The organism is Methylobacterium sp. WSM2598, assembly GCF_000379105.1.
Taxonomy (GTDB): domain Bacteria; phylum Pseudomonadota; class Alphaproteobacteria; order Rhizobiales; family Beijerinckiaceae; genus Methylobacterium.
In genome coordinates this window covers 1,176,347-1,233,498 of sequence record NZ_KB900609.1, presented here as the reverse complement: position 1 = coordinate 1,233,498, position 57,152 = coordinate 1,176,347, and the positions used below count along the sequence as shown (strand labels likewise).

At 69.4% G+C, this 57,152-nt stretch carries 40 protein-coding genes and 13 pseudogenes (1 of these 53 cut by a window edge); 33 read left to right on the top strand and 20 right to left on the bottom strand.

All coding sequences use genetic code 11. The annotated features are described in order from the left end of the window. The 14 genes from nifK to MET2598_RS0105850 form a co-directional block, all read left to right on the top strand. A protein-coding gene (nifK, locus tag MET2598_RS0105915) for a nitrogenase molybdenum-iron protein subunit beta (protein ID WP_018260197.1) crosses the window boundary here: on the top strand, positions 1-1,287 show its 3' portion. 252 nt of this gene lie to the left of the window's left edge; only the last 1,287 of its 1,539 coding nucleotides appear in the window; its start codon lies off the left edge, out of view; the stop codon is at positions 1,285-1,287. 71 nt (positions 1,288-1,358) lie between these two features. Further along, on the top strand, positions 1,359-2,870 hold the full coding sequence (gene nifE / locus MET2598_RS0105910; protein WP_018260196.1) for a nitrogenase iron-molybdenum cofactor biosynthesis protein NifE: 1,512 nt from the start codon (positions 1,359-1,361) through the stop codon (positions 2,868-2,870). 10 nt (positions 2,871-2,880) lie between these two features. Beyond that, on the top strand, positions 2,881-4,263 hold the full coding sequence (nifN, locus tag MET2598_RS0105905) for a nitrogenase iron-molybdenum cofactor biosynthesis protein NifN (protein ID WP_018260195.1): 1,383 nt from the start codon (positions 2,881-2,883) through the stop codon (positions 4,261-4,263). Beyond that, a complete protein-coding gene (nifX, locus tag MET2598_RS0105900) occupies positions 4,232-4,726 on the top strand; it encodes a nitrogen fixation protein NifX (protein WP_026190542.1) in 495 nt (164 codons plus the stop codon). The genes nifN and nifX overlap by 32 nt, the downstream gene beginning before the upstream one ends. 217 nt (positions 4,727-4,943) lie before the next feature. After that, the gene (locus MET2598_RS0105895; RefSeq protein WP_018260193.1) at positions 4,944-5,420 is read left to right on the top strand and encodes a NifX-associated nitrogen fixation protein; all 477 of its coding nucleotides are present in this window, start codon (positions 4,944-4,946) and stop codon (positions 5,418-5,420) included. Positions 5,421-5,431: 11 nt separating this feature from the next. Next, positions 5,432-5,629 carry a CCE_0567 family metalloprotein gene (locus MET2598_RS0105890; protein ID WP_018260192.1) on the top strand — a complete coding sequence of 66 codons (198 nt, stop codon included), beginning with the start codon at positions 5,432-5,434 and terminating at the stop codon, positions 5,627-5,629. A 51-nt stretch (positions 5,630-5,680) separates the two neighbouring features. After that, complete coding sequence (gene fdxB / locus MET2598_RS0105885; protein WP_018260191.1) at positions 5,681-5,995, top strand: ferredoxin III, nif-specific; 315 nt, start codon at positions 5,681-5,683, stop codon at positions 5,993-5,995. Positions 5,996-5,998: 3 nt separating this feature from the next. Further along, complete coding sequence (locus MET2598_RS0105880) at positions 5,999-6,667, top strand: nitrogen fixation protein NifQ (RefSeq protein ID WP_018260190.1); 669 nt, start codon at positions 5,999-6,001, stop codon at positions 6,665-6,667. Positions 6,668-6,813: 146 nt separating this feature from the next. Continuing rightward, positions 6,814-7,098: a (2Fe-2S)-binding protein gene (locus MET2598_RS0105875; protein WP_012333326.1), complete on the top strand. Its 285-nt coding sequence runs from the start codon at positions 6,814-6,816 to the stop codon at positions 7,096-7,098. Positions 7,099-7,179: 81 nt separating this feature from the next. Next, positions 7,180-7,977, top strand: a complete 798-nt coding sequence (locus tag MET2598_RS0105870; RefSeq protein ID WP_018260189.1) for an SDR family NAD(P)-dependent oxidoreductase — start codon at positions 7,180-7,182, stop codon at positions 7,975-7,977. A gap of 1,186 nt (positions 7,978-9,163) precedes the next feature. After that, positions 9,164-10,525 carry a dicarboxylate/amino acid:cation symporter gene (locus MET2598_RS0105865; protein ID WP_026190541.1) on the top strand — a complete coding sequence of 454 codons (1,362 nt, stop codon included), beginning with the start codon at positions 9,164-9,166 and terminating at the stop codon, positions 10,523-10,525. 73 nt (positions 10,526-10,598) lie between these two features. Then, on the top strand, positions 10,599-12,884 hold the full coding sequence (locus MET2598_RS0105860; protein ID WP_026190540.1) for an NADP-dependent malic enzyme: 2,286 nt from the start codon (positions 10,599-10,601) through the stop codon (positions 12,882-12,884). 410 nt (positions 12,885-13,294) lie between these two features. Beyond that, positions 13,295-13,921, top strand: a complete 627-nt coding sequence (locus MET2598_RS0105855) for an RraA family protein (protein ID WP_012333330.1) — start codon at positions 13,295-13,297, stop codon at positions 13,919-13,921. A 59-nt stretch (positions 13,922-13,980) separates the two neighbouring features. Next, entirely contained in the window at positions 13,981-15,294 is a 1,314-nt protein-coding gene (locus MET2598_RS0105850; RefSeq protein WP_026190539.1) for an MFS transporter, read from the top strand. Between the two features lie 1,315 nt (positions 15,295-16,609). Here the strand turns inward: MET2598_RS0105850 and MET2598_RS0105845 are convergent. From MET2598_RS0105845 to MET2598_RS0105815, 7 genes are all read right to left on the bottom strand, one after another. After that, complete coding sequence (locus tag MET2598_RS0105845; protein WP_012333332.1) at positions 16,610-17,857, bottom strand: pentapeptide repeat-containing protein; 1,248 nt, start codon at positions 17,855-17,857, stop codon at positions 16,610-16,612. Next, a complete protein-coding gene (locus MET2598_RS0105840; protein WP_012333333.1) occupies positions 17,854-19,797 on the bottom strand; it encodes an AI-2E family transporter in 1,944 nt (647 codons plus the stop codon). Before MET2598_RS0105840 ends, MET2598_RS0105845 begins: the two co-directional genes overlap by 4 nt. After that, positions 19,794-20,171: a response regulator gene (locus tag MET2598_RS0105835; protein WP_012333334.1), complete on the bottom strand. Its 378-nt coding sequence runs from the start codon at positions 20,169-20,171 to the stop codon at positions 19,794-19,796. Before MET2598_RS0105835 ends, MET2598_RS0105840 begins: the two co-directional genes overlap by 4 nt. Positions 20,172-20,247: 76 nt before the next feature. Next, a complete protein-coding gene (glgX, locus tag MET2598_RS0105830) occupies positions 20,248-22,515 on the bottom strand; it encodes a glycogen debranching protein GlgX (RefSeq protein WP_036270280.1) in 2,268 nt (755 codons plus the stop codon). A 246-nt stretch (positions 22,516-22,761) separates the two neighbouring features. Continuing rightward, positions 22,762-23,925 carry a TAXI family TRAP transporter solute-binding subunit gene (locus MET2598_RS36010; RefSeq protein ID WP_036270697.1) on the bottom strand — a complete coding sequence of 388 codons (1,164 nt, stop codon included), beginning with the start codon at positions 23,923-23,925 and terminating at the stop codon, positions 22,762-22,764. A 215-nt stretch (positions 23,926-24,140) separates the two neighbouring features. Further along, positions 24,141-25,196 (bottom strand): hypothetical protein, encoded by a 1,056-nt coding sequence (locus MET2598_RS0105820; RefSeq protein ID WP_051086503.1) that lies wholly within the window; start codon positions 25,194-25,196, stop codon positions 24,141-24,143. 635 nt (positions 25,197-25,831) lie between these two features. Next, a complete protein-coding gene (locus MET2598_RS0105815) occupies positions 25,832-28,786 on the bottom strand; it encodes a response regulator (RefSeq protein ID WP_018260181.1) in 2,955 nt (984 codons plus the stop codon). A 197-nt stretch (positions 28,787-28,983) separates the two neighbouring features. On the opposite strand from MET2598_RS0105815, the gene MET2598_RS0105810 reads away from it, so the two are divergent. The 7 genes from MET2598_RS0105810 (at position 28,984) to MET2598_RS0105780 (ending at position 37,253) form a co-directional block, all read left to right on the top strand. Next, the gene (locus tag MET2598_RS0105810) at positions 28,984-30,633 is read left to right on the top strand and encodes a dihydroxyacetone kinase subunit DhaK (RefSeq protein ID WP_018260180.1); all 1,650 of its coding nucleotides are present in this window, start codon (positions 28,984-28,986) and stop codon (positions 30,631-30,633) included. 109 nt (positions 30,634-30,742) lie between these two features. Further along, a complete protein-coding gene (locus tag MET2598_RS0105805; protein WP_018260179.1) occupies positions 30,743-31,696 on the top strand; it encodes a 2-hydroxyacid dehydrogenase in 954 nt (317 codons plus the stop codon). Between the two features lie 315 nt (positions 31,697-32,011). Then, entirely contained in the window at positions 32,012-33,229 is a 1,218-nt protein-coding gene (gene repA / locus MET2598_RS0105800; RefSeq protein ID WP_012333341.1) for a plasmid partitioning protein RepA, read from the top strand. Continuing rightward, positions 33,226-34,287, top strand: a complete 1,062-nt coding sequence (gene repB / locus MET2598_RS0105795; RefSeq protein WP_018260178.1) for a plasmid partitioning protein RepB — start codon at positions 33,226-33,228, stop codon at positions 34,285-34,287. Before repA ends, repB begins: the two co-directional genes overlap by 4 nt. A 359-nt stretch (positions 34,288-34,646) precedes the next feature. Beyond that, a complete protein-coding gene (locus MET2598_RS0105790; protein ID WP_018260177.1) occupies positions 34,647-35,303 on the top strand; it encodes a Spy/CpxP family protein refolding chaperone in 657 nt (218 codons plus the stop codon). A 16-nt stretch (positions 35,304-35,319) separates the two neighbouring features. Then, positions 35,320-36,012, top strand: coding sequence for a response regulator (locus tag MET2598_RS0105785; RefSeq protein WP_012333344.1), 693 nt, complete (start codon positions 35,320-35,322; stop codon positions 36,010-36,012). Next, entirely contained in the window at positions 36,009-37,253 is a 1,245-nt protein-coding gene (locus MET2598_RS0105780) for a sensor histidine kinase (RefSeq protein ID WP_012333345.1), read from the top strand. Before MET2598_RS0105785 ends, MET2598_RS0105780 begins: the two co-directional genes overlap by 4 nt. Positions 37,254-37,286: 33 nt before the next feature. On the opposite strand, the gene MET2598_RS0105775 is transcribed toward MET2598_RS0105780, so the two are convergent. Next, positions 37,287-38,096 (bottom strand): SDR family NAD(P)-dependent oxidoreductase, encoded by an 810-nt coding sequence (locus tag MET2598_RS0105775; RefSeq protein ID WP_012333346.1) that lies wholly within the window; start codon positions 38,094-38,096, stop codon positions 37,287-37,289. A gap of 155 nt (positions 38,097-38,251) precedes the next feature. Between MET2598_RS0105775 and MET2598_RS0105770 the strand changes: the two genes are divergently transcribed. Together MET2598_RS0105770 and MET2598_RS0105765 are read left to right on the top strand one after the other, a co-directional pair. Then, a complete protein-coding gene (locus MET2598_RS0105770; RefSeq protein WP_051086565.1) occupies positions 38,252-39,151 on the top strand; it encodes a GlxA family transcriptional regulator in 900 nt (299 codons plus the stop codon). Positions 39,152-39,463: 312 nt separating this feature from the next. After that, positions 39,464-40,087, top strand: a complete 624-nt coding sequence (locus MET2598_RS0105765; RefSeq protein ID WP_018260175.1) for a dipeptidase — start codon at positions 39,464-39,466, stop codon at positions 40,085-40,087. Positions 40,088-40,202: 115 nt separating this feature from the next. Here MET2598_RS0105765 and MET2598_RS0105760 read toward each other — a convergent pair whose 3' ends face one another. Continuing rightward, on the bottom strand, positions 40,203-40,427 hold the full coding sequence (locus MET2598_RS0105760; protein WP_012333349.1) for a hypothetical protein: 225 nt from the start codon (positions 40,425-40,427) through the stop codon (positions 40,203-40,205). A gap of 165 nt (positions 40,428-40,592) precedes the next feature. Further along, positions 40,593-41,333 (bottom strand): CBS domain-containing protein, encoded by a 741-nt coding sequence (locus MET2598_RS0105755; RefSeq protein WP_012333350.1) that lies wholly within the window; start codon positions 41,331-41,333, stop codon positions 40,593-40,595. Positions 41,334-41,859: 526 nt separating this feature from the next. Between MET2598_RS0105755 and MET2598_RS0105750 the strand changes: the two are divergent. Next, positions 41,860-42,228 (top strand): annotated as a pseudogene (locus MET2598_RS0105750) (transposase); the annotation flags it as partial. A gap of 34 nt (positions 42,229-42,262) precedes the next feature. Here the strand turns inward: MET2598_RS0105750 and MET2598_RS0105745 are convergent. Beyond that, positions 42,263-43,443 (bottom strand): IS3 family transposase gene (locus tag MET2598_RS0105745; protein ID WP_085984590.1). Its coding sequence is split into 2 segments (ribosomal slippage): positions 42,263-43,182 and positions 43,182-43,443, totalling 1,182 coding nucleotides; the frame shifts between segments, so codons are not numbered across the junction. A gap of 75 nt (positions 43,444-43,518) precedes the next feature. Between MET2598_RS0105745 and MET2598_RS0105735 the strand changes: the two genes are divergently transcribed. Both MET2598_RS0105735 and MET2598_RS38695 read left to right on the top strand, forming a co-directional pair. After that, entirely contained in the window at positions 43,519-44,037 is a 519-nt protein-coding gene (locus MET2598_RS0105735) for an NAD-glutamate dehydrogenase domain-containing protein (RefSeq protein ID WP_026190537.1), read from the top strand. 158 nt (positions 44,038-44,195) lie between these two features. Further along, a pseudogene (locus MET2598_RS38695) lies at positions 44,196-44,467 on the top strand (transposase); the annotation flags it as partial. A 33-nt stretch (positions 44,468-44,500) separates the two neighbouring features. Here MET2598_RS38695 and MET2598_RS38690 read toward each other — a convergent pair. The 3 genes and pseudogenes from MET2598_RS38690 to MET2598_RS38680 all read right to left on the bottom strand — a co-directional run bounded on the left by MET2598_RS38690 (position 44,501) and on the right by MET2598_RS38680 (position 46,875). After that, positions 44,501-45,466, bottom strand: a complete 966-nt coding sequence (locus tag MET2598_RS38690) for an ornithine cyclodeaminase family protein (protein WP_084673773.1) — start codon at positions 45,464-45,466, stop codon at positions 44,501-44,503. Between the two features lie 175 nt (positions 45,467-45,641). Next, a pseudogene (locus tag MET2598_RS38685) lies at positions 45,642-46,390 on the bottom strand (IS5 family transposase); the annotation flags it as partial. Between the two features lie 29 nt (positions 46,391-46,419). Then, the gene (locus MET2598_RS38680) at positions 46,420-46,875 is read right to left on the bottom strand and encodes a hypothetical protein (protein WP_084673772.1); all 456 of its coding nucleotides are present in this window, start codon (positions 46,873-46,875) and stop codon (positions 46,420-46,422) included. 266 nt (positions 46,876-47,141) lie between these two features. Between MET2598_RS38680 and MET2598_RS40755 the strand changes: the two are divergent. Both MET2598_RS40755 and MET2598_RS40750 read left to right on the top strand, forming a co-directional pair. Continuing rightward, a pseudogene (locus MET2598_RS40755) lies at positions 47,142-47,316 on the top strand (IS66 family transposase); the annotation flags it as partial. Between the two features lie 57 nt (positions 47,317-47,373). After that, positions 47,374-47,580, top strand: a pseudogene (locus tag MET2598_RS40750) (helix-turn-helix domain-containing protein); the annotation flags it as partial. Here MET2598_RS40750 and MET2598_RS0105725 read toward each other — a convergent pair. Further along, positions 47,552-47,884: pseudogene (locus MET2598_RS0105725) on the bottom strand (transposase); the annotation flags it as partial. The pseudogenes MET2598_RS40750 and MET2598_RS0105725 sit on opposite strands and share 29 nt — an antisense overlap. Before the next feature lie 39 nt (positions 47,885-47,923). Then, positions 47,924-48,226, bottom strand: a pseudogene (locus MET2598_RS0105720) (integrase core domain-containing protein); the annotation flags it as partial. A 44-nt stretch (positions 48,227-48,270) separates the two neighbouring features. Between MET2598_RS0105720 and MET2598_RS38670 the strand changes: the two are divergent. Beyond that, positions 48,271-49,673, top strand: a pseudogene (locus MET2598_RS38670) (IS30 family transposase). Positions 49,674-49,678: 5 nt separating this feature from the next. Here the strand turns inward: MET2598_RS38670 and MET2598_RS38665 are convergent. Further along, positions 49,679-49,957 (bottom strand): annotated as a pseudogene (locus MET2598_RS38665) (IS110 family transposase); the annotation flags it as partial. A gap of 92 nt (positions 49,958-50,049) precedes the next feature. Between MET2598_RS38665 and MET2598_RS0105710 the strand changes: the two are divergent. Beyond that, entirely contained in the window at positions 50,050-51,318 is a 1,269-nt protein-coding gene (locus tag MET2598_RS0105710; protein ID WP_018260166.1) for an IS256 family transposase, read from the top strand. A gap of 40 nt (positions 51,319-51,358) precedes the next feature. Next, positions 51,359-51,783: pseudogene (locus tag MET2598_RS38660) on the top strand (transposase); the annotation flags it as partial. A gap of 10 nt (positions 51,784-51,793) precedes the next feature. Here MET2598_RS38660 and MET2598_RS0105705 read toward each other — a convergent pair. Continuing rightward, on the bottom strand, positions 51,794-52,903 hold the full coding sequence (locus tag MET2598_RS0105705) for a LacI family DNA-binding transcriptional regulator (RefSeq protein ID WP_026190535.1): 1,110 nt from the start codon (positions 52,901-52,903) through the stop codon (positions 51,794-51,796). Positions 52,904-53,283: 380 nt separating this feature from the next. Between MET2598_RS0105705 and MET2598_RS38655 the strand changes: the two genes are divergently transcribed. Then, complete coding sequence (locus MET2598_RS38655; RefSeq protein WP_084673768.1) at positions 53,284-53,958, top strand: GntR family transcriptional regulator; 675 nt, start codon at positions 53,284-53,286, stop codon at positions 53,956-53,958. A 105-nt stretch (positions 53,959-54,063) separates the two neighbouring features. Next, positions 54,064-54,847, top strand: a pseudogene (locus tag MET2598_RS38650) (DDE-type integrase/transposase/recombinase); the annotation flags it as partial. Positions 54,848-54,875: 28 nt separating this feature from the next. On the opposite strand, the pseudogene MET2598_RS36005 reads toward MET2598_RS38650, so the two are convergent. Together MET2598_RS36005 and istA are read right to left on the bottom strand one after the other, a co-directional pair. Next, a pseudogene (locus tag MET2598_RS36005) lies at positions 54,876-56,005 on the bottom strand (IS110 family transposase); the annotation flags it as partial. Beyond that, positions 55,999-56,786, bottom strand: a pseudogene (gene istA, locus MET2598_RS36000) (IS21 family transposase); the annotation flags it as partial. The pseudogenes MET2598_RS36005 and istA, both read right to left, overlap by 7 nt. Positions 56,787-57,152 lie beyond the last annotated feature (366 nt).

Here is a 57,152-nt window from a genome sequence, read left to right as displayed (position 1 = left end):
ACGATGAGCTTCGTGCACGGCTCGCAGGGTTGCGTCGCCTATTACCGCTCCCACCTGTCGCGCCACTTCAAGGAGCCGTCCTCGGCGGTCTCCTCCTCGATGACCGAGGACGCGGCGGTGTTCGGCGGCCTCAACAACATGATCGACGGCCTCGCCAACACCTACTCGCTCTACGACCCGAAGATGATCGCGGTCTCGACCACCTGCATGGCCGAGGTGATCGGCGACGACCTGCACGCCTTCATCCAGAACGCCAAGACCAAGGGGTCGGTGCCGCAGGATTACGACGTTCCCTTCGCCCATACCCCGGCCTTCGTGGGCAGCCACGTCGACGGCTACGACAACATGATCAAGGGCGTGCTGGAGCATTTCTGGAAGGGCAGGACCCGCAGCGCCGGCGAGGGACTCAACCTGATCCCGGGCTTCGACGGGTTCTGCGTCGGCAACAACCGCGAGCTGAAGCGCCTGCTCGACCTGATCGGGGTCTCCTACACGCTGATCCAGGACGCCTCCGACACCTACGACACCCCCTCGGACGGCGAGTTCCGGATGTATTCGGGCGGCACCAGGCTCGAGGACGTCGCCGCCGCGCTGAACGCCAAGGCGACCCTCTCGCTGCAGAAGTACTGCACGCGCAAGACCCTCGACTACGCGGCGGAGCAGGGCCAGGAGACCCACAGCTTCCACTACCCGCTCGGGGTGCGCGGCACCGACGAGCTCCTGCTCAAGATCTCGGAACTGAGCGGCCGGCCGATCCCCGAGGCGATCACGATGGAGCGTGGCCGGCTCATCGACGCCATGGCGGACAGCCAGTCCTGGCTGCACGGCAAGAGGTACGCGATCTTCGGCGACCCGGACGTGGTCTACGGCCTCGCGCGCTTCGTCATGGAGACCGGCGGCGAGCCGATCCACTGCCTCGCCACCAACGGCACCAAGGCCTGGGAGGAGGAGATGCAGGCGCTCCTCGCCTCCTCGCCCTTCGGCGCCAGCGGCCAGGTCTGGGCCGGCAAGGACCTCTGGCACCTGCGCTCGCTGCTCTTCACCGAGCCGGTCGATTTCGTGCTGGGCAATTCCTACGCCAAGTACCTGGAGCGCGACACCGGCACGCCGCTGATCCGCACCGCCTTCCCGATCTTCGACCGGCACCACCACCACCGCTTCCCGGTGATGGGCTACCAGGGCGGCCTGCGCCTGCTGACGACGATCCTCGACAAGATCTTCGACAAGCTCGATCAGGACACCATCGACCCGGCCAAGACCGACTACTCGTTCGACCTCACCCGCTGAGCGCCGCGGCGGCACCGGCCCGGCGCCGGTGCCGCCCTCGCAGATGTCCGACCGGATCCGGAGGCAGGGCCATGCTCAAGGACAAAATCGCGGACGTGTTCAACGAGCCCGGTTGCGAGAAGAACCAAGCCAAGGGCGCCAAGGAGCGCAAGAAGGGCTGCACGAAGCCCCTCACCCCCGGGGCGGCGGCGGGCGGCTGCGCCTTCGACGGGGCCAAGATCGTGCTGCAGCCGATCACCGACGTCGCCCACCTGATCCACGCGCCCCTCGCCTGCGAGGGCAACAGCTGGGACAATCGCGGGGCGGGCTCCTCCGGCTCCGACCTCTGGCGGCGCAGCTTCACCACCGACCTCACCGAACTCGACGTGGTGATGGGCCAGGGCGAGAGGAAGCTCTACCGGGCCGTGCGCGAGATCGCCCGCACCTACGCGCCCCCGGCGATTTTCGTCTACTCCACCTGCGTCACCGCCCTGATCGGCGACGACATCGAGGCGGTCTGCGCCAAGGCCTCCGAGACCTGCGGGTTGCCGGTGATCCCCGTGAACGCGCCGGGCTTCGTCGGCTCGAAGAATCTCGGCAACAAGCTCGCCGGCGAGGCGCTGCTCGACCACGTCATCGGCACGGTCGAGCCCGACGACGTCGGCCCCACCGACATCAACATCCTGGGCGAGTTCAACCTCGCGGGCGAGTTCTGGGCGGTGCGCCCGCTCTTCGAGCGGCTCGGCATCCGCATCCGCGCCTGCATCCCGGGCGACGCGCGCTACCGCGAGGTCGCGGCCGCCCACACGGCGCGGGCGACGATGATGGAATGCTCGACCGCCCTCATCAATCTCGCGCGCAAGATGGAGGAGCGCTGGGGCATCCCCTTCTTCGAGGGCTCCTTCTACGGCATCTCCGACACCTCGGACGCCCTGCGCCAGACCGCCCGGCTGCTGGTCGGGCGGGGCGCGCCCTCCGACCTCCTCGACCGCACCGAGGCCCTGATCGCCGAGGAGGAGGCCCGGGCCTGGGCGCGGCTGGAGGCGTTCCGGCCGCGGCTCCAGGGCAAGCGGGTCCTGCTCAACACCGGCGGGGTCAAGTCGTGGTCGGTGGTGGCGGCGCTGATGGAGATCGGCGTCGAGATCGTCGGCACCTCGGTCAAGAAGTCGACCGCCGAGGACAAGGAGCGGATCAAGCAGCTCCTGAAGGACGAGAACCACATGTTCGAGAGCATGGCCCCGCGCGACCTCTACGCGAAGCTGGCCTCGCACGAGGCCGACATCATGCTGTCGGGCGGGCGGACGCAGTTCATCGCGCTCAAGGCGAAGATGCCCTGGCTCGACATCAACCAGGAGCGGCATGTCGCGTATGCGGGCTACGACGGCATGGTGGAGCTCGTCCGGCGCATCGACCTCGCCCTCTCGAACCCGATCTGGGCCGACCTGCGCGATCCCGCGCCCTGGGACGCCGAGGGGCGGCTGACCGAGGCCGGGGCGGCCCCGCGCGCGGAGCCCGGCCGGGATCCCGCCGCGGATCCCGCCTTCCTGGCCCATCACCGCAGGAAGTTCGCCGGTGCGGGCGCCGACGACATGGCCGAGTGCTGAGGAGGACGCCGTGAATCCGGTCACCCCGCTCGCCAAGGCGGTCGCCACCAACCCGCTGAAATCCTCCCAGCCCCTCGGCGCGGCCCTGGCCTTCCTGGGCATCGAGGGCGCCATGCCGCTCTTCCACGGCTCGCAGGGCTGCACCTCCTTCGCGCTCGTCCTGCTGGTGCGGCACTTCAAGGAGACGGTCCCGCTCCAGACCACCGCGATGGACGAGGTCGCCACGGTGCTCGGCGGCGCCGACCACCTGGAGGAGGCGATCCTCACCCTCAAGACCCGCACCGGGCCGAGCCTGATCGGCATCTGCACCACGGCGCTGGTCGAGACGCGCGGCGAGCATTTCTCCGGCGACCTCGCCCTGATCCGCGGGCGCCACGCCGAGACCCTCGGCGAGACCGAGCTGGTCCTCGCCCAGACGCCGGACTTCGCCGGCGCCATGGAGGAGGGCTGGGCCAAGGCGGTCTGCGCCACCATCGCGCAGGTCGTGCCGGAGGCCGAAAGCCGCGTCGCCGCCCTCAACCGGATCAACATCCTGCCGGGCCAGCACCACACGGTGGCGGATGTCGAGTTCCTGCGCGAGAGCGCGCTCGCCTTCGGGCTCGAACCGGTGATCCTGCCCGACATCGCCGGCTCCCTCGACGGCACGGTGCCGGCGCGCTGGATCCCGACGAGCTACGGCGGCACGCCGGTCGCGGCGATCCGCGGCATGGGCCGGGCCCTGCACACGATCGCGCTCGCCGAGCACGTGCGCGGGGCGGCCGCCCTGCTCGAGGCCCGCACCGGCGTGCCCTTCACGGTCCTCGACACGCTGACCGGCCTCAAGGCGGCGGACCGCTACGTCGCGCTCCTCGCCTCCCTCTCGGGCAAGCCGGTCCCGGCCGCCCTGCGGCGGCGGCGCAGCCAGCTCGAGGACGCGCTCCTCGACGGGCATTTCCACATCGGCGGCCTGCGGGTGGCGATCGCGGCCGAGCCGGACCTGCTCTACGGGCTCGCCAGCTTCTTCGCCGGGCTCGGCGCCACCGTCGCGCTCGCCGTGACCACCGCGGGCGACAGTCCGATCCTCGCCCGGGTCCCGGCCGAGACGGTGTTCGTCGGCGATCTCGGCGATCTCGAGGCCCGGGCGTCGGGCTGCGACCTCCTCGTCACCCACAGCCACGGGCGCCAGGCCTCCGAGCGCCTCGGCATCCCGCTGATGCGGGTGGGCTTCCCGATCTTCGACCGGCTCGGCTCCCCGCACCGGCTCTCGATCGGCCACGAGGGCACCCGCGACCTGATCTTCGAGGTGGCGAACCTGGTCCAGGCCAACCGCCGCGAGCCCACCCCCCAATCCCTCAATCCGTTCCGTGACCGGGGAGAATCCCATGACGGCCTTGCGCAGATTGCGGCTCGTTGAGAGCGAGGAGCCGGCGGAGCAGGCCGCCGGCCCGGCCTTGCGCGTCGCCATCGCCACCCAGGACCTGAAGAGCCTCAACGCCCATTTCGGCTCGGCGCGGCGCTTCGCGCTCTACGACGTGACCGTGCGGGGCTGGAGCTTCGTCGAGGCGGTCACCTTCGAGGAGGTCTCCGACGAGGGCGGCCGGCACCGGACCGACGGCGACGACCGCATCACCCCGAAGGTCGAGGCCCTGCGCGGCTGCCACCTGCTGTTCTGCCTCGCGATCGGCGGCCCCTCCGCCGCCAAGGTCGTCACGGCGAAGATCCACCCGATCAAGATCGCGCAGGCGCAGCCGATCGAGGCCGTGCTGGAGCGCACCCGCGCCATGCTGGCGGGCGCGCCCCCGCCCTGGCTGCGCAAGGTGCTGGCCGCGTCCGGCGTGACCGCCCCCGAACCCTCCTTCGCCGACGACGAGGACTGATTCGCCGTCCGGACGATCACCGTTCGGACAGCGCCTCACAAGCCCGCGCGGCGCTTGAGCGAAGCCGAAATCCGCATGGCGAAGCAATCCGTCGGATTTCGTATGCCAAGCCCGCGCGGCGCTTGAGCGAAGCCGAAATCCGCATGGCGAAGCAATCCGTCGGATTTCGGTTGATCCGATCGCCGATGGCGACCGCACGACCCCGGAGAGACCGACCATGTCCGAGACCGCCACCCTGGAGCGCGCCCCCGAGGAGGCCGCCCTCGCCACCCCCTTCCTCACCGCCCTGGTGCGGCTGCTGCGCGCCCAGGACAGCTACGGCGCCTGGGAGAAGAAGCCGGACGCCCAGCTCCTGCGGGACTTCATCGTCTCGAAGGAGCAGCGCCGCCAGATCCCGATCATGGGCGATCCCGACCCGGACGTGCTGTGGCGGGTCGAGCTGTTCTACACGGCGGTGGGCCTCGCCGTGGAGGCGCGCGCCGGGCTGATCGCCAGCCCGATGATGAAGATGAGCCACGAGGGTTTCGGCCGCGTGCTGCTCACGGCGGGCCGGCTCATCGTCCTCAACAAGTACCTGCGCGACGTGCACCGCTTCGGCTTCGAGAGCCTCGCCAAGCTCGCCGAGGCCGGCGGCAGGGCGGTCGACGAGGCGGCCGCCATGATCGCGGCGCATCCCGACGTCGCCCGCATCTGACGGAGGCCGGCATGTCCGACATCGAGACCCTCAAGGCCGAGATCAAGAAGCTGTCGTCCCGGTCCGTCACCGCCAAGATGAACCTGCACGACCTCTCGGAGGACCTGCCCACCAACTGGCAGTCGATCCTGCGCGTGGCGCATGAGACCTACGACGCGTTCCAGGCCCTCGACGCGGCGCGCCGCGCCCTCAAGGCCGCCGAGGCCTGATTCCCGGGGCGGCCGCGGGCCGCCCTCCCCCCGTTGAGAAGGAGCCCCGCCATGGCCTTCACGACGCGCGACGGCCGCGCCTGGATGCCGGATTACCTGGTCGCCATCGACGCCAAGACCTGCATCGGCTGCGGCCGCTGCTACAAGGTGTGCTCGCGCGACGTGATGCACCTGTTCGGCGTCGGGGCGGAGAACGCGCTCCTCGGCCGGGTCGGCGACGAGGACGACGACGAGTTCGACGGGGAACTGGTGCGCAAGGTCATGGTGGTGGACGAGGCGGGCGCCTGCATCGGCTGCGGCGCCTGCGCCCGGGTCTGCCCCAAGGCCTGCCAGACCCACGTTCCGGCCAACCGGATCGCGGCCTGAGCCATGGCCGCGCCCGGATACGCCGCCCTGATGGCGGGCCAGGAGGCGGCCCGCCCGTCCGCCGACCCGTTCGACGCGCATCTCTTCGCCTGCGCGCTCGCGCTCTGCGCCGCGGAGGCGGCGCATCTGGGCGAGAGCCTCGCCGCCCGGCTCGGCCTCGGGCCGGAGGATCTCGCCGCCCTGGAGGCCCGGTTCTTCGCACCCGGCGCCCTGGCGCCCGGCACCCTGGCGCCCGGCACCCTGGCGCCCGGCACCCTGGCGCGCAGCGGGACCGCACGGCCCGATCCGGGCGAGGAGGAGGCGATGGTCCGCGACCTCCTCCTCGCGCACCGCGCCGGGCGCGGCCCGGAGGAGGCGTGGCTCGCCGCGATCGTGGCCCGCCGGGCGATGGAGCCCGATCACCTCTGGCAGGATCTCGGCCTGCAGGCCCGCTCAGAATTGTCGCGCCTGCTGGCGCGGCACTTCCCGGCGCTCGCGGCGGGGAACGACCGCAACATGAAGTGGAAGAAGTACCTCTACCGCCGCCTGTGCGAGGCGGAGGGCTTCGTCCTCTGCACGGCGCCGAGCTGCGGCGTCTGCGCGGATTTCGGATCCTGCTTCGGCGACGAGAGCGGGGAGAGCCGGATGGCGCAGCGGCGCCGGGCGGCCGACCATGCCCTTGCCGCGCCGTGAGCGGGCCGCCCCCTTGCGCTGCCTCAAGGCGCGGCGCGGCGGGCGGGGCGATCCTGGCTCTGCCGGCGGCCTGCCTCCGGTCGCGCCCGGGCGGCCCCGCCCCGCGGCCGCGCGAATGAACCCCGTCCTCTCGGAGCCGAGCCCCGATGATCGTCTGCTCCTGCAACGTCCTGTCGGATACGGCGGTGCGGGCCTGCGCGGCCGACAGCGCCCTCACGCCCGCCGGCGTCTTCCGCGCCCTCGGCTGCCGCATCCGCTGCGGGCGCTGCGCGAAGACGATCCGGGCCATCCTGACGAACCGGGAGGTCGGTCCGGGCGCCCTCCCCTCCTGCGACGGGCGCTGCTGCGCCGCCCGCGACACGGCGGCCTGGATCAACCAGGGAAGCCTCGCGGCGATGGCCGCCGCGACGGCGCAGGCCCCGCCGCGCTGAACGCCGCCCGCCGCCCGGCGGCGGTCCCTTCGGCGCGGCGGGGAAAATCTCGGGCCGCGCGTCCTTCTCTCGGGAGAGCCCATGAGCACCTCGACGCCGTGTTCCTTCGCCGGCGCGGAGCGCGGCGCGCGCGCCGCGGAGCGGGGCGCCGGCCGCACGCTCCTCCTCACCGGGGCGAGCCGCGGCATCGGCCACGCCACCGTCAAGATCTTCGCCGAGGCGGGCTGGCGCGTGATCACCTGCGCGCGCCGGCCCTTCGACCCGAATTGCCCCTGGGAATCGGGCCGGATCGACCATGTCCCGGTCGATCTCGCCGATCCGGCGGCCACCGGCCGCGCCGTCGCGCGCGTGAAGGAGCTGATCGGCGACGGGCCCCTCCACGCGCTCGTGAACAATGCCGGCATCTCGCCCAAGACCCCGGCCGGCGGGCGGCTGTCCTCGGTCGACACGCCGCTGCAGACCTGGATGGACGTCTTCCACGTCAACTTCCTGGCGCCGGTGATCCTGGCGCGCGGGCTGCTCGACAACCTGGTGGCGGCGGGCGGCTCGATCGTGAACCTGACCTCGATCGCGGGGACGCGGGTGCATCCCTTCGCGGGCGCGGCCTACGCGACCTCGAAGGCCGCCCTGTTCTGCCTGACCCGCGAGATGGCCTTCGACTTCGCGCCCTACGGCGTGCGGGTGAACGCCATCGCGCCCGGGGAGATCCGCACCGAGATCCTCTCGGCCGAGACCGAGGCGCATCTCGCGCCGACCATCCCGATGCGCCGCATCGGCACGCCCGCCGAGGTGGCCTCGGTGATCTACTTCCTGTGCTCGCAGCACGCGAGCTACGTCACCGGCGAGGAGGTGCAGATCAACGGCGGCCAGCACGTGTAGGATCTCAACTCGTTCGGCTTGAGCGTGTGGAGGGCGGCCGAGGGTGGAGGCCGTGTGAAAACTCAGGCGCGCTCCGAAATCGGAGAATAATCTTCTACACAGCCGTTATCCGAGCATCCTGGATGGCGGCCGAGATGCCAACTGGGTGCCTATTCCGGCGCTGCCCAGGGTTATCGAGGGAAGATCCTCCTGCCGCCTTTGCGTTTTCACACAGCCTCGGTGGAAAGCGGCCGTCGGGCCGCCAGTTCGGCGAGAGCGGCCATTGCGTTTGTCAAGTTTGCGAACCGGGGATCGTCGGACTATGAACCGGTGACAAAGGCCGCGCCTTGGTCCTCGCCTCCTCGGGAGTGACCAACCGAGCAATCGCTTCTTGGAGCGACCATGCAATCACCAGTGCCGTTCGCTCGTGGCCGCTTTCCAGCAACACCCGAGCCTCCGCGATGCCGGACGCCAGCTCACTTGCCGTTGGAGCGGATAAATCCGGCCTAACTTCGACGGGTGGCGATACGTAGAAAACTCGGAACTCCCAGCCTTTCTGGGCTTCGACCAAGTTCGCAATTTTGGCCAGGCTCTGTCTTTGCGATTCGTGCCGGCGCGCCTCTGATGTACACCCGCCGCGATCTCGGCGACGCGAGCCTTGGCAACGGCTTCGTCGCGCTTGCGTCCCTCAGGATGCCAGTGAACGAGATCGAGGTCGTAGACCGGCAGATGCCGAGTCTTCCCCAAGCGCTCGGCCAGCGTACTCTTGCCCGAGCCGCTGTTGCCGATGACGACCGCAACGTGCGGAAGGAGGATGAACCATTCCTCACCCTCGCACGGCCACGCTCCGCTTTCCGCCGAGGCTGTGCCACCGAGGCTGTGGCACCGAGGCTGTGTGAAAATGCAGAGGCTGTAGAAGGATCTCCCCTCGCACACCCTGATGGCAGCAGCGCAGAAGATTGTTCTACAATTTCGGGGCGCGCCCAAGTTTTTCACACAGCCTGCACCCTCAGCAGCCATCCGCACGGTCAAGCTGATTGGGTTTTGACCCTAAGCCGTCCAGAACGTCCTACTTCTCCCATAAGTCGAAAAGCGAATAAGAGTCCATCGTTTTTATTCTCTTGCCAATCTTAGATTGTGGGGCACCATATCCCTCAAATTCTAATAGGAGCGACCCAAGGCCGACGAGTATTACTTGGGGAAAACAATGACGGCGGCAATATCCGAGACGGACCATCAAACCGTCAAATGGTACTCTCATCTCTACGTTCAGGTGCTGGGCGCGATTACAGTAGGTGTTCTGCTCGGGCACTTCTACCCGCAGATCGGCGAGCAGATGAAGCCGCTAGGGGATGCGTTTATCAAAGCAATTAAGATGATCATAGCGCCGATCATCTTCGCCGTCGTGCACGGCATCGCCAGCATGGGGGACATGAAGAAGGTCGGGCGCGTTGGCCTCAAGGCCCTGATCTATTTCGAGGTCGTGACGACGCTTGCGCTGATCATCGGCCTTGTTGTGGTCAATCTCTGGAAGCCGGGCGTCGGCATCAACCTCGACCTCTCGACCGTCGACGCGAAGTCGATTGCGAGCTTCACCGCCGAGGCCAAGGACCAGTCGACCGTCCATTTCCTGATGGAGATTATCCCCTCGACCGTCGTGGGTGCCTTCGCCAAAGGCGAGATCCTGCAGGTCCTGTTCTTTGCGATCCTGTTCGCCTTTGGCCTGCAGGCGCTCGGAGAGCGCGGCGGGGGCGTGCTCCGGCTCATCGACACCGTCGGCCACGTCTTCTTCAAGATCGTCGGCTACATCATGAAGGCTGCCCCAATCGGCGCCTTCGGGGCCATGGCCTTCACGATCGGCAAGTACGGTATCTCGACGCTGCTCTCGCTCGGCAACTTCATGCTGTCGTTCTACACGACGTGCCTTCTCTTCATCTTCGTGGTCCTCGGCTCAATCGCGGCGCTACACGGCTTTTCGATCCTGAAGTTCATCCGCTACATCAAGGAGGAGCTGCTGATCGTTCTGGGCACGTCGTCCTCCGAGTCGGTCCTGCCCCGGATGATCGCCAAGATGGAGAATCTCGGCGCCGACAAGTCGGTCGTCGGGCTCGTCGTGCCGACCGGCTATTCGTTCAACCTGGATGGTACATGCATCTACCTGACGATGGCGGTGATCTTCCTCGCCCAGGCGACGAACATCGATCTGACCGTCTGGCAGGAGCTAGGCATCATCGGCGTCCTGCTGCTCACCTCGAAGGGGGCGGCGGGCGTGACGGGGTCGGGCTTCATCGTGCTCGCCGCGACACTCGCCTCGGTCGGTACGATTCCGGTCGCTTCGATCGCGCTAATCCTCGGCATCGACCGCTTCATGTCCGAGGCCAGGGCGCTCACGAACGTAATCGGCAACGGCCTTGCCACCATCGTGGTCGCCAAATGGGAGGGTGTGCTCGACGAGGAGGTGCTGCGTCGTCGCCTCAACGCGGAAACCGACGCCGAGGCGGACGAGCCCGAGGACGTGGCGATCGCCGACGACGCCAAGTCAGGCCCCCCGCAGCCGATCACGGCCTGATGCGGGCGGCAGGCACGGTGTGGCTTCGAATGGCTATTCGAGGCGTCGTCTGACAACGGAGGAGAAAATCTGAATGGCGGACAATGTCTCGGAAGAGCTGGAGCACGCCGCTCTCGCCTATCATTGCTACCCGTACCCAGGAAAACTGGCAGTAGTGCCGACGAAGCCTCTCGGCACGCAGCGGGACCTCGCGCTCGCATACTCGCCCGGTGTTGCGATCCCGTGCGAGGAAATCGCCGCAGATCCCGACAAGGCGGCCGACTACACCTCGCGCCAGAACCTCGTCGCGGTCGTCTCGAACGGCACCGCGGTGCTCGGCCTCGGTGCCATCGGAGCGCTCGCCTCCAAGCCCGTGATGGAGGGCAAGGCGGTCCTATTCAAGAAGTTCGCCGGCATCGACGTCTTCGACATCGAGGTGGACGAGCGCGACGTCGACAGGATGGTCGACGTGGTCTGCTCGCTGGAGCCGACCTTCGGCGGCATCAACCTCGAGGACATCAAGGCGCCGGAATGCTTCGAGATCGAGGAAAAGTGCAAGAACCGGATGAAAATTCCGGTCTTCCACGACGACCAGCACGGCACGGCCATCATCGTCTCGGCGGCCGTCCTCAATTCGCTCGAACTCAGCGGCAAGAAGATCGAGAGCATCAAGGTTGTCACATCCGGCGCGGGTGCGGCCGCTCTCGCGACTCTGAACCTGCTCGTCTCGCTGGGCGTGCCGCGCGAGCACATCTGGGTCACCGACATCGAGGGCGTCGTCTACGCGGGACGCAACGAGCTCATGGACCGGTGGAAGGAGGTCTACGCGCAGACGACCGACAAGCGCACCCTCGCCGAGGTGATCGACGGTGCGGATGTCGTCATCGGCCTCTCGGCAGCGGGCGTCATCAAGCCCGAGATGCTGAAGGTGATGGCGCCGAACCCCCTCATCATGGCGCTCGCGAACCCGACGCCCGAGATCATGCCCGAACTCGCCCGCGAGGCGCGCCCGGACGCGCTCATCTGCACGGGGCGCTCGGACTTCCCGAACCAAGTCAACAACGTCCTCTGCTTCCCCTACATCTTCCGGGGTGCGCTCGATGTCGGCGCCTCGACCATCAACGAGGAGATGAAGAGTGCAGCCGTACGCGCCATCGCGGCCCTCGCCCGCGAGGCGCCGTCGGACGTCGTCGCCCGAGCCTATGGCGGCGAGGCGCGGCCTTTCGGCGCTGAGTCGCTGATCCCAAGCCCTTTCGACCCGCGGCTGATCCTGCGCATCGCGCCCGCCGTCGCGAAGGCCGCGATGGACACCGGCGTCGCCCGCCGGCCCGTCGCCGACATCGAGGCCTATACCGAGAGCCTCGGACGCTTCGTCTTCCGCTCTGGCTTCGTGATGAAGCCGATCTTCACCGCCGCGAGGGCCTCGCCCCGCCGCGTCGCCTATGCAGAGGGGGAGGACGAGCGCGTCCTCCGTGCCGTCCACGCGGTGGTCGAAGAGAGGATCGCCCGTCCGATCCTGATCGGCCGCCCGGCGGTGATCGAGATGAGGCTCAAGCGTTTCGGCCTCTCCATCAAGGCCGGACGCGATTTCGACTTCATCAACCCCGAGGACGATCCACGCTATCGCGATTATGTCGCGACGCTCGTTGAACTCGCCGGGCGCAAGGGCATCACGCCCGACGCCGCCCGGACGTTGGTGCGCACCAACGCGACCATCATCGGCTCACTCGCGCTGATGCGGGGCGATGCGGACGCGCTGCTCTGCGGCTTGGAGGGCCGCTTCCGCTCAAATCTGGATCATATCACGAACATAGTCGGCTACGGGCCGGGCATGCACCAACTGGCCGCGCTCAGCCTGATGATCACCTCGCAAGGTCCCCTTTTCCTCGCCGATACCCACGTGCGGCCCAATCCGACCGCCGAGGAGATCGCCGAGATGACGTGTGCCTGCGCAGGCCATGTGCGTCGGTTCGGCATCACGCCGAAGGTCGCGCTCCTGTCGTATTCGGATTTCGGCTCGGGCGATACCGAGAGCGCCGTGAAGATGCGAAAGGCGCTGGCGCTCGTTCAGGAACTGGCACCAGATCTGGAGGCGGACGGCGAGATGGCCGCCGATACAGCTCTCTCCCAACTGATCCGTGATCGGGTTAATCCGGGTTCGAAGCTAAAGGGCGAGGCGAATCTGCTGATTCTGCCGAATCTGGACGCGGCCAATATCGCCTTCCAGCTTGTGCGCGTTCTGGCCGACGCGCTGCCGGTTGGCCCCATTCTCATAGGCCCCTCCAAGCCCGTTCACATCCTGACACCGTCGGTGACGGCTCGCGGAGTCACGAACATGACGGCCGTCGCAGTCATCGAGGCCCAATCGCAGGTGAACTGATCCGGGATCCGCTTGATCGAAGCGGATCCCGGATCACAGCCCGCGCGGCGCCTGAGCGAGGTCCACATCCGCCATTCCGAAGGAATCGCGCGGATTTGGGATGACGCATCCATCTTCCATCAAGGGGAGGGACTTCCATCCGCCATTCCGAAGGAATCGCGCGGATTTGGGATGACGCATCCATCTTCCATCAAGGGGAGGGACTTCCATCCGCCATTCCGAAGGAATCGCGCGGATTTGGGATGACGCATCCATCTTCCATCAAGGGGAGGGACTTCCATCCGCCATCGAACGCCATCCGCGGCAGAAGAGCGAACGCGGTTCTCTCGTGCTGCCGACGAATGATCTCAAACACCAAACCCGAACTGTGGACCTGTGGCGCCTCCGTCCTTCAAAATGAGGATTTTGTCATGAAGACAATCGAACAGGCAAAGAGCCTCGAGCTTGCGGAGCTGTTCCGTGAAGCACCGGTCGCGGTCATTAGCGACAATCTCGATCGGTTGCCAGGTTTTCTCGACATGCGGCCCTACCATCGGGGCGCCAAGCTGGTTGGACCTGCGCGCACCGTTCGGACGCGGCCCGGCGATAACCTGATGATCCACAAGGTGCTCGAACTGGTGCAGCCCGGCGAGGTGATCGTCGTGGCGGGCGAGGGCGACACGACCCGGGCGCTGATCGGCGAAATCATCGTTCGGATCGCGCAGATGCGCGGCGTCGCCGGTTTCGTCGTTGACGGCGCGATCAGGGATCTCGGGACCATTTCCGCCGGTACCTTCCCCTGCTTCGCCCGTGGCGTGATCCACCGGGGACCCTACAAGGACGGCCCCGGTGAGATCGACGTTCCGATCGCGATGAGCGGCGGCACGGTCGTCTCTCCAGGCGACATCATCGTCGGCGACGAGGACGGCGTGGTCAGCTTTCCGCAATCCATCGCCCGTGACCTCTCCGGAAAGGTCGAAGCGCATCTGGCCAAGGAGGCAGCGATCCTGAAGTCGATCGCGAACAGCACCTACACGGGGGCCTACAGCAAGAGTTGACGCGTCAACATTTAGAAAATTCGAAATGAAAAAACCTATATATACCACGGGTGGAGACGATGTCTGACACAATGTCTGTAGCTTTGCCTGCCGGCGGCATCAAAGAAAAAGCGAAACAAGCAACTGGAGCCGCGGTATTCGGCACATTCATCGAATATTACGATTTCAGCGTTTATGGGTATGTGGCGGCGACGCTGTCGCTCGTGTTTTTCCCTGCCGGTGACGCCGTCGCGAACCTGCTCAACACGCTCGCCGTGTTCGGCCTGGCCTTCCTCGTCCGGCCGATCGGTGCCTGGTATTTCGGGCAACTGGGAGACCGCCGCGGTCGGCGCACCAGCCTGATCGCCAGCATCACGCTCATGGGCGTCGCATCCGCGCTCACGGGCTTGCTGCCGAGCTACCAGACCATCGGCATTGTAGCGCCGGTCCTCTTGGTGCTGATGAGGCTGCTGCAGGGGTTCTCGACCGGCGGAGAGATCGGAGGCGCCGCCTCGTACATTCGCGAATGGGCGGCGCCGGATCGTCGCGCCCTTTATATCTCCTTCCTTCCCTCGGTGGCGCAGCTGGGCAAAGGCTTGGCGGCCGCTCTCGGCGGCCTTATGGCGGCCATGCTGACCCGGGAGAGCATGATCGAGTGGGGCTGGCGCATTCCCTTCCTGCTGGCTGGTCCTTTGGCGGTCCTGACGATCTGGATGCGCCTGAGCATCGAGGACAGCCCGGAATTCGCGGCGCTGTCCGCTTCGCACAAGACGACCAAGGCCCCGCTCGCGAGCCTGTTCCAGCAGTACCCGACCGCCCTAGCCAAGGTGATGCTGATCTCGGCCGTCCAGAACATCGGCACCTATATCGGAACGGTGTTCGTATCCGTGTATTTCAGCGAGGTACTGGGCTTCAGCAAGGCGGAAGCCGCCACGGTCGTGCTGCTGGCCGTGATCCTGGCGTCGTTCCTGATCCCGCTCGCCGGGATGATCGGCAACCGGGTCGGCGGAAAGACCCTGCTGCTCATTGCCTACACGGCGTACTTGCTGCTCACCCTCCCTGAATTCATGCTGATGAACCAGAACAATATCGTGCTGGCGCTCCTTGGCCTGTCCATCGGGATCATCCCCTACGCCCTGTGCCAAGCGGGCACCTACGCCACGATGCCAGAGATGTTCCCGACCCAGATCCGGCATACGGGCGTTGCCTTCGGGCACAGCGTCGGTGCGGTTGTCGGCGGCGGCGGCGGCCCGTATTTCGCGGCTTGGCTCATCAGCGTCACGGGCAACACCTACATGCCGGCATATATCCTGATGGGAGCGGGCCTCGTCGGTCTTGTTGTGGTCGGCCTGACCGTGCGCCGCAACGTGGGTGGCACTCACCTCTACGCCTAGTGGTTTGAACCGGGATCCGCTTGATCAAAGCGGATCCCGGATCAGAGCCCACGCGGCGCCTGAGCGAGGTCCACATCCGCCATTCCGAAGGAATCAGGCGGATTTGGTATGAGTTGCACACCGGCTTCGCCGTCCCTCACGGATGAAACCTGAGCGTGCATGCGATCAGAGTTTTGCACTCTGGCGTAGCAAGTTTCTGTTTGGTTGGAAGTTCGTTGGCAGAACCGCGCGACGTTGGCGAGAATGTCATCGGCAGGCTTAGAGCAGCACCCGATCACGTTGCAATCAGGTACTGCTCTAGGTCTTTGATCTTGCTGCATTTTCTGCGACGAACCGGCATCCACTTCGTCGGAAAATGCTCTCGCTCGACTTTGGCCGTTCAGGCTGCGTTGCAGGGGGCGTAGGCCCGGGGCGCAGCGAGGTTTCGGTCTGTCCCGCCGGCAATGGGATGTTGGCAAAGCCCGCTCACGCCAGGGCGCCCGGCGCACGTTGGCCAGCGAATATTGAGTGATATTGAAGGATTAGCCTGGTATGTGTTACGGGTTGGGGAGAAATGGCTAAAGCCATTCTATGATTGCTCCAGTGCGATCGCCGTGGCGCGCATCTTTCGAATGGTGAACAGAAAAATAGCTAAGATGTGAGTATACCGTCATCGGATTATCGTGATTGACATCATTTTATATTTGTAATAGAAGGAAAATCGTTGCGCAATGGGCAATCATGAATCGCGAAATCAAGATGGAATGCAGCATCATCAAATTATATCCATAAGATTTTGCCGAGAGCGCGCTTGGCTCGGTCTCACGTCCGACGCTGTCAGTCGGGCAGGCCGATCAGGATCTTGCATCGGATTGCCTGGACGCGGACCTTCTGAACGGCGGACCTTCTGAACGGCGGACCTGGGACGCAAGCGGCAGCGGGGCGAGCGCGAACCGGAGGTCTGGCCGGGGCGGGAATCCGACCCGAGCGCGTTCGTTCGACGAAGCGGCCGCGGGTCCGTCGCGGCCGCCGCGATGACGTCGAGACCCTCGCGCAGGATCCGACGGGACGCGATCGGCTGCCGCCCGAGGGCGGGTGCGGCGGCGCCCGCGCGGCACCGGACCTCGGCCGCATTCCGCCGGCCGGGACCGGCCGGTGCCCAAGGGGTCACCGGTTCGGCGGCGAACCGAAGCACCGCGTCAGCGGATATGATGCAGGACCAAAAGCAAAGCAGAATTGCCCGGGACACTGTGCTTGGTGTCTCTCACAAAACTCCCGCCGCGCTGCCCTCGCCCCAACGGGCGATGGCAGCGATCGGGAGTTTTGTGAGAGACACTTAGCGCTGCAGCCGGTTGCCGAGGACGAAGCCGAACAGGCCCATCAGGATGATGCCGAGCGCCCCCTGGCTGCCGACCAGGATGTTGGTGACGCGCCCCACGGGCTTGATGCCGAGTTCCGGCTGGTTCGCCGTCATCATGTTGAGGGCGCTGTAGCTCACCAGGTCCAGCGGGTTGTAGGTCGGCACGCCGTCCCGGCCCTCCGGGATCAGCCCCCCGGTCACCCCGTAGAGCGCCGCGAAGACCAGGATCGCCAACGCGAAGGCGCGCACGATCCGCGTCAGGCTCTCGCCGTAATCGCACAGCCACTCGACGAAGCGGTCCGAGAGCCAGTCGGAGCCGTGGCGAAGCCCCGCGCGCCACGCCCCCTCCCGCCACGCGGCGCGGGTCAGCGCTCCCGCGTGGTGGCGGCCCATGCGGCGGGCGCGCTTGAAGGCCCAGCTCGCCCCCTCCCGGTCGCCGATGCTGCGCTGGTTGCGCTCTACCACGAGGTAGCTCGCCACCGCGGCCGCGTAATCCCCCGCCACCTCCTCGCCGACCGCGCCGCCGAGCTGGTCGACCCGCAGGCGCGTGCCCTCCAGCCACGCATGCGCGAAGCGCGCGTGCCGCAACCGGCAGGAGGTGAGGTCGAGCCGCACGAGGCGGGCATCCGAGAGGTCGGCCCCCGACAGGTCGGCCCCGTCGAGCTTCGCCTCGACGAAGTTGGCCCGGCTCAGCCGCGAGCCGGCGAGGGACGCCTTGGCGAGGCTCGCCCCCTCGAACACCGCCCCGGTCAGGTTGACGTTGACGAGCTTCGCCTCGTCGAGCCGGGCGCGGCGAAACAGCGTGTCGTCGGCATCCGCGTCGGTGAAGTCGGCCCCCCAGAGGTCGGCGCCGGTGAAGTCGGCCCCGTCGAGGAGCCCGCCCGCCAGGGTCGCGAAGCGCAGGGTGGCCCCGCAGAAGCGCGCATCCTCCATCATGGCGCCGGAGAAGCGGGCCTGGCCGCCGGCCACGGTCGCGAAATGCGCGCCGCTGAGGTCCGCCCCGCTGAAATCCGCCTCCTCGATGCGGGCGCCGTCGAAGCGCGCGGAGCGGGCGAGGATCCCGGAGAGGCGCGCCCGCGCGAGGTTCGCGCCCGAGAGATCCGCCTCGACGAGGTCGGTCCCCGGCGGCAGCTCCGCCCCGGCGAGGTCGAGGGGCCCCTCGGCGCGGGGCGGCGCCTCCCGCGCGGCCGCCGGGCGAGCGCCGGGCCCGGCCGGCGCGCTCACGCCCGCACCGGCGCGGCCGCGGGGCTCGGCGCGCCGCCCCGCTGGGGCTGCGGCGCGGGCGCGGCGCGGGCGAGGACGGCCCCGAGCGCGTCGCCGAGCGAGGTCACGAGCACGTCCGCCGAGGTGGCCCGGCGCAGGCGCGCCAGCGTGCCGGGATCGCGCTCGCCCCAGAAGCCGACCAGCACGGTCACGCCCGGCAGGGTCCTGCGGGTCTGGCGCACCACGTAGCGGATCTGCGACAGGCTGATCGGCTCCAGGTAGGAGTAGCAGACCAGGGCGGTCGCCCGCGGGTCGACCGCCTCGGCACCCTCGCGCAGCAGGTCCCGCAGCGTCGTCACCCGGGACGGGAGGCCGTGGCGGTCGAGGATCTGGCTCAGCATCCGGGTCGTGGCGAGGTCGAAGGCGCCGCCGCTCGACACGCAGAGCACGGGGGCGGGCCCGCGCCAGCGCGGCGGCAGCGCCGCCCGGTCGAGCACCGTCGCGGCCGCCCGGGGATCGGGACCGACCGCCGCGACGGCGGCGGCGGCCTCGCGGCCGAGCGCCCGCCGCCACAGGCTCGGGCGCGTCGCGCCCAGGCGCTCCACCACGGTGCGGAAGGCCTCGCCGACCTCGTCCTGCCGGGCGCGCGCCACCGTCCCGCGGGCGAAGTCGTCCTGCGCCATCCGCAGGGCGGCCAGCACCACCTCGTCGTAATAGGTGACGAGCGGGCGGGCCTTGAGGAACTGCACGCCCTGGTCGATGGCCTCGCCGGGATCGCCCGCGAGCATGCGCTGGTAGAAGATCTCCTCGGGCGCCAGCGCCGGCCCGTCGCCGAGCAGCACCTCCAGGAATTCCAGCCGCTCGACGTGCCGGCCCAGCACCACGAGGCAGACGGTGAGCGGCGTGGCGAGGACGAGGCCGACCGGTCCCCACAGGAAGGCCCAGACCGTCGCGGCCAGGATCACCGCCACGGGCGAGAGGCCGGTCGAGTGCCCGTAGAGCAGCGGCTCGACGACGTGGCCGGCCACCGGCTCGACGACGAGGAACAGCGCGGCGGTGGCCAGGACCATGGTCCAGCCGGGATCGACCGCGGCCGCGAGCACCAGCGGCAGCAGCGCGCCGATCACCGCGCCGATATAGGGCACGAAGCGCAGGATGCCGGCGATGACGCCGAACAGCACCGGGCTCGGGATGCCGATGATCCAGAGCCCCAGGCCGATCACCACCCCGAAGGCGGTGTTGAGGCCGAGCTGGGCCAGGAAGAAGCGGGTGAGGCGGGCGGTGGCGTCGTCGATCGCCGCCGTGGTGCGGCGCAGGTCGCCCGAGCCCGCGAGCCGGATCGCCCGGTTGCGCAGGTCCTCCCGCTGCAGGAGGATGACGACGCTGAAGAGCAGGATCAGGCCCGTCGTCGCCAGCGGGTGCAGCACGGGGGCCGCGTAGGTACCGAGGGCCGCGAGCACGCTCGGGCGAGCCTCCACCACCTCGACCTTGAGCGGCGTGCCGGCGGCGGGCGCCGCGCGGTCCTTCGGCTCGGGCGGCGGCTGCAGCTCGCGGCTGAGATCCGCCACCATGTCGAGGAGGCGCGAGACCCCTCCCCCGCCCGCGGTCGCGCCCTGCAGGAGCTTGATCTTGTCGCGCATCGTGAGCGAGTAGCGCGGCAGGTCGGCGGCGAGCTGCGCCGCCTCGCCCGCGAGCAGGCTGCCGACCGTGCCGAGCGCCCCGAAGGCGAGCAGCACCACGAGCAGCACCGCGGGCACCCGCGGGATGCGCAGGCGCCGCAGCGCCCGCACCGCCGGCACCAGCACGAAGCTCAGGAAGATTGCCAGCGTGATCGGCACCAGGATCTCGCGGCCCATGACCAGCAGCACCGCGAGCGCCAGCACGCCGAGCAGGCCGGCGAGCACGACGAAGGCCGGCAGGGCCTGCCGCAGCCAGCGGGCGGTGACCGGATCCTCGCTCACGGCGGGGCGCCGGCGCCGGTGACCGCGCCGATCTGGCCGAGCAGCTTGGCGAAGTCGATCGGCTTGGGGTGGTAATCGTCGCAGCCCGCCTGGATCGCCTTCTCGCGGTCGCCCGACATGGCGTGGGCGGTGAGCGCGATGATCGGGATCGACTGGGTGTCGGGGCTCGACTTGAGCGCGCGCGCGACCGACCAGCCGTCCAGCACCGGCAGGTTCATGTCGAGCAGGATCACGTCCGGGCGCAAGGAGCGGGCCTGCTGCACGCCGGCATCGCCGTCATGGGCCATCACGACCTCGTAGCCGCGGCGCGTCAGGCGCCGGGACAGGAAGTCCCAGATCTCTTCGTGGTCCTCGACGAGCAGGATCTTGGTCACCTCGAGGTCTCCGTCCTGCGAAGGGGACCTCCCGCGGCTCCGCCCGGGCCGCGGGAGGCGGATGGCGGGCGCCGGCTCACCCGCGGAAAGCCGGGCCGAAGGCGACGTGCTCGGCGGTCGCGCGCGCGAAGGCCTGCATCACGTGGGTGAAGGAGCGCTCCACCGCCACGCTCGCCTCGCCCGCGTCGGGCCGCAGCACCATCACCAGCATGGACCGCCCGGTCACCTCGTAGGCGCCGCCGGCCTGGAAGGATCGGGTCTCCTGGCCCTCCGGCAGGTTCGTGTCGATGAGGCGCACCCATTCGTGCCCGCCCGCGGTCTTCGGCAGGGTGAAGCGGACCACGTCGTGATAGGCGTTGATCAGGAGCAGCAGCGTCGCCTCGGAGCCCTGCTGCTTGATGCCGGTCTCCTGCGCGCGCCCGTCGAGGAGCACGGCGAGCGAGCGGGCCTTGCCGTCCCCCCAATGCTCCGGGGACATCTCGTCCCCGTCCGGCGTGAGCCACGCCACGTCCCTGACGCCGAGTTCCTCGTCGTAGCGGCCGGTCAGGAAACGGCCCCGCATCAGGATCGGCAGGGCGTTGCGCAGCAGGATCAGGCGCTGGGTAAACTCGGCGAGGTCGCGTTCCGCCGGCCCGATCGCCTGCCAGTCGAGCCAGGAGATCTCGTTGTCCTGGCAATAGGCGTTGTTGTTGCCCCGCTGCGTGCGCGCGAACTCGTCCCCCGCCAGCAGCATCGGCGTGCCCCGCGCCAGGAACAACGTCGCCAGCATGTTGCGCATCTGCCGGAACCGCACCGCCCGGATCTCGGGATCCGCGGTCGGGCCCTCGACCCCGTAATTCGACGAGAGATTGTGCGAGTGACCGTCCCGGTTCTCCTCGCCGTTCGCCTCGTTGTGCTTCTCGGCGTACGAGACCGTGTCGGCCAGCGTGAACCCGTCATGCGCCGTCAGGAAGTTCACCGAGGCCCAGGGCTTGCGGCCGCGCTTGTCGAACTTGTCGGCCGAGGCGGTGAAGCGGGCCGCGAGGGCGGGCAGCAGGCCCTCGTCGCCGCGCCAATAGGCCCGCACGTCGTCCCGGAAGCGGTCGTTCCACTCCGCCCAGCCCGGCGGGAAGCCGCCCACCTGGTAGCCCCCCGGCCCGCAATCCCACGGCTCCGCGATCAGCTTCACGGAGTTCAGCACCGGGTCCTGCAGGCAGGTGTCGAGGAAACCGCCGCCCTCGTCGAAGCCGTAGGATTCGCGGCCCAGGATGGTGGCGAGGTCGAAGCGGAAGCCGTCGACCCGCATCTCGGTGGCCCAGTAGCGCAGGGAATCGGTCACCATCTGCAGCACCCGCGGATGCGAGAGGTTGACGGTGTTCCCGGTGCCGGTGTCGTTGATGTAGTAGCGCCTCTGGTCCGGCAGCAGCCGGTAGTAGGAGGCGTTGTCGATGCCCTTGAAGGACAGGGTCGGCCCGCGCTCGTTGCCCTCGGCGGTGTGGTTGTAGACCACGTCGAGGATCACCTCGAGCCCGGCCCCGTGCAGGCGCGCGACCATCTCCTTGAACTCGGAGAAGGCGAAGTCCGGGACCGCGGCGTAGCGGCGGGCCGGGGCGAAGAACGAGATCGTGTTGTAGCCCCAGTAGTTCCAGAGGTCCTTCTGGCGCAGGTAGTCGTCCTGCACGAAGGAGTGCACGGGCAGGAGCTCGACCGCGGTGACGCCGAGGCTGCGGATGTAGTCGAGCACGGCGGGCTGGCCGAGGCCGGCGTAGGTGCCGCGCAGGCGCTCGGGCACGCCCGGATGCAGCTTGGTGAGGCCCTTCACGTGGGCCTCGTAGATGATCGTGCGCTCCCACGGCACGTCGGGCTTGCGGTCCCGGCCCCAGGTGAAGGCCGGGTCGATCACCCGGCCCTTGCGGGTGAAGGGGGCGCTGTCGCGGTCATCGAAGGTGAGGTCGTCGCCGCTCTCGAGCCGGTAGCCGAACAGGGCCGGGTCCCAGGTGATCGACCCGACCAGGGCCTTGGCGTAGGGGTCGAGGAGCAGCTTGTGGGGGTTGAAGCGGTGGCCCTCGTCGGGCTCGTAGGGGCCGTGGACGCGGTAGCCGTAGATCGTGCCCGGGCGCGCGTCGGGCAGGTAGCCGTGCCAGATCTCGTTCGTGTACTCGGGCAGGTCGATCCGCTCGATCTCGGTCTTTCCGGAATCGTCGAACAGGCAGAGTTCGACGCGGGTGGCGTGGGCGGAGAACAGCGCGAAGTTGACGCCGAGCCCGTCCCAGGTCGTGCCCCGCAGGTTCGGGCTTCCCTCGCGGATGCGCGGGCGCGCCATCACGTACGGCGCCGACACCCGGCCGCCATCAACCCTCGTCATCTCGGTTCCTCGCATCCGCACCGGCGGCAGCCCGATCCCGCGCTGCCAAGCACCACCACGCGCTCAACGTGCGGCCGCGAAGGAAGGTCCGGCGGCGCGGGCGGGACACCTGCGGAAAACTCCCGGACGGGCGCCGCGGGCCCGGGCGATCCGGTTCCAGGCCTCATGCGCCGTAGGGGTCACCGGTTTGGTGGCGAGAAATCACGCGAAAACAAGAGGCCAAGCAGGATTGCCGCGTGCAGTTGCCTAGAAGCTCGAACCCTTCGTCTGCCGGTCCGGGACCCTCTCGCCCAGGCTGTTGATGGCGCGGCCGCGGTCTTTCCGCCATTGCAGGTAGGCTTGGTAGAGTTCCTCCTTGCCGGTCGCGGCACTCGGCTGCTGGTCGTTCAGGAAGGCCGTGAAGTCTCCGCTCCCGGAGGCCTGCGGCTCGCGATGCGCGTCGAGCCACTTCTGGGCCGGCCGGAACCGGGTCCAGCCGCTCACCTCGGCGGCCAGGTTGACCTCGCGCCATTTCGGGTGGCGCTGCGGCGCGAGGAACTCGTCGAACTTGCCGAAGAACGCATCCACGAAGCGGGCGAGCTTGGCGTAGCGGGCCGAGCCCTTCACGGGCTTGTAGACCCCGAGCACCGTGCCGACCGCCAGCGTCTGCACCTCGTCGGCCTGTCCCATGAGCTTGGGGTAATCCTGCTTGGTGAGCGAGGCCGGCAGGTAGGCATCCTCGACCGCGGCCGCGTACTTCGCCGGGATGAGGTGGAACTTGCCGCCCGGATCGAAGCCCGCGATCATCGCCACGGGCTTGGCGGCGACGGAGACGACGGCGTCCACCTCGCCCTTGCGCAGCATCTCGAGCGCCGTCGGCTGATCGACGTTGATCGCCTGCACGGCGATCCCGAGCTTCCGGAACATCGCCCGGCCGCTGTAGTCGGTGCCGCTGCCCTTGACGTCGAAGGTCACGCGCTTGCCCGCGAGCTGCCGCGCATCCGTGACGTCGACCGGACCGATGATGTGCAGTTCGTCGTCGAACAGCTTGGAAATGTACTGGATGCGGGTGTCGACCTTGGTCAGCCGCTTGTCCTCGCGCAGCTGCTCGAGCGTGTCGGTGCGCAGGAAGGCGAGGTCCACACCCTTCAGGAACAGGAGGTCGTAGGCGTTCTGCCCGGCGCCCTTCCCGAGGATCGGGAGGATCCGCAGCTGCTTGCCGTCGTCGAGCACGAAGGCGAGGTCCGCGCCGATGCGGAAATAGGTGCCGCCCGGCGTGCCGGTGACGATCGAGACCGTCGCCGCGTTCATGCTGTCGCCGACCATCCCCTCGCTCTCGGCGGCCGGCGCCGCCTCCCGGGCCTGGGCCGGGGAGCCCGGCGCCCCGGCGAGCAGAGCGACCGAGATCGCGAGGGCCGCGAGACGGGTCATCCGACATCCGACGGATTGCTTGGCCATGCGGATGCCGGCGTCGCTCAAGCGCCGCGCGGGCTTGTCATCCCAAACCCGCTTGATCCCTTCGGGATGGCGGATATGGGCTTCGCTCAAGCGCCGCGCGGGCTCGTCATACGCCGTCCGGACGTGATCCTCCGGAAAGCGCATCACACGCATCCTGCTCTCCATCGGGGTCTCCCTGCCTGCTGCCGTCACGGGGCCGATCGGGCCTGACGCTGGACCCCGCCCTGGCGGAGGCGCGCGGCCGCCTCGGAGTAGCTGCGCGCGCGCTCCGGATCGCCCCTCAATCCGCGCACGCCCAGGCGGCGCAGGAAGGCCTCCTCGTAGGTCTGCGCCAGGAGCTCCGTCGCGTCGGCCGACCCGGCCCGCAGCAGCAGCAGCCGCGCTCCGCTCACGTTGCCGACCTGGAGCAGCTGCCCGGCCCTCGCCAGGAGCGCCACCGCGGAGGGCTCGTCGCCGGCTCCCGGATCCGCCGCGGGGGGCGGCTGCGCCGGGCTCGGAGGCTCCGCGATCGCGGCGCCGGTCGCCCGCGGGCCGGCCCGGTCGGGGGCCGGCTGATCCGTGCTCGGCAGGTCCCGGCTCGGCAGGTCCCGGCTCAGCACATTCCGGCTCGCCACATCCCGGCTCGGCACGTCCCGGCCAGGCCCGGGCGGCGGGGCCGCGGCGGGCGGAACGCTCATCACGGCGACGGCCGGTTGCGGCACGTCGAGAGCGAGCGGCGGAAGCGAAGAGACCTCCGGGATGATGACCATCGTCGAGAGGGTCTCGGTCTGGACCGGGTTGCCCTCCCCGGACCAGGGCGGGAAGGCCAGGACGCTGGCGACGAACACCTCGTGCGAGCGGGAGGCGAGATCGCGCGGCAGCAGGACGAAGAGCCCTTCGAGGTTGAAGCTGCTGATGTCGATCGCCTGCACGTCGTCGCCCACCACCACGTCGTGGACGCTGTCGGACACGGTCGAGCCCTGCGGCAATCCCGTCATGTAGACGGAGGCGTAATCGGCCCGGCGCGGGGGCGGGTTGGCGACCGGCAGGGCGACGCGCTCGCCGTACGGGACCTTGACGGTAGAGAGGGGCGCATCGCCCTGGACCTCCTTCGCCCGCGGCGGGGCCGCGCCCTGTCCGGACGGGTCGGATGTCCCCTGCGCCGGCGCCGAAGCCGCCGCGAGGCAGGCGGACAGCCCGGCCGCGGCCACCAAGAGGACGAGCCTGCCGCGGCGGCCGAGCGAAGCGCACGCTTCTCCTCGCATGACGTCGCCTCCCGATATGCGTGGTCCTGGACCGGCCCGGTCTTGGACCGTCTCGAACTCCGCTCGCGCGGGTCTCCCGCTCTCCCTCAGCTCTCAGGGCCGGCTGATCTCTGGCGAGTTGAAGCGATCACGCTCGTCTCGCTCCTCATCTGCAATATGGCGCAATCTCGGTTTGTCGTCCATAAACAAAGGCCAACTGGCGAAATCGAAAGCGGGATCGCGACCGGATCCCGCTCCAGGTGTTTGATTCTGCCTGATTTCCAACGACGACGCGGCCGTTGCCTCGTCGCCGGATAGACCGGTCGCGTCTGGTGGAGTCTCGGGTTGCCCGTCCTCGATACTGCTGGTTGACGCGGCGTGTCGGGGTTGAACGTTCTTCGCCGGCGCTCGACGGCCCGTCCGGGTCCGGACGCGGCCGGGATCAGGAGTTCGGGCCTTCGGATCGCGTCGCGACCAGTCCCCCGGTCCCGTCGTACGAGACGTTAAGCGGTTCGCCACGCTTCCCTTCGTGCGAGCACCGCAGGATCCCGTGATCGTCGGCCGCCGGCACGCGCCAAATTGCGAGGCGGATCACGGTGGCGCCCGCCTGCGCGGGGCTCAAACCACACACGAGCGTCGGCCCCGGCGCCGGCGGCTCAGCTCGGCACGAGCAGGGAGCGGACGGTGGCGGCGAGGTCGGCCATGCTCAGGCCGCCCTTCTGCAGGACGCGGTCGGCCTGGCCGGCGAGGCGCCGCCGCTCGTCGGCGGTCACGTCCTTGGCGGTCAGCACCACGACGGGGATGTCCCGCCATTCCGGCCTCGCCCGCAGGCCGCGCAGGAAGCCGAACCCGTCGAGTTCGGGCATCATCAGATCGAGCAGGATCAGCCCCGGCTTGCGCACCGCCACCGCGTCGAGCCCGGCCCGGCCGTTCGCCGCCGAGGCGGCGCGCCAGCCCTCGCGGGTGAGGAGCGCGGTGATGCGCTCGCGCACGTCGGGGTCGTCGTCCACGACCAGGACCGGCCCCTCGTGGATCGCCGGCCGGAAGCGCTCCATCGCCTCCTTCAGCTGCTTCCAGGCCACGGGCTTGTGCAGGTAGTCGGTCGCGCCGAGCGAGAAGGCGAGGTTCTGCTCGTCGAGCACCGTCACCATGATCACGGGCGTCGCGGCGAGGTCCGGGTCCGCCCGCAGGGCGCGCAGCACCTCCCAGCCATCCATGCGCGGCATGGTGACGTCGAGCAGGATCACCCGGGGGCGCAGCGCCCGGGCCTGGTCCAGCCCGGCGCGCCCGTCCGGCGCGGCGGCGACCCGGAACCCGTCCCGCCGCAGGAAGCGGGCGAGGAGGTCGCGGGTCGCCGGGTCGTCGTCGATGACGAGGACGAGGTCCCCGCCGGCCTCCCGCGCCGCCTCCGCGGCGGGCGCGGGCGCCGCGGCATCGGCCTCGTCCTCCCCGGCCTCCGCCTCCGCCCGGTAGCGGACCGGCAGCTCGATCGTGAAGGTCGTGCCCTCCCCCGCGCGGCTCTCGACCGCGATCGCGCCGCCCAGCATCTCCACGAAGGCGCGGGTGATGGCGAGGCCGAGCCCGGTGCCGCCGAAGCGGCGGGTGGTCGAGGCGTCCGCCTGGGTGAAGCGCTCGAACAGCCGCGCCTGCTGCTCCGCGCTCATGCCGATGCCCGTGTCGGCGACCCGGAAGCGCAGCCGGTCGCGGCCGTCCCGCCGCAGGCGCTCGGCCGAGAGCACGATCCGGCCGCCCTCGGTGAACTTCGCGGCGTTGCTGAGGAGGTTGATCAGGCACTGGCGCAGCTTCGTGACGTCGGTATGCGCCCGCCCGAGCCCCTCCGCGAGGTCCAGCACCAGCGCGTTGTCCTTCTTGGCGATCAGCGACCCCACCGTGGCGCCGACATCCTGCAGGGTCGCGGCGACGTCGAAATCCTCGGCATAGACCTCCATCCGCTCGGCCTCGATCTTCGAGATGTCGAGCACGTCGTTGATCAGCCCGAGCAGGTGGCGGGCATTCGCCTCGATCTTGCGCATGTCGGGCAGCAGCGCCTCCGCGCCGAGATCCTCCATCTCCTCCTGCAGCATCTCCGCGTAGCCGATCACCGCGGAGAGGGGCGTGCGCAGCTCGTGGCTCATGTTGGCCAGGAACTGGCTCTTGGCGGCGTTCGCCTCCTCGGCCGCCTCGCGGGCGGCCTCGAGCGCCAACTCGGCCTCCTTGCGCGCCGTGGTGTCGGCATGCGCCCCGACCCACTCGCGCACCCGGCCGTCCTTCTCCAGGATCGGGACCGCGCGCACCTCCATGTGGCGGTAGATCCCGTCGTGGCGGCGCAGCCGGTGCTCGATCGCGTAGAGCGCGTGGGTCGCGACCGCCTGCTCCCAGGCCGCGCGGGTGGCGGCGCGGTCCTCGGGATGGACGGCGTCGAGGAAGCCGAGCCCCGCCGCCTCCTCGGGGGTCTGGCCGGTGAAGCGCGTCCATTCCGAGGTGACCTGCGCGAAGGTGCCCTCCGGGGTGGTGCGCCAGACGATGGCCGAGGTCGCCTCGGTGAGCGAGCGGAAGCGCTCCTCGCTCTCCCGCGTGCGCGCCTCGGAGAGCTTGCGCAGGGTCACGTCCGACATCACGAGCCCGACGCCCTCCGCCCGCGCGGCGCGGTCGTCGACGTCGCGGCGCAGGGGGAAGAAGCTCATCTGGAAGTAGCGCACGCTGCCGGGCGCGCTCGGGGTCGGCACCCCGACCTCGACATTCGCCGTGACCAGGCCCTCGTCGCGCGCCGCCGCGAGCTTGGGCGCGAGCGCGTCGCGCAGGGAGGGCAGCAGCGCCCAGATCGGCTCCCCGACCCCGGTGCCGAGGCCGCGCTCGCTCATGCTCTCCAGCGCCCGATTCATGTGCCGGATGGTGAGGTCGCGGTCGAGGAAGCCGAGCCCGACGGGCGCGTTCTCCAGCACCCCGGCGAGGAGCGCCGCGGTGCGGCGGCCCTCGCGGCGGCGCAGGATGGCGAGGCGCGCGAGCAGGCCCGCCGCCGCCAGCGCCGAGGCCAGCACCAGGACCTGCAGCAGCGGCGAGCGCAGGCGCTCGCGCGCCGCGATGCGGTCGAGATCCGCGACCGCCCGGTCCTGCACCGCCGCCGTGAGGGTCCGCAGCGCGTCCATGATGCGCTTGCCCTCCCCGCTCCGCACCAGGGCGGAGGCGGCCTCGGCGCCCTGCTCCCGGCGCGCCGCGACCGCGCGGGCCGCGTAGGCGCGCTGGTCCGCGATCAGGCGGCGGCGCCGGGCGCGGGTGTCCGGGTCGCGGTCGAAGCCGTCGAGCCGGTCGAGCTCCGGGTCGATGTGCGTCAGCGCCGCCGCGTAGGGGTCGAGATAGGCGCCGTCGCCGGTGAGGATGTAGCCGCGCAGGCCGGTCTCCAGGTCCTTCAGGGTCGAGAGCACGCGCTCGCTCTGGGCGATCACGCCGTTGAGCCGCACCGCCTCGGCCCCGGCGCGCGTGCCCGACAGGTAGTTCAGGAGGGCCGCCGCGAAGCTGACGCCGAGGAGCAGCACGGCCAGGAGGGCGGCGGGCGACCGCGGGCGCGCGAAGCGCGGCAGCCGGCGGCTCGGGGATGGGGTCTCCTCGGTCATGGCATCCTTCGCTCCGCGCCGGGGAGGCGCGCCCGCCGACAACGTCGCTGAGGCCGAAACGTCGCGCCGGCCGGGGATCGCGGGCGCGAGGCCGCGCATCCGCCCCCTGCTCCGCCGGCGCGGGGCCGCGTAGGATGCGGCGGCCGGTCGGGGGCGCCCGCCGCCCGGCCCCCGCAACGCCTCACCGCCGGTCCGCCATGACGCACTTCCTCAACCGGCGCGAGACGCTGGTCGCCGATGCCCTGGACGGGCTCCTCCTCGCCCCCGCGGAGCCCGGGCTCGCCCGCCTCGACGGCGACCCGGAGATCCGCGTCGTGCTCCGGGCCGAGCGCGACCGGACCAAGGTCGCGGTGATCTCGGGCGGGGGCGCGGGCCACGAGCCGGCCCATGCGGGCTTCGTGGGCGAGGGCCTGCTCGACGCCGCGGTCTGCGGCGACATCTTCGCCTCGCCCTCGGTGGACGCGGTCCTGGCCGCGATCCTGGCGGTGGCCGGACCGGCCGGCTGCCTCCTCGTCGTCAAGAACTACGTCGGGGACCGCATCAATTTCGGGCTGGCGGCCGAGAAGGCGCGCGCCCTCGGGCACGCGGTCGAGGTGGTCATCGTCGGCGACGACGTGGCGCTCCCGGACAGCGCGCGGCCCCGCGGGATCGCCGGGACGGTGCTGGTGCACAAGGCGGCCGGCCACGCCGCGGCGGCGGGGCAGCCCCTGGCGGCCGTGCGCGCCGCCGCCGAGGCGACGGCCCGCGCGGTGCGCACGCTCGGCGTGGCCACCGCCACCTGCGCCATCCCCGGCCAGGGGGCCGAGGCGCGGATCCCGGCCGGCGAGGCCGAGCTCGGCCTCGGCATCCACGGCGAGCCGGGCGTGCAGCGCATCGCCCTCCCTCCCCTGCCGGCGCTCGTCGCCGACATGGTCGGCCGCTTCGGCCCGGAGATCCGCGAGGCGCCGCAGCTCGCGCTCCTCGTCAACAATCTCGGCGGCGTCTCGGCCGTCGAGATGGCGGCGGTGGCCCGGGAGGTCCTGCGCGGCCCGCTCGGCCCGCGGATCGCTTGGCTGCTCGGGCCGGCGCCGGTCGTGACGGCCCTCGACATGCGCGGCTTCTCGCTCTCGCTGATGCCGGTGGACGCCGCCGCGGCGGCGATGCTGACTGCGCCCGTGCGGGCGCCGGCCTGGCCGGCGCCGCGGCGGGTGCGCGGCGAGGCGGCGGCGCTGCCGCTCCCCGCCGCGCTCCGGCCCGCGCCGGACGAGCCCTCCGCGGATCCCGCCTCGCGCCGCCTGCTGGAAGCGGCCTGCCGCGCGCTCATCGCCGCCCAGCCGGCCCTCGACGCGCTCGATGCGCGGGTGGGGGACGGCGATACCGGCACGACCTTCGCCTCCGGCGCGCGGCGCGTCCTCGCGGAGATCGACGCCCTGCCGCTCGCCGAGCCGGCCGCCCTCTGCCGGGCGCTGGCGGAGCGGCTGTCGCGGGCGATGGGCGGGTCGAGCGGCGTCCTGCTCTCGATCCTGCTGGCGGAGGCCGGGCACAGGCTGCGCGAGGGTGCGGATCCCGGCGAGGCGCTGGCCGCGGGCGTCGCCCGCATGCAGTTCTACGGCGGCGCCCGGGAGGGCGACCGGACCATGCTCGACGCGCTGCTCCCCGCCGCGCGGGCGCTGGCCGAGGGCGGCGGCCTCGCCGCGGCCGCCCGGGCGGCCCGGGCCGGGGCGCAGGCCACGGCCGCGATGGCGGCGGCGCGCTCGGGCCGGTCGAGCTATCTCGGGGTGCGGGACCTCGCCGGCACCGCGGATCCGGGGGCGGAGGCGGTCGCGCGCGCCTTCGAGGCCCTCGCGGAGGCGGCCAGCTCGCCGTGACGCGGGCCCCGCGAGGGGATCGATCCCGCCCACCCTCGACGCCGGCTCCGCGGCCGGACCCCGCCCGGGCCCGCGAGCCTTGACCCGGGCCCAAGCAGGAGGAGACCCGATGCACGAACCGATCGCCTTCGTCGGCAGCCTGGACGCGCGGGAGGAGGCCGCCTTCCTGGCGGCGCTCCGCGCGGCCCTTCCGGAGGAGAGCCTGGTCCCGTTCCGCGCCCTCACCCCGGCGCAGCGGGAGGCGGTCAGGGTCGCCGTGGTGGCCAATCCCGATCCCGCCGAGGTCGCGCGCCTGCCCCGCCTCGCCTGGATCCAGAGCCTGTGGGCGGGTGTCGAGCGCCTCGTGCGCGATCTCGGCGCGGCCGGCGTGCCGATCGTCCGGCTGGTGGATCCGGAGCTCGCCCGCACCATGGCCGAGGCGGTCCTGGCCTGGACCTTCTTCCTGCAGCGCGACATGCCGGCCTACCGGCGCCAGCAGGAGGCCGGGATCTGGCGGCCCCTGCCCTACCGCGCCCCGGCCGAGATGACGGTCGGCCTGCTCGGGTTCGGGCTGCTCGGCGCGGCGGCCGCGGGGCGGCTCGACGAGGCGGGGTTCCGGGTCGCCGCCTGGAGCCGCACGCCGCGGGCGCGGCCCGGCGCGGAGGCGGGCGCGACGCTCGCCGGGCCGGACGGGCTGGCGCGGCTCCTCGCCGGCAGCGACGCGGTCGTCTGCCTGCTGCCGCTGACGCCGGCGACGCGCGGCCTCCTCGGCGCGGCGCAATTCGCCGCCATGAAGCCGGGGGCGGCCCTGATGAATTTCGGGCGCGGCCCGATCGTCGCCACCGACGCGCTCCTCGCCGCGCTCGAGTCCGGGCAGCTCTCCCACGCCGTCCTCGACGTGTTCGACACCGAGCCGCTGCCCCCCGAATCCCCGCTCTGGCGGCATCCCGGGGTGACGGTCCTGCCCCACGTCACCGCGCCGACGAACCCCCGCAGCGCCGCCGCCATCGTGGCGGAGAACCTGCGCGGCTACCGGCGGACCGGGCGCATTCCCGCCGCCGTGGACGCGGCGCGGGGCTACTAGAGCGGCAGCCGATCACGTTGCAACCGGGTGCCGCTCTCAATCTTTGATCTTGCCGCATTGTCTGCGACGAACCGGCATCCACTTCGTCGGAAAATGCTCTAATCCCGCGGGCCACTGATCCCCGCCGGGGCGCGCGACCCGCCCGCCGACGCCCCTGCGCCGTCGCGGGCTCCCCTCCCCTCCCCCGCAAGCTTGCGCGAGGCTTGCGTCGCCGCGCCGCGACGCCTCGCGGGCGATTGCGAATCGGAGCCGTTTCGGAAAGTTTGCAGTCTTGGCGCCGATTCGGCGGTTTTTCTGCAAACGGGGCGTGAAAACATGAACCAGGCCGCCACCGCGATCCCGGCGCCGCCGCTGCCGATCTCGCCCAGCGCGATGATCGGCGCGCACGCGGCCGTGCTGCGCGCCCAGCTCCAGGCGATCTCCTCGGGCCTGTTCCCGCCGCTCTCGGCCAAGACGCTGCGCCGCTTCACCTCGGCCGAGGTCGCCCGCATCATCGGCATCACGGTCTCGCGCCTGCAGCAGCTCGCCGCCGAGGGGCTCGGCCCCCAGCCCGAGGTCTCGCCGACCGGGCGGCGCTCCTACAGCCTCGCGGACATTCACGGGCTTCGCGCCTACCTGGACGAGCAGGCCCGGGCCGGCCGGCGCTACCAGCCGCGCCGCGGCGAGGGCGACCCGCTCCAGGTCGTCGCGGTCGCCAACTTCAAGGGCGGCTCGGGCAAGACCACGACCTCGGCCCACCTCGCCCAGCACCTCGTGCTCAAGGGCTACCGCGTGCTCGCCCTGGACCTCGACCCGCAGGCGAGCCTCTCGGCCCTGCTCGGGGTGCAGCCGGAGCTGGAGGTGGGCGAGAGCGAGACGCTGTTCGGCGCCATCCGGTACGATGCCGCCCGCCGCCCCCTCGAGGCGATCATCCGGCCGACCTACTTCACCGGCCTCGACCTCGTGCCGGCCAACCTCGAACTGATGGAGTTCGAGCACGAGACGCCGCGCGCGCTCGGCCTGCGCCGGCCCGGCGAGCCGCTGTTCTTCGACCGGGTCGCGCAGGCGATCGAGTCGGTGGAGGAGCGCTACGACGTCGTGGTGATCGACTGCCCGCCGCAGCTCGGCTACCTGACCCTGTCGGCCCTCTGCGCCGCCTCCGCCCTGCTGATCACCGTCCATCCGCAGATGCTCGACGTCGCCTCGATGAGCCAGTTCCTGGCCATGACCGAGGACCTGCTCGGCGTCGTCGCGGAGCATGGCGGGCGCCTGCAATACGATTGGCTGCGCTACCTCGTCACCCGCTACGAGCAGCAGGACGCGCCGCAGACCCGGATCGTCGGCATGCTGCGGACGCTCTTCGAGGACGCGGTGCTGACCGCGCCGATGCTCAAATCCTCGGCCATCTCGGATGCGGGCCTGTCGAAGCAGACCCTGTACGAGATCGGCCGCGAGGGCGTCACCCGCTCGACCTACGACCGGGCGCTCGAGTCCCTGGAGGCGGTGAACGGCGAGATCGAGGGGCTGATCCGCCGGGCCTGGGGGCGCGCATGAGCCGGAAATCGAACCTCGACGCGCTGTTCGCCGCCAAGCCCGTGCACAAGCCCGTGCACTTGCCGGCGCCCCTGCCCGCGCCCTCGCCCGAGCCGGACGGGTTTGCAGCTGCAAACCAGACCCCGGACGGGACCGAGTTTGCAGCTGCAAACCCGCCGGCCGCGCCGCGGCGCCGCAGCGGCGCCATCGGGGCGATGAGCCAGACCCTGCGGGGGCTGGCCGCCCAGGCCGACGCCGCCGCGAGCCTCGAAGCCGGCTCGGCCGTGGTCGAGATCGAGCCCGGGCTGATCGACGCCTCCTTCATCGCCGACCGGGTCGCCGACCCGACCGACCCGAGCCTCGCGAGCCTCGTCGAGAGCGTGCGCGAGAGCGGCCAGCAGGTGCCGGTCCTGGTGCGGCCGCACCCGGTCAGCGCCGGCCGCTACCAGATCGCCTACGGGCGCCGCCGCGTGCGGGCGGCGCAGATCCTGGCCCGGCCGGTGCGGGCCGTGATCCGGCCGCTCACCGATGCCGAACTCGTCATCGCCCAGGGCAAGGAGAACCTGGAGCGGCGCGACCTGAGCTACATCGAGCGGGCCTTCTTCGCCCGGCGGCTGGAGGAGCACGGCTTCCCGCGCGACACGATCACGGCGGCGATGGGGGTCGGCAAGGGCGACCTCTCGACCCTGATCTCGGTCGCCCGCACGGTGCCGGAGGACATCCTGGCGGCGATCGGCCCGGCCCCGGCCGCCGGTCGGCCGCGCTGGATGCTGCTCGCCGAAGGAATCCGGACGGCGGACCGCGCCGCCCTCTCGGCCCTGCTCGCCGATCCGGCCTTCCGGGCGAAGTCGACCGACCAGCGCTTCGCCGCGATCCTGGCCGCGGTCGCGGCGCTGCCGGCGCGGGGCGGGCGGCCCCAGGTCTGGACGGACCCGCAGGGCCGCAGGCTCGCCCGCGTCGAGCGCGGCGCCGACCGCGTCGCGGTCTCCTTCGACGAGCGCCTTGAGCCGGGCCTCGCGGACTACATCCTGGACCAGCTTCCCGAGATCCTGGCCGCCTACCGCCGGTCCAGAAGCTGATCCGGGATCCGGTCGATCGAAGTGCATCCCGGATCACGCGCCCGCGCGGCGCGTGAGCGAAGCCCACTATCCGTCATCCCGAGGAGACCAACCGGATTCGGGATGAGCCGCGCCCGCGCTCCCGGCGGGCGCTCCGGCCCACATCCGGGCGCCCCGGCCCGCATTAAGGATAACGCGAAGGATAACGCGGGCACCCGCCGCCCGCGATCCGGGCGCGGCCCGGCATCGGGGAGGCGCGGGACGCCGCCCCGCGCCGCGGCGCCGCGTTCACAAAACTTTACATGCGGCCGCGAGAGGCGAAACCTGCCCGCGTCATGGTCCGGCCTGACGACGCGCTTCGCGTCAAGGGAGACACCACGATGAGCAACGGTGCGATGAACGGCCCCGCCGCGCAGGCGCCGGCCCCGCGGCGGCGGATCCTGCGCCGGACCGCCCTGGCCCTCGGCCTCCTGCTCGCCGGTGGCACGGCCGGCCTCGCCGTCGCGATGGGCGGCGCCCCGGACGGCTTCGGCTTCCGGGATCCCGGCCAGCGCCTCGCGCGCCTGCAGTTCATGGCCCGGCGCGCGCTCGACTCGGTCGGGGCGACCTCGGACCAGGAGAACCGCATCCACGACATCATCGCCTCGGCCTCGGCCGCGCTGATGAAGGAGGGGCCCACGCACGAGGAGATGCGCCGGCGGCTCGCGGACCTCCTGAAGGCCCCGACCGTCGACCGGGCCGCCATCGAGGCCCTGCGCGCCGAGATGGTGCGCAGCCTCGATGCGCGCTCCAAGATCATCGCCGGGGCGCTCGTGGACGCCGCCGGGCAGGTCAGCGCCGAGCAGCGCGCCAAGCTCGTCGACCGCGTCGCCAGCGCCATGGAGCAGCATCGCGGCTTCGGCCGCTGGCGGCATCCCTGGGGCGGGGAGGGCGGGCGTCCCGAGCGCGGGCCGGGCTGGCCCCAGTTCGGCGGAGCCGGCCCGCAGCCCGGCGGAGCCGGCCCGCAGCCCGGCGGAGCCGGGCCCGAGAGGAACTGACGGAGGCGCGACCGCCATGGCCGAGAGACTGCTCCTCATCGACGACGACCGGCGCCTCGCCGCGATGGTGGCGGAGTACCTCTCGGCCGAGGGCTACGCGGTCGCCTGCCAGCCCACGGCGCGGGAGGGCCACGACGCCCTCCGGCGCGAGCGCTTCGACGCCGTGATCCTCGACGTGATGCTGCCGGACGGCGACGGCTTCGAGCTCTGCCGCCAGATCCGCACCCACTCGCGGGTGCCGATCCTGATGCTGACCGCCAAGGGCGAGGACACCGACCGCATCATCGGCCTGGAGATCGGGGCCGACGATTACCTGCCCAAGCCCTTCAACCCGCGCGAGCTGCTCGCGCGCATCCGCGCCCTGCTGCGGCGCCAGCGCGCCCCGCAGGAGGCCCGGCTCGATTTCGGGCGGCTGCAGATCGATCCCGGATCCCGGGTCGTGCGGCTCGACGGGGTGGAGCGGCGGCTCACCAGCCACCAGTTCGACCTCCTCCTCGCCTTCGCGACCCATGCCGGGCGGGTGCTCAGCCGCGAGCGGCTGATGGACCTCGTCAAGGGCGAGGATCTCGACGCCTTCGACCGCTCCATCGACGTGCACGTCTCGCGCCTGCGGGCGCTGATCGAGGACGATCCCCGCCACCCGCGCCGCCTCCTCACCATCCGGGGCGCCGGCTACGTCTTCGCCCGCGAGCAGGATGCCGAGCGGTGAGGTCGGTCCGGCGGCGCCTGTTCTGGAAGATCTACCTGACCCTGCTGGCGAGCCTGGTCGGGGCTGCCATCGCCATGGCGGGCCTGTGGTGGATGCTCGGCGAATCGCCCCACAAGCGCTGGGAGGCGCTGGAGACCCACATCGCCCACGAGGCCGTGGCCCTCGCGGGTCCTCCCGCCGAGGCCGAGCCGGCGGTGCGGCGCCTCAGCGGGCTGTTCGGGGCGGACGCGGCGCTCTACGACCGCGGCGGCGCCTTGCTCGCGGCGCGCGGGACCCGCGCCGTCCTGCTCGGCGGGGAGGCGACCGGGCCGCCGGTGCGCTGGGTGCTGCGCTCCGCGCTGCCGGACGGGCGGACCCTCCTGGTCAGCATCCATCCCTCGCCGAGCACGCGGATCGCCCGCATCGCCACCCTGACCCTGCTGGTCGCGGCCTTCGTGGCCCTCGCGGCCTTCCCGGTCACGGCGCGGCTGACCCGGCGGCTCGAGCGGCTGCGCGCCGGGGTGGCCCGTTGGGGGGAGGGCGACCTGCGCGCGCGGGTCGACGAGGGCGGCGGCGACGAGGTCGCGGCGGTGGCCCGCACCTTCAACCTCGCGGCGGGCCGGGTCGACGCGCTGCTCGCCGCGCAGCGCCGCCTCCTCGCCAATGCCAGCCACGAGCTGCGCTCGCCGCTGGCGCGGTTGCGGATGGCGGTCGATCTCTGGGCCGGCCGGCCCGAGGCGGCCCGGGCCGAGATCGTGCGCAACCTCGGCGAACTCGACACCCTGGTGGACGAGATCCTGCTGTCGAGCCGCCTCGACCACGCCGAGGCCGGGCTCGACCGGCGCGAGACCGTGGACCTGCTCGGCCTCGCCGCCGAGGAGGCGGCCCGGGTCGGGGCGGAGGTCGAGGGGGTGCCGGTGAGCGTGCGGGGCGACCCGGTCCTGCTGCGGCGCCTGCTGCGCAACCTCCTGGAGAACGGCGCCGCCCACGGGGCGCCGCCGGTCCGGGTGCGGGCCGAGCCGTCGGGCGCGCGCGCCCGGCTCGTGGTGAGCGATCACGGCCCCGGCATCCCGGCCGCCGAGCGCGAGCGGGTCTTCGAGCCCTTCTACCGCCCGCGGGGACGCCGGGAGGAGGCGGGCGGCTGGGGCCTCGGCCTCTCGCTCGTGCGGCAGATCGCGCAGCGCCACGGCGGCCTCGCCCTCTGCGAGGGCGCGGAGGCCGGGGGCAGCCGGTTCGTGGTGGACCTGCCGCGGGCGCCCTGAGGCCGGCTCGGGCGGGCCGGGCGGGGAGGGGGGTCAGGCCCGGGCCGCGCCGACCCGGTAGCGCGCCGCCGGCTCCGCGCGGGACAGGTTCGGCAGCAGGGCCTGCCGGGCCGCCTCGTAGGCCTGCCACTGGGCGGCGTCGGGCAGGGACGGGATGGTGACCACTTCGCCCGCGTCGAGGCCGGCCAGGGCGGCATCGACCAAGTCGGCGGCGCGCATCACGATCTCGCCCGGCAGGTGCTCGACCGGCACGCCCGCGAGGCCCCAGAACGCGGTCGCGGTGGCGCCGGGCAGCACGGCCTGGACGCGCAGGCCCTTGCCGGCGAGTTCGTGGTGCAGGGACTGGCTGAAGGCGAGGACGAAGGCCTTGGCGCCGCCGTAGACGCCGTTCAGCACCTCCGGCCCGATCGCGACGCTCGAGGCGATGTTCACGATCGTGCCGCGGCCGCGCGCCGCGAAGGCCGGCGCCGCCGCGTAGGTCAGGCGCATCAGCGCGGTCACGTCGAGGTCGATCAGCCTCTCCATCGCGTCGACGTCCGAGGCGAGGAGCGGCGCGGTGGCGCCGATGCCCGCATTGTTGACGAGCATCGTCAGGCTCGCGTCGCTGGCGGCGAGCCGCTCCACCGCGCGCAGGTCGGTCCGGTCGCCGAGATCGGCCGCCACCACCTCCACCGAGCGGCCGGTGCGGTCGGCGAGTCCGGCGGCGAGGTCGGCGAGCTTGGCCCGGTTGCGCGCCACCAGGACGAGGTCGTGGCCGCGGGCGGCGAGGCGGTCGGCGTAGATCGCGCCGATCCCCGAGGAGGCGCCGGTGACGAGGGCGGTGCCGAGGGACGAGAGGGTCATGGATCTGCTCCGTGGCGGGCGGCGCGGGGCCGCGTTCCGGTGAGCCGAGGAATACGCCCCCTGGCGCGCGTCTCATATGTCGTATATCCCTCGTTTCGGGACGGGGCGGAGGCAGCGTCGTGCGGGTCGGCTTCGTGATTTTCCCGGGCTTCCAGATGATGAGCCTGGCGGCGGGCTCGGTGTTCGAGTTCGCCAATCTCTGCGCCGGGGAGCGGGTCTACGACCTCGCGACCGTCTCCGAGGCGGGCGGCCCGGTGCCGAGCTCGACCGGCCTGGAGGTGAGCAGCCGCCCGATGCGGGACGAGGCCTTCGACACGCTGCTGGTCGGCGGCGGCGTCGACCTGCCGCGGCCGAGCACGGGCCTGCTGGCCTGGGTCGCGACCCGCCTGCCGGAGGTGCGCCGCCTCGGCGCGATCTGCACCGGCGCCTTCGTGCTCGCGCAGGCGGGTCTCCTCGACGGGCGGCGCGCGACGACGCACTGGCTCTTCGCCCGCACGCTCCAGGCCCGGTTCCCCGCCGTGCGGGTGGAGGAGGACCGCATCTTCATCGTCGACGGGCCGGTCTGGACCTCCGCCGGCATGACGGCGGGCGTCGACCTCGCCCTGGCGATGGTGGAGAAGGATCTCGGCGCCGAGATCGCCCGCTCGGTGGCGCGCAAGCTGGTGATGTATCACCGCCGGGCCGGCGGCCAGACGCAGCATTCGGAGCTGCTCGACCTCGCGCCGAAATCCGACCGGATCCAGGCCGCCCTGACCTTCGCGCGCCGCAACCTTCGGCGCGACCTCACCGTCGAGCAGCTCGCCGAGGCGGCGGCGCTGAGCCCCCGCCAGTTCAGCCGCGCCTTCCGGGCCGAGACCGGCCAGTCGCCCGCCAAGGCCGTGGAGCAGCTGCGCGTCGAGGCGGCGCGGCTGATGCTGGAGCAGACGCGCCACCCGGTCGAGACGGTCGCCCGCGAGGCGGGCTTCTCCGATCCCGAGCGGATGCGCCGAGCCTTCCTGCGCGCCTTCGGCCAGCCGCCCCAGGCCCTGCGCCGCGTCGCCCGCGCGGCGGCGTGAGGGGAGGGCGCCCGCGCGGGGCCGGCCAGGGAAGGGGGCCATCGCCCGTGCGAGGAATCGGCTGCGTCCTGCCGGAAACCCGCAGTCGCATGTCGGGCCGGCTTCCCCAATGCCTAGCGAGGATGTCCGAATATTTCGCCGCTGCGCAGACGAGAATCGTCTTGCACTCGGATGCGGCGGCGCCGAGAGGCTGTTATGGCCCGCACAACACCTGTCCTCAATTCATAAGGTCCTCCAGAAGAGGCGGCACGTCCCTCGGCTCCGCGATGGCCCCGATCTCGCCGCCGCGCGCGCCCGCGCTCCGCGATTCTGGTGGCGGCCGGAGGGGCGGATTTCCTGGAAGGCGAACTCGGCCGCCTGGAGGAGGCCTATCGCCGTGCGGCCCTGCGCCACCTGCAGCTCACGCATGACCGGGTCGATGCCCTCGGGGACATCCAGACCGAGCCGCCCGTCCACGGCGGCCTGACCGCCTTCGGCGCGGAAGTGATCCGCCATTGCGAGGCGCTCGGCGTGATCGTCGATGTGGCGCATGGGACCGGGAGCCTCGTGCGCCGGGCGGCCGAGGTCGCCCGCAAGCCCCTCGTTCCGTCGCACGCCTCGCTGGCGATGGATCCGACGCGCCGCATCACGCCGGAGCATGCCCGGATCGTGGCCGGGACGGGCGGGGTCGTCGGCATCTGGCCGCCGGCGCGCGTGTTTCAGGACCTGGCGGCGCTGGCGGAGGGCATCGCCCGCGTGGCGGAGGTGGTCGGTCCCGCCCATGTCGGGCTCGGCTCGGACATGATGGGACTGGTGGGGCCGAGCGCCCTGCCGGACTGCGGCGCGCGACTCCCGGATCTCGCCGCCCACCTCCTGCGGCGCTTCACGCCCGACGAGACCGTCGGCATCCTGGGTGGGAATTATTGGCGGGTGGCTCGGGCCTGCCTCGCGGCCTGACGCCTCATCCCCCATCCGCTTGATCCCTTCGGGACGGCGGCTTCGGGCTTCGCTCAGGCGCCGCGCGGGCGCGTGATCCGGGATCCGCCGTGATCGACCGGATCCCGGATTACTCCTACGCGGCCGCCCGCCCGCGCCCGAGCGGGGCGAGCCGCGCCTGGAGCGCCTCCTTCTCGCGCCGCGCGGCCGCGAGGGCGCGCCGCAGGTGGCGGATCTCCTCGTGCAGGTAGCCGGCATCGACCGCCATCTCGACGCAGTGGTCCTGCGCCTCGGCGAGTTGCCGGCGCAGGTCGGCCAGGTCGGCGACGAGTTCCAGGAGCACCAGGGTGGGATCGGGCATCGCGACCTCCGCGCAACGGCATCACGGGCCGGGACAGGCCCGGCACCGCCCGGCATCCGCGCCGTCCGCCTAACGGAGTCTTACCGAAACCCGCGGTATCGGGCCGGGCGCGGCAACGCCTTCGCAAGCGCCCCGCACGCGCTGTGGACGGCGCGGGCGCGCCGCTCAGCGGGTCCGCGCCTCGCCCTCCGGCTCGTCCCCCAGGGCGATCCGCGCGAGGCCCGAGAGCGGGTCGACGAGGGTGAGGTGGTCGTGGACGACGCGCACCCCGGGCACGCCCTCGGCGGCGGCGCGGATCGCCGGCCGCTGGCGCTCGTCGGTCAGCGCCCCGCGCAGGGTGACGGCGCCGTCCTCCACCGCGACGTCGATCAACTCCAGCGGGATCACGCCCGCATCCAGGCAGGCCGCCTCCACGTCGGTGCGGATCGCCGCGTCCTCCCGGGGCGGCGCCTCGCGGGCGGCCCGCAGGGCGTCGTGCAGGGCGCGCAGGAGATCCGCCCGGGTCACGATCCCGACGAGCCGCCCGTCCTCGACGATCGGCACGCGCCGGATGCGCCGGCGCGCCATCAGCCCGACGATGTCGTCGAGGGGTGTCTCGGGCGAGGCGGTGACGACCTCGCGGGTCATCGCGTCGCCCACCCGGTGCCCGCATTCCCGGGCATAGGCGGCGGCCAGCCGGCCCGGGCTGAGCAGGTAGCGGATCCAGGCGGGATGCGGGCGCGCGGTGCCGATCTCCCGGCGCGCCACCAGGTCGCCCTCGGTCACGATGCCGACGAGGCGGCCCGCCGCGTCGAGGATCGGCAGGCCGCTGATCCGCTTCTCCAGCATCAGGGCGGCCGCCAGTTCGAGCGAGAGGTCGGCCCGCCCGCACGTCACCTGCGTGGTCATGATCTCGCGCGCGCGCATCGCTTCCTCCCTCTCCGCCAAGAATGCTTGCTAATGACATGTAAATTAAGATGTTTTTGGCTCAGCTGGATTCAGCAGCCCTCAAAGTGCCCCACATTCTCAAGCGGATTGCACTGGCTCGCACTGGACGTCCTCGGATAAACCGCCGCAGCTTCGTAGCCGCGGGGGGGACTCGCCCAGCAGCAAGGACGAGCGCAGCTCGATACCGGCCTGGAGGCGTGGCAGCCATGACAGGTTTGCTCACAGCCGCAGCTCTGGGCGCCAGACCTGGACCGCTTTGGTCAGCGCTGGGGGGCGGCAGGATAGGGGCTAACTGCGCGCCCTCCTCACCTGATGTTCCGATACCGCTGTTCGGCCTCGCCGTATCACCGCGAGGCAGCTTGGCCGTCCAACGTTCCAGAGCGGCTGACTCTTAATCAGCGGGTCCTAGCCCGGATTATTCACGCGGGGTGACGGGCATGGCGCAAGCCGCTGATCGGCCATAGATTTCGGCTGCGACACGCAAAACCAGCCGCTCGCGGAGACCATGCCCGCCAAGGTTGACCATACCCCGCCGCTGCCCCGCCTGTCAGCGGTCTGCGGCAAACCCCTGGTCGCCCGCTTCGATGGCGGGCGGCTCTCCTCCGATGGCGGCGTGCTGGCGCTGAAAGAGATCGAGCGCCGCCTCGGCGTCGCCGATCGCTTGGCCGCCTGCCTCGATGACCCGCGAGCGCCAGAGCAGGTCCGGCACAGCCGCGCCGACATCATCCGCTTCCGCCTGCTGATGATCGCGGCCGGCTACGAGGACGGCAACGATGCCACCGCCCTGCGGCACGATCCCGCCTTCAAGCTCGCCCTCGACCGCCTGCCCGATGCGGCGGCGCTCTGCTCGCAGCCAACCATCTCGAGGCTCGATTGATCAGCCCCCACGGGGTGGTCCGGTTGGAATGTTAGTGGACCGTCGGCCTATCCACCACGGGTAGCTTGGCCGGCGGAGCCGGTCGGGCGAGCGCAGCCGGCCAATCGGTCAGGGCGGGCACGAACACCTCCGGGGCCGGTGGGCGGTAGCCCAGGGAGGCGTGCGGCCGTACGCCATTGTAGTGTCTCCTCCAGCTCTCGATCAGGGTCTGCGCCTCCCGCAGCGAGTAGAAGACCTCCCCGTTCAGCAACTCGTCCCGCAGTCTCGCGTTGAAGCTCTCGATGTAGCCGTTCTCCCACGGCGAGCCTGGGGTGATGTAGGCGGTCTTCGCACCCACGGCAGTGATCCACTTCTGTACAGATTTGGCGATGAACTCAGGCCCATTGTCAGAACGAACGTGCGCGGGAACGCCCCGCAGGATGAACAGGTCGGAGAGCACATCAATCACGTCCGCCGCCTTGAGCTTGCGCGCCACCTGGATCGCCAGGCACTCGCGGGTGAACTCGTCGATGACGTTCAGCATGCGGAACTTGCGCCCGTCATGCGTGCGCGCCTCGACGAAGTCGTAGGACCAGACGTGATCGCGGTGCTCGGGCCGCAGCCGGACACAGGAGCCATCCCCGTCCCATAGCCGGCCCTTCTTGGGCTGGCGGGCCGGCACCTTCAGCCCCTCCTGCCGCCACAGCCGTTCCACCCGCTTGTCGTTGACCAGCCAGCCGGCTGCCCGCAGCAGGGCCGCGATCTTGCGGTAGCCGTAGCGGCCATACCGGCGCGCCAACGCGATCAAGTCAGCCAGGAGCGCCGCCTCGTCGTCTCTCCCCCGCGGCACCTTGCGCTGCGTCGAGCGGTGCTGGCCGAGCGCGCGGCAAGCTCGGCGCTCGGAGACGTGTAGGACGTCCATCACATGCTCGATGCAGACGCGTCGGCGCGCGGGGCTCAGAAGTTTCCCCGGGCCGCCTCCTGCAGGATCAGCTTGTCGAGCGTGAGGTCGGCGATCGCCTTGCGCAGGCGCTGGTTCTCGGTCTCCAGCTCCTTCAGCCGGCGCACCTGGTCGGACTTCAGCCCGCCAAACTCACGCCGCCAGCGATAGTACGTGACCTCTGTCACGCCGATCGCGCGGATCGCGTCGGCCACGCTCTGCCCCTGCGAGACCAGCACATCCACCTGCCGCAGCTTGGCAACAATCTCCTCGGGCTTGGGTCGCTTCGCCATCTCGTCCGTCCTCCTGGCTCACAAGCCATACTTCAGGGCGGACCACTTCAAGGGGGGCTGACCACCTTGCCCAAGGTGCTCGGCGAGGGGGCGTGGGCAGCAATCGAGGCAAGGGTGGCGGAGCTGACCGGGGCGGGCATGGCGCCGGCGCAAGCCAGGCGGCTCGCCTCGCTCACTGCGATGGTCTCGGCTCCCGACATTGTGCGCGTCGCCGAGGTTAGCGGCCGGCCGGTTGAGGAGGTGGCAGCGACTCACTTCGCTCTAGAGCACGCCTTCCGCCTCGACCAACTTGCCGCCGCGGCGCGGACAGTGGCTGTCGCTGACACATTCGACCGGGTCGCTTTGGAGCGAGCGGTGACGGGGATCGCGAGCGCCCACCGCAAGCTGACGACGGAGGTGATTGCAGACATCGGCGCCGGCCCAGAAGCGGTGGCGGCATGGATCCGGGCGCGCGGCTCCGCGCGCACCCGGGTCCGCGACACAGTCGATGCCATCGCCGCCTCGGGGCTCACAGTCTCAAAAACGACAGTGGCAGCAAGCCTGCTCGGTGACCTAGTGCGGGGCTACTGTCATACCGCCGCGCTTTGGCGTTGACTCGAGCGTGAGTTGGTCGTGACGCACGTCTGTGCTGGCCTGCTTCCTGTGCACCAGGAGGCCGCCATGGACCGGCGAGGACTTCGCCCTCGTGCTGCCGCGCGTTTGCACGCAAGCCATCGACCGCTTCCTGTCCAACTTTGCGGCCAGCGTCCCGCCAGACGGACGGGAGCATCGAGGTGGCCTTCGTTGACCAGGGCTACAGCGGCCCCGAGCTGGTCGCAGCGGCCAAGGCGCAGGGCGCGCCTCGGAGATGGTGCGCCTGCCGGAGGCCAAGCGGGGCTTCGTGCCGCCGCCGCGGCGCTGGGTGGCCGAGCGCTCGTTTGCCTGGGCCACCCGTTGTCGCCGTCTGGTCAAGGATTATGAGAGATATGCCTCCACTCTGGCAGGATCCCGCGTGGTCGCCTTCGTCTGTCTCATGTTGAGGTAGATCGCTCAGCTCGCTTTAAGGTCATCGCACGTTCTAGTAGTCTACGACTGTTCCTATGTTCTGCCGCTCCGCAAGCGATAGGATCTCGGCGGCGATAGCAACATCATGAATCGCCAAGCCAAGATTGAATACCGCTATGCGCTCGGAGTTTCTTGACCGGCCAGTCAGATTTCCCACGACAACACTACTCACGGAGCCTCGCAAACGCGACAAATCCTTATACGGCGAGCCTGTCGCGCTCATGAAATTTGTGAATTGCCCCACATCATCCGTGAACAAAGCGTCCGATGCCGTCGTGATATCTTGGGACCATCCTCGAAAATGGATGGGGAGCACCAGACTAGCTTTCTTCGTCCAGCCGAATTTGAACACGACTTCCTCTAATCTGCTCGTCGCAGTCACGACGACATCGGCGGCGCGTATCGCGCTCTCCGCCTCTCGAACGTGGACGACGCGTGCCTCTGCCGAGACTTGTTTGGCCAGGTGGTCCACGGCACCGGGATTGATATCTACCACCTGGAACTCAGCCAAGGGGTGGATCAGCGACATCAGCTTCACATGATAAAGCCCCTGCAGACCAGCGCCAATGACTGCAATCCTATCCACGTTGTTAGGCGCGAGATACTTGCTGGTGATAGCCGACGCGGCGCTCGTGCGTATAGCAGTTATGTAAGATGCATCCATGACGCAGATGGGTAGACCAGTTTCCGGGTCATTTAGAATCATTAGGCCAGTAATATTCGGTAAGCCGCGCTTGAAGTTTCTGGAATAGCCTGCGACCCATTTAACGCCCCCACGCTTCTGCATCGGCAGCCAGCCCGCCATGGCGTGGATGAACGCATCAGTTTGAGGGTGAACACCGATTTTCGGTGGGTTTTCGAATGCGCCGTTACCATGCTCACGCAGCGTAGCTTCGACAACATTCAACGCCGAGGCAAGCGGCAACGCTGCCGCAAGAACGTCATATCTGCTAAGCCATCTTACTGTACACGTTGTCATGAATCACCTATGCTTTTGGCAGCGATCTGTTATCCGGAGTAAATTGTCTGCGCCTGGGCGAGGTCGTTCTAAATCGCTCTACCGATGGATGCGATTTCTCTAGCCGACGTTGTTTGGGCGGGTTACTGTGGACGGGAGTAGTTCTGCTCGTAGGGTTAGGGCCCAGACTCAACCAGCACCAGAAGGCGATGACGGCGGCCAAGGCAAGGACGGAGGCGAAGTTGCGGGCGCGCTTGCCGTAGCGGGTCGCGATGCTGCGAAAGTCTTTCAGCCGGCAGAAGACGGCCTTCACCTCCAGCGCTACCGATGGCGATGCTCGTCGGGATAGATCTTGCGCTTGCGGGCCCGGCTGCCCGGACCGATCAGGGCCGTGCCCTGCTCGCGTAGTTCGCGCCGCAACCAATCCGCATTGTAGTCCTTACCGGCAACAAGCCGGCGGACCCTCCCGGGCCCCTCGGCCAGCACAGCCGGCGCGGTTCTCACGCCGCCGGCGCTGCCAGGCGTGAGAGGGATGACCCCTGGTCGGTCGATCACGTCAGTGAGGACGTGGATCTTGGTTGTCGGGCCCCACGTGATGGGCCGGTGCCCTGCGCACGCGCCTTTTCCGTCATGGACCGCACGCTGGGCCCGGACGTAGGTCGCATCCAGCGCTGCTGCCTCACCGGACCATCCGGCCCTGGCCAGGGCTGCCAGCGTCGCTTTCCAGAAGCCCCGGCGCGACCACCAGTTGAAGCGATTGTAGACCGTGGTCGACGGGCCGTACTGGGCCGGGCAGTCGGCCCAGCTACAGCCGCTCTTGATCACGTGCAGGACGCCCGAGTTGATGCGCCGATCGTCCTTGCGGCGGGCGCCGGGCTTGTTGGTGGGCATGAATGGGGCGATCGCCTGCCATCGCGCGTCCGACAGCCAGAACAACTCAGTCATAGCCTCCTCCGTCCAGGAGATCCCTATGATCACATTGCTCCAGATCTATCATGATCGTAGGTGAATGATGCGGTGAACTGATGTCTCTCGCGTGCGACCAGACCAATGTCAATCCCCCACCGCGCGATCTGGAAGATTGGAAGATTTGGGTCACGACGTTTGTAAGCGGCCTCAAGCTGCCGGATGATGTTCCTCTCACCGAGGATTCGGGATTGAGCGCCGGATACAATCTCGGCGAGGCGTCGCCCAACGGCGGCCGCACCTTCGATGCGGTCGAATGGAAAGCTGGTAAATACCTCGCCAGGGATGTTTCTGAGTGCGTTCTCCTCACCATAGAACTCAACTCGCGAGCATGTCGCGACAAGAAGAATTCCGTTTGCCGCGAAGTCGTATAACATTTTCGTAGATTTTTTGGAGTAACTGTCAATTAATGGAAGGCTCGTCATCCGATGATCTGCATAGATACCCACAAACTTCGGAATCATGGAGGGGCTCCGGGTGAATCACTCACGGTTCACGTCGAATGTACGTCTATTTGTATCGCAAAGAAAGGTGTTGTAGATATATATTTTCTTCCATATCGCAGATTGTCGCCCATATTATACATTATGTCGCCATCGTTCAGATGGATATTTTAGTAAGAACGAGAATATAAACGATTCTATATCCAAATATATATTTCACGCACGGCCTACAAATCGGTATTGCCTACGCCCATTGCCTGCGTTGGTTTCGCTGACTCGGTCGTGGGGTGGGTCGCAGCGAGTGGGAGCGCCTGAGCAGGCAGGAGCTGATCGAGCTCGTGCTGTGGCTGCAGCGCCCGGACAAGACCTCACGCACGTCGTCCAGGCCGCCCTCCACGGATCGCAAGCAGCAGCGCGCGGGCCAAGCCGGGCGGTGCCAAACCTGGCCATGAGCGGCACAGTTAGATGTTTGGTCCCGCTGTGTGGTGGTACAACTGCTGCCGCATGGAGGGACGCGCTATGGGACAGGTTCTCCACGGCAGCGCCACAACGACTGAGGCGATCCGTCGGGCAATCCAAGCTCGTCAAGAGAGCGTAAGGTCCGCCGCCAAGCGCTACGGCATCAGTCCGACCACCGTGCAGAAGTGGCGCTCCCGCCAGACCAGGAGCTATGCGGGGATTTGGGTGATGGTGGCAGTCAGGCGGCGCGGTGATCTGGATCCGCGGCGACCTCGGTCCCGTCCCGGAAGATGACGTCCGCCACCACCTTCGGCAACTGGTTCTCGCCCTTCAGCCGCCGCCAGGTCTTCGCCGCGGCCATGACCAGCTTGAACACCATCAGCTTGGCGGTCGTGGGCGAGAGCGCGCCCTTGGTCCGCACGGTGCGGTGTCGGACCGTGGCGAACACGCTCTCGATCGGGTTCGTGGTCCGAAGATGATCCCAGTGCTCGGCCGGCATGTCGTAGAACGCCAGCAGGGTGTCGCGGTCCTTCGTCAGGCACTCGCTCGCGCGGGCGTACTTCGTCCCGTATGAACCGCTCCGGGTTTTTCGGAGGCTGATTGGCTTGGGTCAGGCGGCCAAGGCTTGGTCGCCGACGTGAGCATAATAGCGCGCTTCGGCCTCAGCGGGAGGGACGTTGCCGATCGGCGCGAGGAGGCGACGGTTGTTGTACCAGTCGACCCACTCCAAGGTGGCGTACTCGACCGCCTCGAAGGAGCGCCACGGCCCGCGCCGATGGATCACCTCCGCCTTGAACAAGCCGTTCATCGTCTCCGCCAAGGCGTTGTCGTAGCTGTCGCCGACGCTGCCGACCGACGGCTCGATGCCGGCTCCAGCCAGGCGCTCGGTGTACCGTAGAGCTAAGTATTGGGTGGATTCAAGTGGTCGTCGCAACGGCTTGGCGGAGGGCGGTTGTGATGGCAGGTCGGCGGCGTTCGGATCGGGCACTTCGCGAGAAGCTGCGGTCACCGGGTCGTCCCGGGGTCGGTCTGCGCGAGACGCGGCGGGGGGTCTGGGCGTTCCTCGCGCAGGGTCTCTCCAGCGAGGTCGCAGCGATGAAGCTCGGGATCTCGCCACCGGTCGGCTCGCGGTGGTTCCGGACAGCAGGCGGAATGGCACCTTCCCACCTGTCACCATCATCCAAGTCGCCTTCTGCGCGCTACCTGTCGTTGGCTGAGCGGGAGGAGATCGCGATCCTACAAGCGCAAGGTCACGGGGTCCGGGACGTCGCTCGGCGTCTGGGACGGGCGGCGTCGACCATCTCGCGGGAATTGCGCCGCAATGCGGCGACCCGCAGTGGCGGCCTGGACTATCGCGCCACGACCGCGCAGTGGCACGCTGAACGCGCGGCACGCCGGCCCAAGCCAGCAAAACTGGCGGGGAACGCAGCGCTGCGGACGTACGTGCAGGAGCGGCTCGCCGGAACTGTCGCGACACCGGGCGGGGAGCGCTCTGCCTGGCCCTAGCGTTGCCTGGAAGGGACGGCGGCACGGGCGACGCCAGAGCCGGCGATGGGGTCGATCCTGGAGTCCGCAGCAGATCGCCGAGCGCCTACGGCTCGACTTTCCGGGCGATACGACGATGCGCATCAGTCACGAGGCGATCTATCAGGCGCTCTACATCCAGGGCCGGGGCGGGCTGAAGCGTGAGCTGACCGCGTGTCTTCGCACAGGACGGGCTTTGCGTGTGCCGCGGGCCCGCAGCCTGGGCCGAGGCAGGTCGTTCGTCACCCCCGAGGTGCTCATCAGCGAGCGTCCGCCCGAGGTGGAGGACCGCGCGGTGCCGGGGCACTGGGAAGGAGATCTGATCCTGGGTCTGAAGAGTTCGGCGATCGGGACCCTGGTCGAGCGCACGACGCGCTTTACGATGCTGCTGCATCTTCCGCCGATGGACGGCCATGGGGTGACACCCGCGTGCGAAGAACGGCCCGGCGCTGGCGGGGCACGGGCCCAGGCGGTGCGCGAGGCGATCGCCGGCACGATCGCGCGCTTGCCCGAGCAGCTGCGGCGCTCGTTGACCTGGGACCAGGGGTACCGAGATGGCCGAGCACGCGCGCTTGCGGATCGACGCGGGTCTGCAGGTCTACTTCTGCGATCCACGCTCACCCTGGCAGCGGGGGACGAACGAGAATACGAACGGGTTACTGCGACCGTACTTCCCGAAAGGAACGGATCTGAGCGCCCACAGCGCGAACGATCTTGCTGCTGTGGCCGCAGCCCTCAACAGCAGACCGCGCAAGACGCTGAACTGGAAGACGCCGGCAGAGGCGCTCGACGCTGTGCTGGCTGCCGTGCAAGATGGTGTTGCGACGACCGCTTGAACCCAAGCAGTGCGCATGCCGACCAGCCGCGATCGGACCCGATGCAGGCTCTGCATGTCGAGCTGCTCCTGTGCCTTGAGAGGCACGAAGCGCATGGTCGGGCGCGTGGCTGCCTCGGCGATGGCCTCGGCATCACGGTCGTCATTCTTCTGTGCTTTGACGTAGGGCCGAACATACTCCGGCGACATCAAACGGACGGTGTGGCCCTGCGCTTCGAGCAACCGTCCGAGATGATGGGCGCCGCAGCACGCCTCCATAGCGACGATGCAAGCAGGCAGCGAGCTATGCGGGAGATTGGGTGACGCGCTGGGCGTGAGGGCGGCGTATCGAGGCGGGTGTCGAGCCTGCCAGAGCCTCTCAGTGAGAGCGATACGCCATGGACAGCCCTACCAACATCGTGCGGCTTCGTCAGCCGGAGGAGATCGACGATCCCCTGACCGAGGTGCTGCGCGCCGGCGCCCGCCGCCTGCTTGCGCAGGCCGTCGAGCTCGAGGCCGAGGCCTTCCTCACCGCCATGCAGGATCTGCGGTTACCGGACGGACGCGCCCGCCTCGTGCGGCATGGGCACGGTCCGGAACGCGAGATCCAGACCGGCATCGGCCCAGTGCCGGTCGCGCGGGTGCGCATCCGGGATCGCGGCGCGAGCAGCCCCGCGGAGCAGATCCGGTTCTCCTCGACGATCCTGCCGAAGTGGGCGCGGCGCACCCGCAGCCTGGATGCCCTGCTGCCGGTCCTCTACCTGCGCGGGATCTCCACCGGCGACTTCCAGGAAGCGCTCGCCGCCCTCCTGGGCAAGGACGCCCCGAACCTGTCGCCGGCCGTCATCTCTCGGCTGACGGCGAGCTGGGCGGACGAGTACGCTCGCTGGCAGGCCCGCGATCTCTCCGCCCGTCACTCCGTCTACGTCTGGGCCGACGGCGTCTACCTGCAGGCCCGGATGGAGGATCAGGCCGAGTGCATGCTGGTTCTGATCGGCGCCACGCCGGAGGGCAAGAAGGAACTGGTCGGCTTCCAGGTCGGGGTGCGCGAGAGCGCCCAGAGCTGGCGGGAGTTGCTGGTGGACGTGAAGCGGCGCGGGCTCTCGATCGAGCCGAAGATCGCGGTCGGCGACGGGGCGCTGGGCTTCTGGAAGGCGCTCGACGAGGTGTTCCCGGGCACGCGCCATCAGCGCTGCTGGCAGCACAAGACCGCCAACGTCCTCAACAAAGTGCCGAAGTCGCTCCAGCTGGCGATGAAGGCGGACCTGCGCGAGATCTCCGGAGCGTCCACCCGAGCGGCGGCCGAGGTGGCGATGGATGTCTTCGTTGAGAAGTACGGGACCAAGTACGCCCGCGCGAGCGAGTGCCTGACGAAGGACCGCGACACCCTGCTGGCGTTCTACGACATGCCGGCCGAGCACTGGGATCATCTTCGGACCACGAACCCGATCGAGAGCGTGTTCGCCACGGTCCGACACCGCACCGTGCGGACCAAGGGCGCGCTCTCGCCCACGACCGCCAAGCTGATGGTGTTCAAGCTGGTGATGGCGGCCGCCAAGACCTGGCGGCGGCTGAAGGGCGAGAACCAGTTGCCGAAGGTGGTGGCGGGTGTCACTTTCCGGGACGGGACCGAGGTCGTCGCGAGCCCAGATCACCGCGCCGCCTGACCGCCTCCGTCACCCAAATTCCTGCATAGCTCGGTGATTTCGGCGGTGGCAGGCCCAGGCCGGCTGTGGGTTCGCCGCACGGGACTTTACCATCGACCTAGCTCAGCGGCGGGCAACGTGTCTGGGCGGGAAGGACAGCCAGAGCTGGACGCCCACGCTCGTCCACGGCACGACACCGGTGATCAATATCAAGTTCGCGGTCCGCGATTGCCGGGTCTGCGCGCTGCGCCCGCACTGCACACGCTCAAGGTCGGCACGCCGGGCGATCACGATCCGCCCCGAAGCTCAACACGAGGCGTTGCGGGTCAGGCGGAGCGGGAACAGACTGCGGACTTCGCAGCCGAGTACGCCCGGCGAGCCGGCGTCGAGGGCACGATTGCACAAGGCATGCGGTCATCTCGGCTCCGACGGGCACCCTGCTTCGGACACGCGAAGACGCACTTGGCTCATCTGACGGCGGCAGCGATACGCCCCTCTATGTCGGGTTCCGTTGTATGTTCCGCCGAGATGGAAGTCCTAGATTATATGGCTTCAGCGATTCAGACAGAGGAATAGCATTCGCTTGTGTGTAGATATCAAAATGGATGCGATGGTGCACGCATCTGTTGATCTGGCTGTTGATCGTTGACTGCGCCATCGCCCCGACCAGCGTGTCAGCCAACAATTTCATCGGATGCGACAGGATAATATTGATCACGCCTCCGACGAGCGCTTCATAGGTCTCTTCTGTCACATCCCGTCCGATAACAACGAGGTTTCGGGACGAGGCGCTCCGGTCCTCACGCAAGGCTCGGATGACGCCGGTGATGCCGCCACCGGCGACGTAAATGCCAACCAGATCCTGCGCCTGCCGTAACAATCTCGCGGTACATTCATAGGCGTAGAGGTCATCCTCGAGTGTTACCGTGGGATCTAGCAATTGAAATTCGCTCGCATGTTCGCGGAAGTACAAACGGAAGCCCATTTCGCTGGCATCTTGGCTCTGGAAGCGATGGTGCCCCACATAGATGGCGATTTTTCCCGGCGTCCTGCACATGTTGGAGAGGAACCAGGCCGCGGTGCCGCCGACCATCGAGTTGTCCAGCCCTATGTAGCCGGCACGGTTTGCCGCCGTGAGCTCGGAAATGAGCGCGAATACAGGCACGCCTGCCGCGTGCAGAATGTCGATCGCCCGCGTCACATAGGGGTGATCTGCGGCGACGATCGCCACGGCATCGCATTTCCGCCCAAGCTCGAGGAGGCGTTCCTCGACGACCTGGTCCTCCCGGTAGTCCCGGAACTTCACCAACGATCGGCCCCTTATGATCGTCGAGGCAGCCGTTGCCTGCTGCAGCACCTTCCCGAGTGTGTCGTAAAACTCGCTTTGCTGCTGCAGGAGAAGGAAGCCAAGGGTGCGGGCAGGCCGATCCTGTTCGCGGCGGTGACGGATTGTCGGAGCGAGATGATAGCCGACGGCCTCGGCGGCAACTTGCACCCGCTCGGCGGTTGCCTCCCGCACGGGATGGCGGCGATTCAGGACACGATCGACCGTTGACACGCTGACATTGGCGGCCTTGGCCACATCGGCGATGGTAGGGCGGGGCACCTAGCTCTCCCGTTTGACAGATTCTTTCATTCTGCCATGGCCGAAAAATGATGGTTTGAAAGAAAATTTCAACGCCCGTTGCTCTTTTTTTTTCAGAGGAATAACGCTTCCAACGTCACCAATGAGGGCCTCCTCCCATGACCGAAGATAGGTGCGAAGCCTGCCGGAAATGCCATCGGCCTGTCGTGCGGTCCTGCCCCCGCTCACGAGGCGCCGGTGCCGAGGGCCTGCGCAGATCGCGAAAAGATGGACCCCGCCGACCCGGCCGGTGCGCCGTCGCCTGATGAAGAGCGGGACTGGTCTACGAACCCGTCGAACTGTCCCCGCGAGCGGGTTTCAGCGACGGTTGGGTCAAGTGCACGAACAGCGTGGATGACAAGATGAGCGCACGAGACGGCTCGGCCGCAGAAAGAGCTTATGCAGATATAAAGGACAAAATCGTCTACAATCGTATTGCTCCGCGCAGCAAGCTCAAAATTGACGAGCTTCGCCGGCAGCACCACCCCCTCGGTATAACGCCTATCCGAGACGCGCTTATCAAGCTTCATCAAGATAATCTCATCGACCATACTCCAAATGTAGGCTACTTTACCAGAGCAATGACGGTCCCTATTTTCATGGACCGCTATAATATGGAGTTTGCTCTCCTGAAATATGCGATCAACTCGGGTGCTTCGCCCTTTGCGGGCGAAGGGCTCGACCCGTCCTCTCTGTTCGACGCACCCGAATCCACCGGAGAAACCGAAACAAGACGGTCCAGTGCACGGTACATTGAGAGGGTCTATGGAAGTATTGCGCGCATGTCCGGCAATGACGAAATTGTCTGGGCTAATAAACGGTTTTGCGATCATACAAGATATATTCGTGAGCTCGGTCTCGAACGAACCGAAGGCCAAGGGACGATCATCGAGGACGTGAAGCGCTTGGTCGCACTGCTTGCCAATAACGAACGCGCTGCGGCAATCGATATTCTGGCCGTGCTGCTCGATCAAAAGATCGCTCTCCTGGACGGGTCGGTCAAAGAAGGAACCTACCGCGCCCTCAGCGCGGTCTAGCTGTTTGGTGGCGGAACGTTGTTGGGACCAGGTGCGTTGGGCGATCGAGGAGCATGCCTGGCGGTCCGAACCAGACCGGCGCTCCTCAGCCAGGAGGGCGCGCTGATGCTCGCAATCCACCCCAAGGCCCGCACCACCCCAGCCGTCCGCGCCGAGGTTGCCCGGTCACGCGAGCCGTCCGGCGTCCTGGCCAAGCGCTACGGTGTCTCCTCCGAGACCATCCGCAAATGGCGCAAGCGCGGGCCCGACGACTGTCAGGACCGCTCCGCCCGGCCTCACAAGCTGCCCTGGAAAGCCAGCGAGGAGGAGCGCGCCATCGTGTGCGCGCTCCGCCGCGCCACCGGCTTCCCGCTCGACGATCTCACCTTCATCGTCAGCCACCTTCCTGCCCCACCTGAACCGCGATGCCGTCTACCGCATCCTCAAGGCCGAGGGCCTCAATCGCCTCCCGCCTGCTGACCGCACCCGCAAGCCGCACAGCGCGTTCAGGGAGTACGAGGTCGGTTTCGTGCACATGGACGTGAAGCACCTGCCCAAGCTGCAGGATCGCGACCGCCTCACGCGCAAGCGCTACCTCTATGTCGCGATCGACCGCGCCTCGCGATACGTGCATCTGGCCGTCAAGAATGATGAGACCGCCGCCTCAGCGGTAACCTTCCTGGAGGAGGCGCTCGCGGCCTTGCCGTTTCGGGTCACGCACCTGCTCACCGACCGCGGCTCCTGCTTCACCGCGGACGACTTCGAGGCGGCCTGCCGGCATAACACGATCGCGCATCGCACCACGCGGCCCTATACGCCGCGCACGACGGATGAGGTTGAACAGCCCCCTTGCGGCGATCCATGCTATTTTGTTGCCGCCCACGGGCGACCGCGTGACGAAGTGCTGGGTTCGAGGTACAAGCCCAGTCGCGCCGTCCTCACAGCCGCTCCTCCTTTGCGACGCCCGTGGGTACCCGCCGCCCCCGTCGGCTCCAGCCCTCGGTCAGGCGCCGGTAGGCACCTCAGCCTGCTCGACGCGCCGCCGCTCCTCCTGGCGAACCCGCGTCAGGTTGTAGGCATAGGCGGGTCCGCGCTGACCACGTCGCGCCGGCTCACCCGAACGCAGCTCAAGCTCCCGCAACTTCTTGGCGTGAAGCGCTGGACGCACCCAGGCGTAGTCCTCGCCGCGCGTGAGCAGGTGCCAGATGATGACCGCCAACTTACGCGCGACCGCCACCGCCGCGACGTGAGGTCCGCGCCGGGCCGACACGCGCTGGAAGAAGCCGCGCAGCGGCCCCGGCCCGCGCACCGCCTGCCAGGCAGCCTCGACCAGCATGGTACGCGCGTGGGTGCGGCCCTGCTTGGTGATGCGCCCGTGCCGCGGCTTACCGGAGCCGGACTGATGCACGCTCGGGTTCAGGCCGAGATAGGCCACGAGCCGATCCGGGCCGGCAAAGCGCGCCGCGGGTCCGATCGCAGCGATCAGCCCAACCGCGACCACCAGGTCGACGCCCGGGATCGTCATCAGCCGGGTGACGTTCGCGTTGGCGCGGGCCTCGCGCGCCAGCTCGCGCTCGACGACCTTGAGATCCTCGGTCAGCCGGTCGTGCTCGCGCAGGTGCCGGGCAACCGCGTCGGTCTCGTCGGCCGGCAGCGGCTGCGCCAACAGCCAGGCCCGGCCCCGCGGACCGAGCAGGTCGGCGCGGGGACAGGGTGGCACGAGGTGGGCGTGCAGGATCGACTACACGATCGTTTTCAGCCGCGCCCGCTGCCGCACGATCTGGAGGCGGCGTGTGACCTGACGCGGGAGACCGAGCGTCGCCTCGTCCGGGATCCAGACCTCCGGCAGGAAGCCGCTGGCATAGAGCCGCGCCAGCACGGTCGCGTCGATGACATCGGTCTTGATGCGTGCCTCGGCGATGAGCCGCGCCTGGCGTGGGTTGGCGACCACCACCCGGCCCACGTGCGGCCGGATCACCTCGGCGACCGCACTCGCGTTGCCGGTCGCCTCGACCACGACGTGGTCATCGTGGGTGAGGGTCTCGGCGAACGCCGTCAGGTGATCGCGCGCTTGAGATGGCCATGCGGGCCCTCCACCGCACCGTTCTTGTGGGGGAGACCGGCGTTGCTGCGGGTGGGCGTCATGCCGTAGTGAGCACACAGCGCCTCGTAGCGCTGGGTCAGGTCGTCCTCGGCGGCCTGATCGAGGTTGCGGAAGGCGGCCGAGAGGCTGTCGGTGCGGTGCTCGCGTGGGGCGCCGCCAAGGGACCAGAGCGCGTTCTGCAGGCCTTCGGCCAGTGCCACGAAGCTCTCGCCGCCGAGCACGACGTGGGCGTGCTCGAAGCCCGAGTAGGCGAGCCGGAAGTGGTAGAGCCGGTGCTCGAGAGGCTGACCGGCTACGGTGACGCCGAGATCGGCCATCTCGGTGAAGTCCGAGAGCCCGGTCCGCCCCGGCTCGTGGGTCTGCCGGAAGATGACATCCTGCTCGGCGCCTTAGAGGGCGCGCCAAGCGCGGATGCGCCGCTCGAGGGTGCGGCGGATGCCGGCGCCGAGTTCGCGCCGAGTTCGGGATGGCGGCGCAGCATATCCTCGAAGATCGCGATCGGTCTCAGGCCGGGCGCAGCCTGGATCAGGGGCACGACCTCGGTCTCGAAGAGGTCGCCCAGAGGATCGGGCCGGCGGCGGCCGCGCACGCCCTTCTTCATGGACGGGAGGCGCGGATCGCGGGCGAGCCGATAACCGGTGGCGGGGCTGAGGGATGCCTTGGCGGCGGCCACCGCCACCGTGTCGGTCCGACGGTACTGCATGAAAAGCCTCATCTGGTGATCAGTCACGTGGCGGCCGGGCACGCGGATTGGTCCTCTCAGGCGAGATGACCCATTCCGCACGACCAACCGGCCGCGATCACCAGACGCGGCACGCCCTCACGGGCCCGCCGCTCTCATCCTGATTGCCGCGCTCAAATCACCCTGATTGTCGCACTACACATGCTCTCACCCCGGGAGTTCCTCAGCCAGAGTGCCTAAACCCACCCCGCCACCTGTCCGGTCAAACAGGGTGCACTCCAGCCGGACGGTGCCGTTCTCCAGCATCACCGCTTCGGCGAAGACTGGACTTGCTTCGGGAAAGTGGAGAGCTCTTTCCGTGAGGGAGGAGGTTCCCGATGCGAGAACCGAAGAAGCGCTTCACCCCTGAGTTTCGCGCCGAAGCCGTGC

What these genes read in the sequence shown, in the direction of transcription:
- nifE (WP_018260196.1), top strand. Translation starts at nt 1,359, where the DNA reads ATGCTCAAGGACAAAATCGCGGACGTGTTCAACGAGCCCGGTTGCGAG.
- nifX (WP_026190542.1), top strand. Translation starts at nt 4,232, where the DNA reads ATGACGGCCTTGCGCAGATTGCGGCTCGTTGAGAGCGAGGAGCCGGCG.
- MET2598_RS0105895 (WP_018260193.1), top strand. Translation starts at nt 4,944, where the DNA reads ATGTCCGAGACCGCCACCCTGGAGCGCGCCCCCGAGGAGGCCGCCCTC.
- MET2598_RS0105890 (WP_018260192.1), top strand. Translation starts at nt 5,432, where the DNA reads ATGTCCGACATCGAGACCCTCAAGGCCGAGATCAAGAAGCTGTCGTCC.
- fdxB (WP_018260191.1), top strand. Translation starts at nt 5,681, where the DNA reads ATGGCCTTCACGACGCGCGACGGCCGCGCCTGGATGCCGGATTACCTG.
- MET2598_RS0105880 (WP_018260190.1), top strand. Translation starts at nt 5,999, where the DNA reads ATGGCCGCGCCCGGATACGCCGCCCTGATGGCGGGCCAGGAGGCGGCC.
- MET2598_RS0105875 (WP_012333326.1), top strand. Translation starts at nt 6,814, where the DNA reads ATGATCGTCTGCTCCTGCAACGTCCTGTCGGATACGGCGGTGCGGGCC.
- MET2598_RS0105870 (WP_018260189.1), top strand. Translation starts at nt 7,180, where the DNA reads ATGAGCACCTCGACGCCGTGTTCCTTCGCCGGCGCGGAGCGCGGCGCG.
- MET2598_RS0105865 (WP_026190541.1), top strand. Translation starts at nt 9,164, where the DNA reads ATGACGGCGGCAATATCCGAGACGGACCATCAAACCGTCAAATGGTAC.
- MET2598_RS0105860 (WP_026190540.1), top strand. Translation starts at nt 10,599, where the DNA reads ATGGCGGACAATGTCTCGGAAGAGCTGGAGCACGCCGCTCTCGCCTAT.
- MET2598_RS0105855 (WP_012333330.1), top strand. Translation starts at nt 13,295, where the DNA reads ATGAAGACAATCGAACAGGCAAAGAGCCTCGAGCTTGCGGAGCTGTTC.
- MET2598_RS0105850 (WP_026190539.1), top strand. Translation starts at nt 13,981, where the DNA reads ATGTCTGACACAATGTCTGTAGCTTTGCCTGCCGGCGGCATCAAAGAA.
- glgX (WP_036270280.1), bottom strand. Translation starts at nt 22,515, where the DNA reads ATGACGAGGGTTGATGGCGGCCGGGTGTCGGCGCCGTACGTGATGGCG.
- MET2598_RS36010 (WP_036270697.1), bottom strand. Translation starts at nt 23,925, where the DNA reads ATGACCCGTCTCGCGGCCCTCGCGATCTCGGTCGCTCTGCTCGCCGGG.
- MET2598_RS0105820 (WP_051086503.1), bottom strand. Translation starts at nt 25,196, where the DNA reads ATGCGAGGAGAAGCGTGCGCTTCGCTCGGCCGCCGCGGCAGGCTCGTC.
- MET2598_RS0105815 (WP_018260181.1), bottom strand. Translation starts at nt 28,786, where the DNA reads ATGACCGAGGAGACCCCATCCCCGAGCCGCCGGCTGCCGCGCTTCGCG.
- MET2598_RS0105810 (WP_018260180.1), top strand. Translation starts at nt 28,984, where the DNA reads ATGACGCACTTCCTCAACCGGCGCGAGACGCTGGTCGCCGATGCCCTG.
- MET2598_RS0105805 (WP_018260179.1), top strand. Translation starts at nt 30,743, where the DNA reads ATGCACGAACCGATCGCCTTCGTCGGCAGCCTGGACGCGCGGGAGGAG.
- repA (WP_012333341.1), top strand. Translation starts at nt 32,012, where the DNA reads ATGAACCAGGCCGCCACCGCGATCCCGGCGCCGCCGCTGCCGATCTCG.
- repB (WP_018260178.1), top strand. Translation starts at nt 33,226, where the DNA reads ATGAGCCGGAAATCGAACCTCGACGCGCTGTTCGCCGCCAAGCCCGTG.
- MET2598_RS0105790 (WP_018260177.1), top strand. Translation starts at nt 34,647, where the DNA reads ATGAGCAACGGTGCGATGAACGGCCCCGCCGCGCAGGCGCCGGCCCCG.
- MET2598_RS0105785 (WP_012333344.1), top strand. Translation starts at nt 35,320, where the DNA reads ATGGCCGAGAGACTGCTCCTCATCGACGACGACCGGCGCCTCGCCGCG.
- MET2598_RS0105775 (WP_012333346.1), bottom strand. Translation starts at nt 38,096, where the DNA reads ATGACCCTCTCGTCCCTCGGCACCGCCCTCGTCACCGGCGCCTCCTCG.
- MET2598_RS0105770 (WP_051086565.1), top strand. Translation starts at nt 38,252, where the DNA reads ATGATGAGCCTGGCGGCGGGCTCGGTGTTCGAGTTCGCCAATCTCTGC.
- MET2598_RS0105760 (WP_012333349.1), bottom strand. Translation starts at nt 40,427, where the DNA reads ATGCCCGATCCCACCCTGGTGCTCCTGGAACTCGTCGCCGACCTGGCC.
- MET2598_RS0105755 (WP_012333350.1), bottom strand. Translation starts at nt 41,333, where the DNA reads ATGCGCGCGCGCGAGATCATGACCACGCAGGTGACGTGCGGGCGGGCC.
- MET2598_RS38690 (WP_084673773.1), bottom strand. Translation starts at nt 45,466, where the DNA reads ATGACAACGTGTACAGTAAGATGGCTTAGCAGATATGACGTTCTTGCG.
- MET2598_RS38680 (WP_084673772.1), bottom strand. Translation starts at nt 46,875, where the DNA reads ATGATTCCGAAGTTTGTGGGTATCTATGCAGATCATCGGATGACGAGC.
- MET2598_RS0105710 (WP_018260166.1), top strand. Translation starts at nt 50,050, where the DNA reads ATGGACAGCCCTACCAACATCGTGCGGCTTCGTCAGCCGGAGGAGATC.
- MET2598_RS38655 (WP_084673768.1), top strand. Translation starts at nt 53,284, where the DNA reads ATGAGCGCACGAGACGGCTCGGCCGCAGAAAGAGCTTATGCAGATATA.